We start from the raw sequence: 56,832 nt of genomic DNA on the forward strand, positions 1-56,832 counted from the left end.
CAGCATGGAGCCGGTCGAGATCGCCTGAGCGTGCGGTGCAGCCGGTTGCAGCGTTTGATTCTGGCTATTCATAATGTGACTCTTTAGCGACTCAGACGACGCATACGTTCAGATGGGGTGATGATGTCAGTGATGCGCACGCCATATTTGTCGTTTACCACCACCACTTCACCCTGAGCAATCAGGTAACCGTTGATCAGGATATCCAGCGGCTCACCCGCCAGGCCATCCAGTGCCACCACTGACCCCTGCGCCAGACGCAGCAGCTCTTTGATGGTCATTTTGGTGCGACCCAGTTCCACGGTGAGTTTCACCGGGATATCCATAATCAGATCGATATCCTGCAGCGATCCAGCGACGTTGCCGCTGTCGAATGATTTAAAGACTTCGTCGGTCTGCGGCGCACTGCCGCTGCCGACCTGCTCATTCATCGCTTCAGCCCACAGATCGTCCGCAGAGATATCGTCAGACGGTTTATTACTGTCAGTCATGGGGCTGTTCCTCGTTCAGCGAATTCAAAATCGGGTTAATCAGGTGTTCGACACGGAGCGCGTACTGACCATTCATCGTGCCATATTGGCTGGTTAAGACCGGGACGCTATCGACATGGGCGATAATGCGTTCCGGCTTCTCAATCGGCAGCACATCACCGGGTTTCAGCTGCAAAATCCGTGACAGACGCAGTGAGGTTTCGGCAAAGTGCGCGATCAGTTCCAGCTCAGAGTGCTGCACCTGTTTGACCAGGTTGTCGCGCCAGTGGTTATCTTCCTGACGTGAGTTTTCGAGCGGTGGGTTAACCAGCAACTCGCGCAGCGGTTCAATCATTGAAAACGGGATGCAGATATTAAACTCACCCACCAGGTTACCAATCTCCACCTGGAACGGCGTGTTAACCACGATGTCGTTCGGTGAAGTGGTAATGTTGGTGAACTTTACCTGCATCTCTGAACGTACATACTCGACGTCCAGTGGATAAATGGCCTTCCATGCGTCGCTGTAACCATCCAGCGCCAGCTTCAGCATGCGGCGAATAACGCGCTGCTCGGTATGGGTAAACTCACGGCCTTCGACTTTAGTCGGAAAACGTCCGTCGCCACCAAACAGGTTGTCGACAGCGATAAACACCAGGCTCGGTGAGAACACTACCAGCGCGGTGCCGCGCAGCGGCTTCAGGTGGATCAGGTTCAGGTTGGTTGGCACCGGCAGATTGCGTGCAAACTCGTGGTACGGCTGAATCTTGATCGCCCCGACGCTGATATCCGGGCTACGGCGCAGCAGGTTAAACAGCGCCATACGGAAACTACGGGCAAAACGCTCATTAATAATCTCCAGCGCCTGCAAACGCTCGCGAACCACACGGCGCTGGGTGTTCGGATCGTAAGGACGAATATCGCCTTCCGGTCCGTTTTGTTTCTTTTCTTCTTCCGCACTGCCGCTGTCGCCGTTTAAAAGGGCGTCAATTTCAGCCTGGGAGAGAATGCTATCGCCCATTGATTCACCTCAAAATGAAGGCAGTAAACAGCACATCGTTTACAGCCTGCGGAGGTTGACCTTTTACCAGCGGGGGTGTCAGCGCCTGTTTGATTTGTTCAACAAGCGCCTGCTTTCCTTGCTCTGTCGCCAGCGCCGCAGCGCTCTGACGCGAGAGCAGCAGCAGCAAACGGCTGCGCACCTCAGGCAGATAGTCGTTCATCCGACGCCGGGTGTCCTCATCGGGCAGACGCAGGGTAAAGCCTACGTAAAGCACGCGGTCAGGATCGTTGTCGGGATTGACCAGGTTAACCGTAAATGTATCAAGTGCAAAAAAGACCGGAGCGGGAGGCGGTTCAACTTTCGCCACCTCAGGCTTATCGCCCTCATGTTTGTTCATCATTCGCCAGACTGCATAGCCTGCCACGCTGCAAGCGGCCAGCGTCAAAATGAGCAGCACTGGTATTAAGAGTTTACGTTTGCTGCCTTTTTTTGCTTTCGCGTTATCAGACATGGTGCAGTTACTTCCTGTGAATTATGGGCAAGCCTCTCGGCTCACGAGACAGATTATCCGCGTCTTAAGTCAAACCAATGGGTAGAAAAGACGCGGGTTTTACGCTTACCTTCAGCGTTTGCCGCTGTCAGGCGAAAGTGTCGACGGCGCTGTTGCCGCTAACGCGAGCCTGAAGGGCGGCGGGAACGGCGATCGGCGTAATGTCGGTGTCACTGTCCTGGGTGAGGGAGAAGCGGCCATGCTGTCCATCGCGGCGCGCCTCCTGCTGCTGCTGGAATTGCTGGCCCTGCGCGGAACTGTCACTGCTCACCTGACTCTCGCCCAGGTTGATACCGCTCTCTGCCAGCGCGCTGCGCAGCTGCGGTATCGCGGCTTCCAGTGCTGCTCTGACGTGGCTATGGCTGGAAACCAGATTAATTTGTGCCTGGTCGTTATCCAGTTTCAGGCTGATCTGGATAGCGCCAAGGTCTTCCGGATGTAAACGCAATTCCGCGTTCTGCTGGCCGTTGCGACTGAACATCACAATCTGCTGACTCAGCGCCTGCTGCCACTCGTCGCTGCCCAGCTGTGAGTTCAGCATCGGCGTTGACGGTGTGCTGGTGGTCGCGGAGGCGGTCACCGGCGCAGGCAGGCTGCTGGCGGTGGCGATTGGCGTAGCATTTATCGCGTTATCGCTGATGCTGGCTTTAATCGCAGCCTGATCATCCTGCTTAACCATGTTGCTCAGCGCCTGCTGGAAACTGCTGTCGAGCGTCAGGCCGCTACTGGTCGCACTGTGCGCCGTGTTGTTACTCTGGCTGGCGGCAGTGGTGACGGCAGGTTTGCTCTGTACGTCGCTTCTGGCGTCAGACTTTTCATCTTCGCCCGGTGCGTGGCTCTGCTGCGCGCTGTTCAGCAGTTGCATCAGCGAGCTCTGGCTTTTCCGGCCGGTATCGGTCTGGGCGATCATCTCGCCCGCTTCACTGCTGACCGGGGTCGACGTGGTGGCTGTAACAGCCGCTACACCCGGTAACATGGCGAACAGCGCCTGCATATTCTGCATATCGCTGGCGCTTAAGGGTGCAACGTCCGGCTTGTCTTTATCATCGGCTGATTTTGACCCACCTTTAATATTTTCCGGCTTAAACAGAGCGGTCAGCGCAGCAGGATTTTCCAGTGCTGCCATCAGGGCATTCAGCGGGGCTTTCGGGCGGGCGTCATCGGCAATTTCTGCTTTGACGTCAGCGGATTGCGCCGCTTTTCCCTGCTGTTTAGCCAGGCCGAGTAACTGGTTTCCCAGTGCGGTCAGAAAGTCCTGCGGCAGGGCATCGGCACCCGCAGCAAGGTCAGTTGAGACTGAGGGTTCTGCGTCGGTTTTTACCGTCGCTTTCATAGCAATGTTTGGCAGCGTAATCATTCACCTCTCCTCGATGCGGCCCGTTGGGCAAATTCGTCCATCCGTTTCTGATCGAGACGGTTTTCCTGTCGTAATGCATTTTCCGCTGCGCGCGTAATCAGCGTCTGATAGGCGTTCAGCCGTTGCTGTTTGTCACGCCAGTTGATCAGCGCCTGTTCCAGCCGCTGATTCCAGTTATTAAGCTGGTTGCGGTGCTGCTCAATCGCTTTTTCCAGCGTCTGAATAAACTGGTGGTAGTTGGTCCAGCGGGTGCTGGCGATGCCCGACGACATGTCATCGTTGAGCTTGTTGCGATATTCGTCCTGATAGTCGAGCAGCATCGTCAGCTGCTCGTTCGCGGCATGCTGGCCGCGACGCATATCGCCTAAATAGATGGCAGCGCGTTCGAGATCCTGCTCCGCTAAGTCGCGCAGCGTATCGATGGCATTTGCAGTTTTCATTGCCGTTACCTCGCGTTAATTCGTGTGACTAGCCAAACAGCGCATGCAGATGCAGGCTGGCGTCGTCGTAATCACTGCGCTCAAAGATGCCCTGTTGCAGGAAGGCTTCCATCTGCGGATAGAGCGTGATCGCTTTATCAAGCATTGGATCACTGCCCGCGGCATAAGCGCCGACGCTGACCAGATCGCGGTTACGCTGGAAGCTGGAGAGCAACTGCTTAAACTGGCGCACTCGCGCATAGTGGTTCTCATCGATCAGCGAGGTCATCGCACGGCTGATCGAGGCTTCTATATCAATGGCCGGATAGTGACCCGCTTCGCCCAGCCGACGCGACAGCACAATGTGGCCGTCGAGAATGGCGCGCGCGGAGTCGGCGATCGGGTCCTGCTGATCGTCGCCTTCGGTCAGGACGGTATAGAAGGCGGTGATCGAGCCGCCGCCGTCGATGCCGTTACCGGCACGCTCAACCAGCGCAGGCAGTTTGGCGAATACGGAAGGCGGATAGCCTTTGGTGGCCGGCGGCTCACCAATCGCCAGCGCGATCTCACGCTGCGCCATGGCGTAGCGGGTCAGGGAATCCATAATCAGCAACACATGCTGGCCGCGGTCGCGAAAATCTTCTGCGATACGCGTGGCGTAAGCGGCACCCTGCATACGCAGCAGCGGCGAAACATCGGCCGGGGCGGCGATCACCACCGAACGGGCGCGGCCTTCAGCGCCGAGAATGTTCTCGATAAAATCTTTTACTTCGCGGCCACGTTCGCCAATCAGACCGACCACGATAACGTCCGCTTTGGTGTAACGCGCCATCATGCCAAGCAGCACGCTTTTACCCACACCCGAACCGGCGAACAGGCCCATACGCTGCCCGCGACCGACCGTCAGCAGGGCGTTGATCGCCCGCACGCCGGTATCCAGCACGTCGGTGATCGGCGTACGCTGCAGCGGGTTAAACGGCGGGGTGTTCAGCGGCGCGCGATAACCGGTATCCGGAGACGGCAGGCCGTCCAGCGGTCGCCCGCTGCCATCGAGTACGCGGCCCAGCAGTTCCGGCCCCAGCATCATCTGTTTGCCTGCCTGCGGGTTCTCTCCGTTCTGGCGCGCATAGACCCGCGCACCCGGTAAAATGCCGTCCACTTCTTCCAGTGGCATCATCAGCAGCTTCTGACCGTTGAATCCCACCACTTCGCTTTCGATTTCACTGATGGTTTTGCCATCGTTGCGTTCGATTACGCAGGTCGCACCCAGCGGCAGCTGTAAGCCGGTCGCTTCCAGCACCAGGCCGGTGGCGCGAGTCAGGCGGCCATAACGGCGCACCGGCTGCACCTGGGCGATGCGTTTCTCAAAGGCATCGAGCGAGCCGAGCCAGCGATTCAGACGAGTGGTCATTACAGTTCTCCCGGTGCGGCAAGACGGCAGAGTTCCTGCCAGCGCGTCGCGACGCTGGCATCCAGGTCGCCATCTTCTGCGCTGAGTTTACAGCCGCCAGGATGCAGGGTGCTGTCAGCGATCAGCCGCCAGCCGTGCAGATCCAGCGTCGGCCCCAGGGTCTGCTCAATGCGTTGTAAGTCATCCGGGTGAACGCGCAGTTGCGGTTTGCCGCTGAACATCGGTTCCTGCTGCAGTAACCCCTGAATCTGGCGCAGCAGGGCGGTGCCATCCACCGTGGTCGCCTGACCAATCACCGAACGTGCCGCTTCCAGCGCCAGTTGCATCAGACGGGCCGCAATCACGCTGTCCAGCGATTCAAGCGTGTTCTGGAACTCGGTTACCAGCTGCTGCATACGCGCCTGAAGGGGCGCCTGCTGCTGCTGGGCATCGGCCAGACCCTGCTGAAAACCGGCGTCGTAGCCGGCTTTCTGGCCTTCGGTCACACCCTGCTGATAGCCTTCGTTGTAACCCTGGCCCTGTGCCTCTTTGCGCATCTGCTGCTGCAGGCGTTCGAGCTGCTGTTGCTGCTCATCAACGCCATCTTCAGCTTCGTAAATTTCTGGCTGCAGCTCCGGTTCAGCAGGCTCATCGAAACGGCCTAAATCCGTGGGCTGCCACAGCTGCCAGGGGCGCGCAGAAAATGCATCAGACATAAGTTTCCTCGCCACCACCAATCACCATCTCGCCTGACTCGGCCAGGCGGCGTACCACCAGCAGGATCGCTTTCTGTTCGTTTTCCACTGCGGACATACGCACCGGACCACGGTTGGCCAGATCGTCGCGCAGGATATCGGCCGCACGGGCTGACATGTTTTTGAGGAACTTCTCGCGCAATGGCTGTTCGGCACCTTTCAGTGCAACCAGCAGCTGCTCGGACTCCACTTCCTGCAACAGACGCTGGATGCTGCGGTCGTCCACTGCCACCAGGTTTTCGAACAGGAACATCTCGTCGATAATTTTCTGCGCCAGTTCGCCATCGAAGTCGCGTACGGCTTCGATAACCGCCTCTTCCTGCTGCGTTTTCATCAGGTTGATGATCTCGGCTGCGGTTCTCACGCCGCCCATCTTCGCACGCTTGAGGTTGGTGCCATCCAGCAGGCCGTTCAGTACTTCTGTCAGTTCGGCCAGCGCGGCTGGCTGGACACCACCGAACGTGGCGATACGCAGCATCACGTCGTGACGCAGACGTTCGTCGAACAGCGCCACAATATCGGCGGCCTGGGCACGCTTGAGGTGGACCAGGATGGTGGCGATGATCTGTGGATGCTCGTCGCGAATAAGGTCGGCAGCAGCCTGCGGCTCCATAAAGTTGAGCGTTTCCATGCCGCTGGTGGTTTCGCGCGTTTCGAGAATGTCCTCCAGCAGGCTGGAGGCGCGCTCTTCGCCCAGCGCACGGGTCAGCACCGAACGCAGGTATTCGTTGGAGTTCAGGCTCAGCGCCGCGAACTGCTCAGCATCCGCTTCGAACTCACGCAGCACTTCAGTCAGTTGCTTATGTGACACCTGACGCATGTTGGCCATCGCGCCGCTCAGGTGCTGGACCTCACGCTGGTTCAGGTGTTTGAAAACTTCCGCGGCGCGCTCTTCGCCAATAGTCATCATCAGGATGGCGCTTTTTTCGGTTCCGGTCAGACTCATAGCTCTTTACTCATCCATTCGCGAATTACCAGCGCTACAACGCGCGGATCGTTTTCTGACATGTCGCGGATGCGTTGACTCATCACTTCTGCGCTCATGCGGTTGTTAGACTTACGTTCCTGATCCAGCTCATCTTTGCTGAGCTGCACATTAAAGGCTTCTTCTTCCGGTTGCTCAGTCGCACGGGCAGCAACGGCTTCCGCGGCGGCTTTCTCTGCGGCCTGCTTGCGAACCAGATGCGGACGAACCAGTTTGCGGTAGAGGATGAAGGCTACCAGAGCAATCAACAGCCACTTACCGGCATTCATCAGCTGATCAAAGAACGACTGCTGTTGCCAGAAGGGCAGATCGGTGGTCACTGGTTCAGTAGTGTTGAACTGCGAGTTCACCACGTTGATGCTGTCGCCACGGTTCTGGGAGTAGCCCATCGCTTCGCGGGTCAGATCTTCAATCTGCTTCAGCTGCTGTTCGTTCAGCGCAACCGCTTTACCTTTATCATCTGCACGGAAGTTCACCACGACCGCCACCGACAGGCGCTGTACGTCGCCAACGTTGACCTTGGTATGACGAATGGTGCGATCCAGCTCGTAGTTCACCGTGTCGTCACGACGCGAGTTGGTCGGTCCGGCACTGGCCGCTGCGGTGCTGGTGGTCTGGTTAGCGTTATTCGCCGCGTTGTTCTGACCGTTAGCATTCTGACCATTGGCGTTCTGGCCATTGGCGGCATTGTTGTTCGGCGTCGTCACCGGCGCAGTGTTAGCTGGCGCAGGCTGGTTAGAGAGCGCGCCCGGCACGCCGCCCGGATAAGGGCTGCCTGACTGGTCGCTGGTGCTGGTCTGACGCGAACGAATCGCTGAGTTCGACGGGTTAGCGTTAGGCTGATATTTCTCGTCGGTCTGCTCGGCGGTGTCGAAGTTAATCTGCGCGGTAACCTGCGCATGCACATTGCCCTGACCGAGAATCGGATTCAGGATCGCTTCGATACGTTGCTGGTAGCGTGCTTCAACTTCAGAGGCATACTTGAGCTGTGCATCATTCAGGTCGCGACCGGCGGAATCAGAGCGGGTCAGCAGGCGACCGGTCTGATCGACCACGGTGACGTTGCCCGGCGGTAAACCGGCGACGCTGCTTGAGACCATGTGGGCGATGGCCTGAATCTGGCCTTCATCCAGCGCACGGCCAGGCTGCAGGGTTAAGGTGACAGAGGCAGATGGCGCTTTCTGCTCACGCACAAATAAGGTGGGTTTTGGCATCGCCAGATGAACACGGGCGCTTTTAACCGGGCCGAGTGATTCGATGGTACGAGCCAGTTCGCCTTCCAGCGCGCGCTGGTAGTTAACCTGCTCACTGAACTGGCTGATACCGAACTTCTCTTTATCGAGCAGCTCAAAACCCACCGAGCCGCCTTTCGGCAGACCCTGCTGAGCCAGACGCAGACGCAGCTCATGCACGTTCGCTTCCGGCACCATCAGCGCGCCGCCATTTTCGGCGAAGCGATAAGGGATGTTCATCTGCGTCAGCTGCGTGACGATGGCACCGCCATCTTCATCTGTAAGGTTGTTATAAAGGACGCTATAGCTGGGCTGCTTCGCCCAGAGCACCATCGCGATCACTATCGCCACAACGGCGGCGGCAGCGACGATTAAAGGAATACGCGGATTTGCGCGCAGGCGAGCGAGCAGGTCACCGAAGCCTTTCTTTTCTTGTTCTGTTGTGGCGGCTGTACTCGCATTCATGACCGATTCCTGCCTGACGTAATTGACCGGGTAAGTTGAGATGGCAAAACAGACTCCCTGACCTGCGTAGATAAAATTTCCACTTCAATGCCAGGCATTATTAGGTGATAAGGAAAATTCGATGGCTGGATAAGGTAGGGTTTTTGATGTCATTTAGCGGCTTTGTCTCATTGACAACGTGCTAACTTTTCCCCACAGAAAAAATATCATCCTCCTTTATAAGGTATCGTTCATGTCCATTCAGGCAATTGACGGCGTACTGCAGCAGCTTCAGGCGACCTCACTGCAGGCCAGCAACCGCAGCAGTGAAGCCCCTAATCAGATCGATTTCGGTGCAACTATGAAAGCGGCGCTGGATAAGATCAGCGAGACGCAGACCACCGCCCGCACCCAGGCGCAGGATTTTGAGATGGGTAAACCCGGTATCGCGCTTAATGATGTGATGGTCGATCTGCAGAAATCGTCGATCTCAATGCAGATGGGTATTCAGGTCAGGAACAAGCTGGTGTCGGCGTATAGCGAAATTATGAATATGCAGGTTTAGTGAGCTGATTCCGCTGAACAAGGCACGCCTGCGTGGAAGTGGATTAGGGTAGTGGGTTGCCAGCATCAAGGCCGATCCCTTTGCTGAGTCTATGACCCTGTACTGGCGATAATACAGGTGTCATTGACTATACTGCTCTTTATTACGAGCCGTGCAGCAGGGAACTCACTCTTCGGTGCAGACGACCCGACCCCTCATCACCCATCAGCAGGACGCCAGCCCAATGCTAAAAAAACTTATCCTTATCGCATCGTTAATCAGCTTATCGGTTCCAGCCTTTGCTGCCACGCAGTGCGGGCCGTTCTATCTTAAATCTGACAAGAGCGGCTGGTTCTCAGTGAATGGAGAACGCGCAAAAACGCAGAAAGTCACTTTTGCGAAAGAGAAGGGCGATTACGACAACGCGACCGTCAAACTGCTGGTGAAAAACAGCAAAGCGCCGGGGATGGTGGATATGGAGCTGACGAACCGTGAGGGCAAAGGGCTATTAAGAGCTGAAATCGTCCGCACCAGCCAGAGTCAGATCCGCATACGAGGTGCCTATGATTGCGAACCGGCTAAATAGGCTGAGCTTTGACTGCCCACTCCTGAACATGGCATAGCCCGGAAGCGGGCGTGATAAAAGCCTTAGAATAGAAGAGTGAGAAAGATTGTCAGGCAAGCGCGTGCGCTCTGGCTGGTCTGACAACTTATTCTGTCTCCTGGTCGTCCATCCTGCATCACATTCATGCCGAAGCGGCATTTAACGTGATGTTTTGCACCGCGCGATCATCCCTGAAACTGCTGTGCTGATACCTGATGCTTTTGGAGCATAGTAAAATGTCGCACTGGTCTGATGATGGCTGAACTTTGCAATTTCAACCCAGGCTGCGGTTTCATCATCCTGCTCAAGATTATATCGCTTCGTGCCATCCGGCAGAGGTTCATCCTGCTCCAGATAGAGTTTTTGATCCTGTGCCGCTACGTTAAGGCAGGATTCAACCTGAAAAGGATGACCGTTGAAATAAGCGGTTTTTGTTGTCGGGTGTAATCCAACCCGTCCCATATCTACGCATCCGCCCATCAGACTTATGCTCAGGGCAATAATGATCTTCTTCATTAACTAAACCATCATAGTTATTTTGTTGACCAATAATATCCGGATATTGATCGTATCGCTCATTTTAATCAAAAATCTGCGCTTAATATTGCTGGCGTTACGGACTATATGTAACATTCTGCGCAACGCATTATGATGTAAGCAACGGACAGGAACTCAGTAGCCCGCATCAGGTGACTCATGCTGTCTGCTGGTGTTAACCGTTGTCAGGTGAATGTCAGGTAAATATCACTCTGAATGGTTGCTCATCATATCGTTAGTCTGCTTTGTGGCGGATGCCCGAAAATCATTACCTGCAGCCTTTGTTAGCCAACTTATTATAAACACGGAAAGTTTTACGCAGTACATTACACACACATCAGGTTCATTAAAAATCGGCCCCAATAAAAGGCGTTATACCTCTGTTGTGTTACGCATGCTGAGGTGTCCTGATGAAATCCTTACTACTTAAGTGCCTCTGAATATTATGATTTATGACTGTTTTTTGTACTACGATGAAGATATCTTGCTTGAGATGCGTCTGAACACGCTTGAGCATGTTGTTGATCGGTTTGTCATTGTGGAATCGCGCTATACCTTTACCGGAAAACGCCGGGAAAAGCTTCATTTTGATATTGAGAAGTTCGATCGTTTCCGCGATAAAATTATTTATATTGTTAACGATATTGCGCCCAGATTTTATCAGGAAGCCTTTAAATCGAATAGTTCTGTGGTTAATGCGGGAGAGACAGATCCCTGGGAAAATGAAGCCACTGCACGTAATCAGATTATGCAGGGACTGGCCGGCGCGCAGGATGATGATATTGTTATTGTGTCAGACGTCGATGAAATTCCCCGACCCGAGGCGATAAAAGCATTCAGTCATCAGCATCTTTGCACGACGCTGCATCAGCAATATTTCAATTTTAAATTTAATGTCCGGGTTTTAAATGACGACGGCACACCGCGCTGTGCCACCCTGGCGAAAATGGTGACCTGTAAAACGCTGCGAGACTTTTTTATGGGGCAACCGGAATTGCTTCGCAATGTTAAGCGTCGTGGAACACCGATACGCGAGAACTGGTTGCGCTGGAAGTGGCTAAATTTCCGGACGAAAACCATTAAGAACGCAGGGTGGCATTTTTCCTGGGTAATGAGCGATGAGCGCATCAGTGAAAAAATGTCTTCGATTTCTCATACCGAACGTAACTGTCCCGAATTTAATAATCCGGATCACATACGGCGCTGCGTTGAGAACAATATTGATATCTGGAATCGTCCGCGAAGGATGGAGATAGTGCCGGTAACATCCGAACATTTTCCAGCCTGGCTGGTTGAAAATCAGTACCAGCTTGCCGATCTCATTAAATCTTAACGCTGACCAGCGCGCCCAGCGGGCGCGCCTCTCGCACATCAGCTTGCCTTGTAAGGATCTTTTTTGTCATCCTGGCTGTCATCATTTTTGCGCGGCACTTCGCCATGATCTTTCGGCGCATCAGTGGCGGGATGATCATCTTCCTCGTAAGCATTACCAGCGTTTGGCGCGGCTTCGGGCAGGCTTTTGCTGACATCACCTTCTTTCTTACGTTCTTCATTCGTATTGTGTTTAAACATAACTCTCTCCTTTTATTCCAGTCTCTTAAGTTTAGACCAGCACTGACATCCCGCATGCGCAGCGGATTAAAGAAGAAAAAAAAGCCCGCCAGCGGCGGGCTAATCGGAGTTTCTCTCATACTGAACACGTCATTTTTTCGATGTTTGGGTGTGTACAGCAGGTTCATGCTAACCGGGAATCCCTGATGCAGTAATGGACAAACCTGCCATGTCGCTTGCGGCAGGTCACATTCCCGTCGATAAACAGATCGATAAATAAATTCGATTGAACGGATTAGCAAAAGGCATATAGTGGCCTGCGTTACCAGGAGATAGAAATTATGTTAAGAGACTATTTAAAGATTGAAGCTGAAGATCAGTTAATCGAACAACGCTCGCTGAGCCTGAAAAATCGTGGTCAGGAAGAGGTCACCGAATGGATTATTGTAAATAGCCAGGGAGTTAAAAAAGGCGGCGTAACCCTGTTCGATAAACTCAGTACCCGCCGCTCATGGCCCGTGAATTACCGCATTATGCAGACCGATTTGCAGGGCAAAGTGGTGGTAGATCAACTGACCGATGCCCTGTAACTGTCCGGTTATAAACTCAGCCACTGTTGTACGATGAAAAGTGAACCCGCGCACGGCGGGTTTTTTTATGGCTGGCGGTATCGTCGCAGTTCCACCAGCGTACCAATCAGCTTCAGGCTGTCCCGGCTGGATTGCAGCTCAGGGAAATTGATATTGACCGGTGCCAGTTCAAACTGCATGACGCCATTTTCACTGCCGCGCTGACGCCAGGTGCGTAGCAGCACGACCTGTTGCTGCAATGCCAGCACGCAGTCGCCGGGCTGAGGTGACTGCGTGGGATCGATGATCACCACATCATTCCGCAGAATCGCGGGCGTCATCGCCTGTTCTTCCACCCGGATGGCAAAGCTCTGCTGTGAAAGCGCCATGTCGTTGTGCATCAGCAGTTCATGCCGGACGGAACCGGCCTCGCTCAGCCATCGCGGCACGTCGCGCTGTGCAAGCAGTGGGATCTGGTGCAGACCACTCCAGGCGCTTTCGCTGAAAACAGGACCATCCCCATCTATCAGAAAAGCCGGTGCGCAGCCCAGCGCTTCGGCGAGCCGCAGCAGGTTCTCACCGCGCGGCAGCGTCTCTTCTTTTTCCCATTGCGAAATCGCCACATGGGACACTTTTACCTGTTGCGCCAATTGCTTCTGCGTTAACTGCAGCGATTTACGTCGGAGTCGGATGCGGTCACCCAGCGTTTCGTTTTTCATAAGCTTGACTTTTTGGTTGAGAGTGACTTAAGTATACTTAAGCCTGGTATTTAAGCAATCTTAAATTTCATGCGGGGGACGTGGCTAAGCAGCACGCAGTAAGTTCCAGAGACCTTACCGTACAAAGGGGTGTGGCATGGAAAGTAGTCTGATTACCAGTATGGGTGCGTTAGTTCTGGGTGGGGGGGCAGCAGCACTGTTCTGGAAACCGTTATTGGCGGGAATTGCGTCAATCGTTACCAGTAATCGAGCCGGCGGCGAAATTATTACCAGCTACAAAGAGCAGGTGGTGTTGCTGAAAGAGAGCAACCTGCTGATACGGGAGGAGAACGATGAATTACGCGAACGGCACGACAGGAATCTGCGGCGTATCTCGACACTCGAAACCGATCTTCGGTTAATCAAGAATGCGGTAGGGATTTTACTGGCAATGACCGAAACCGATCAGAACGATAAATTTCGTAATGAGATTGATCGGCTTATCTCAACTCTGGAGGATCGCAGTGATGGCCACGATTAATAGCACTAAGGCACCTATGTCTTACCGGCGCAAAGTTATTCTCGGCTGCGTATTGCTGAGCTGTTCGATGATTTGCATCCTGATGACGATCATTTTTCTCTACGTCAGTAACACCGCAAACAAGCGGGTCGAGGAGATTCGGGCGGATTACCGCTTAATTGCGGCGCGGCGTGATGACAGAGTGGAGCTGCTGACCGATCAGGTTGCAGCAATACAGCACAAGCTGGATGCAATACCGGATCGCATAGCCGACAAAACGGTCATAAAAGTCAAAGAGGTCGTCACTGAGAGTGAGGTGCCAGCCGTGAAATCCGGTCATAAACCATAACTTCCGATTATTCTTAATGCGGCTTCGCTATTATCGACTAGTTTTAAATATCCGGGCAACATTTTGTACCTGAATGCAGGCCCGCTGATTGGCCGGTTGATGAACCGCTAAGCCTACTCACTTTGGATAGATGACCAGAAGGAAATTTAGCATGAGCGATTCAACAGAAACCAAGACCAAAACTGAATATCTGCGTGACGTGACTTCTCAGCTAAAAGAGATGCGTCACTATGCTCAGACCAATACCGAAACCCTTTCCAGCCAATGGTTAGCGTTTGATGCGGGTGAGTATAAAGACAAGACCAACGCCGACCGAATCGATGCGTTGCTTAATAAGCAGGGTAAACTGCTGGAAGATCTGGATGCCGCGATTCAGGACATCGAGATTGAAGTTAATCACAGCGAGCAGGAGAGCTAAGTCATCTCCCGCTAACTGATGTGGTGGCCGTTAAGGGATTAATCGGCCACCAGCCACATTTCCGCTTCGTCGAACATCTCTTCAACAATCCGCGCAACCGTCGCTTTATCGTTCTTACTCAAATCAGTATCAATCGCGTTACGTTCCATCGGCTTGACCTTAACTTCAATGTCAGGAAACACCCGATGCACCCGCTTTTCCAGCTCCTCACGAATCATCTCGCGAGCACCCGGTAAACCGGCAACGTTGCGCTTGTCATAAATCAACTCAACAAACATGATGGCAATCCATTCAGGGCAAAATCGCTGACATATAATACTGTAAATAAAAACAGTAGCAAGGCAGCGCGCCTGATTTCGTGTAAATTTTTATCTCGCATAAACCTCAATCTTCGACTAGCAAAATGCGCACGCATCGCGACATAATGGCGGCTTACTTTTAGGAGGTCCGCGATGCGACAACTGGTAATTGATATTCTGCTAAAACTGGCAAAGATGGACGTCGATGCAAAAGAGTTGACGGCGCAGCTTGAAGCGCAGTCCCTGCTGGTTGCGGCGCTGCTGGTGCAGGCGAAACAGGACAACTCGCTGACTATTTCAGAAACGGTGCAGGATGCCATTGTTACCGCTTCGCAATCTTCGACCGAGTTTCTGCAGTCTGATGTGGATCTGCTGCTGACGCATATTAATCGTCTGCTGGCGGTAGCGAGTTATGTTGAAGTAAAGGGTAAAGCGACGGAAGGTGAAGGGTAGGGGCGGATAAAAAAATTCGCCTCTGGAGGTGGAATTGAGACAACACCTGCAGAGGCAGTGCATCAGCACTATTCGTTAAAGGACAATCACGACCTGAGTCGCACGCCGAAGTTATACACTTTCCCCCGGTTAGTACAATTTTATCTGCAGTGCCGGAACTGGTTGGAGGTGTTTGCAATATACAACTTCAGCGCGGCCCTGATTAAAGCTCGTTTTTGATGCAAAACTCTTCCCAGCTCATCCCCAGCGACTCAGCATGAGATTTGAGATAAGTCTCGATAGCTTCAGCCGCCACCGCTTTATCCGGCTCAGCGAGCTGAATAGAAAAGATCATTCCATCCAGATTCTTCTGCCGCAAAAAGGCCGCATAGATGCGTTCGGCATGCCATTCGCGCAGCTGTCGCAGTGACAGGTTAGCTGCACGGGCGTCGCTCTCCGTTAATTCATCAAGTGCAGACTGAAAGTCGGGATGCGCGGTAAAAAACATCTCGCGCGCCTGGGCATAGTAGGCTTCTGGCGTTTTCATATTCATATTCCTGAAAGTCTGTTGCAGCGCGTCAGTGTAGCGGGTTGTCTTCCGCTTGTCAGGCGTGACAAAGGACGGAGTTTGCATCAGTTCAGCCTCTGAACTTCCGGTCAAAAACCTGACCGTGGAGCTCACTGCGGGATAAATTCTGGCGCAATCAGGGTCTGCGTGGTGTTTGAACACCCAGATACCTTGCGCAACGCGGTGGAAAAATTATAACGTAGCCGCCATTGATGGGATCTTAGGGATTAAACATGAAAAAGTGGATGCTGATTGCCGCGCTGGCACTGAGTGGCTGTGCACAAATCAACGATTATGAAAATGCGGTGCAAACGCCGGCGCCCGCTGATCTGCAGGGAACCTGGCAAACCGTCGGTCCACAGAGCAGCCTGATCAGCGATAAGGCGATAGCCAGTGTGATCATCAATGCGGATGGCAGCACGCTGGACTGCCGTCAGTGGATGCGGGTGATTGCGAAGCCGGGCAAACTGACCCGGTTAAGCGGCGATTATGTCAACGTAACGCGTCAGGTGCGGGTGATGCCGCTGGTCGTGGAGAATGGCGAGCTTAGCTATGACAGGATGACTCTGCGTAAAGTGGCGCGTCCGACCGTTGAGTGTCAGCAGGCGCTGGAAGAGGTGGCGAAACAGCCGAAAGCCGCCGTGATTCAGAACATCGAACCGCAACTGCTGCGCACACCGATTACAGAAAACAACGCGAAGTCTTAACAGCCGGATCATAACAAAACCGCCCCGACGGGCAGAGCGCACTTTACGCTTCTGCCTGCCGGGGCGGTTTTAGTTTTGAGTCATTTCTTCTGCAACGACCTTATTCTGCAACCACCCAGACGCTGACACTGCCACCGTTACAGACAAAGACCGCCGTGCCGTGCTCGTCGGCAGTAATGGTCTCTTCCCGATTCCCCAGATGATCGCGCCAGACCTTACCGGCAAAACCTTCACCCATCGGCACGCTTTTCTCACCGGCATCGCCGTTCGACATGATTACCACACAGCCTGGCTGTGTTTCGGTGCCGCTGCGGCTGAAGGCCACGCAGTTTGGGTGATCAAAATAGTCGGTCTGCACACCCCAGCCATACTGCTGGCGCGCCCGGATCAATCCTTCCAGTTCAGGGATTACCGGCATCTCAATTTTGTGCTTCTCGCCGTCGCCGCCTTCATCTTCATAGGTCGCCCCGAAAAGATCGGGATAGAAGATGGTAGGCACACCCTGCTCACGCAACAGGATCAGCGCATAGGCCAGCGGTTTAAACCAGGCTTCTACCGGTGCTTCCAGCGACTGCAGCGGCTGGGTGTCGTGGTTAGCCACGATCGTCACGGCATGCCACGGATCAGCAACCACCAGCGAGTTAGCAAAAATCTGGCTCATGTCGTAGGCGCTGCCCGCGGTTGAGGCCTGGTGGAAGTTCATGTGCAGTGGCGCATCAAACAGCATGGTTTTGCCTTCCACCTGATGCACATACTCCTGCAGTTTCTCCGTTTCAAACGACCAGTATTCCGCGACGATAAACATCGGCTCCTCAGCAACCTCCTGAATATGGTCAATCCACTCTTTGTAGAACCAGGCCGGGATATGTTTTACCGCATCCAGACGAAAGCCGGTGCAGGGCACCTGTTCCATCACCCAGCGCGCCCAGTATTTCAGCTCTTCCCTGACCGCGTTGTTGCGGAAATCGATGTTGGCACCCATCAGATAGTCGAAATTACCCAGTTCGTTATCAACCTGGTCGTTCCAGCCTTCGGCGGTGTAGTCATTGATGATTTTGAATACGCCGTTTTCGTCCGGATTTTCGATGTGGTCTACGCCGCTAAAGCATTTGTGGTCCCAGACAAATTTCGAAAACTCCCCGGCGCGTGCCGGAAAAGTGAATTTCGTCCAGGCCTCGCACTCGACCACCTCGTCGTAGATTTCATCGCGGTTATCGGGATTAACGCGGTTAACGCTGATCGTCTCTTTTTCGTCGGCACCCATTTTGTGGTTGAGCACCACATCCAGCAGCACTCCAACGTTGTGACTGCGCAGGGCTTCAGTCGCCGCCAGTAATTGCTGTTTGTCGCCATATTTGGTGGCAACACCGCCTTTCTGATCAAATTCACCCAGGTCAAACAGATCGTAGCTGTCGTAACCAACAGAATAGCCACCCGAATCCCCTTTGTAGCACGGTGGCAACCACGCCATAGTGATACCGATTTCGCTGAGCCAGGCCGCACGATCGGCCACTTCCGGCCACAGTTTGCTGCCATCCGGGTAATACCAATGGAAAAACTGTAATAACGTTGGGTTTTGCATGTACCACACTCCATGGGATGATGAAAATCAAGTATGGAGTAAGCGGCAAAAAAGAGACGCCGCGCAGAAAAATAAATCTGGCGGCGTGACAGAGCAGGGTATCAGGAGAGAGTTTCGTGTGGCACCATAACAATGCCGCCTTGATTGCTATAAGCGGACATCACCGATTTCTGGCGGCTGTTTTGACCCACCAGTGAGGCCAGCTCATCCATCCTCGCCTGCAGCAGACGTTTCACTTCACTTTCGTTATCGAGAATACGGCGCAGCACCGGGCGCAACTGCTCCTGAGTCTGTGCCGACGGCGACACGGCTTCTGTCGATTGGGCTAAGTTCTGCACCGCACTAACATACTCCATCTCCCTGCTGATCAATTCATCCCATTCGCCTTGTGCTGCATGACGCAGCATTCCCTGGCTGAGATCGAGTAACTGTTGGTAAACGGTAATCAGATGCGGTGCAGTAGTCATTAAACGGCGTCCTGAATCAGGTTAGGTTGAACCACTTCTTTCCACGCGTCAGCAATGTTGCGCAGCAGGCCTTCGACCTCCTCGACTGCTGCAACATCATTGTTCAGGTTGGCATGCAACAGGCGACGCGTCATGTAGTTGTAAAGATCCAGCAGATTGTCTGCCAGCTCATCACCACGGTTTTCAGTCAGGCCCTCTTTCAGGCCGGCTTCGATAATATTGATCGCTTTGGAGATCGAGTTGCCTTTACCTGCAATATTGCCATCCTGCATAAACAGACGAGCGCGGATTAACGCGCTCAGTGCACCGTCGAACAGCATCACAACCAGCTGCTGCTGGCTGGCGCTCATCACGGCGCTTTCTACGCCAATTTTTGCATAGGCTTTGGTGCCTGTAGCGCTGTACATGGTCACTCCTGTTATTTTTTAGACGAATCGGACGTGTCGAACTGCTGCGTCAGATAGGTGCTGGTCGAGTTGAGTTTACTGATGGCCATATCCAGCTGAGTAAATTGCGTTTTATAGCGTGCGATATCGGCATCAATACGATCGCTGGTGGTGTTATAGAGGGTGGTTAACCTATTCAGTGTTTTACTCACGCCATCGGTGGCGGACTGAATAATCCCTTTAGTAGCCAGCCAGTCAGTCAGCTTGCTGTCGATTTTAGCGGCGATACCGGTTTTACCGTCACCTACGATCATCGCTTTCACACCTGCAGCATCTTTATCCAGTGCGCTGTTCAGCTTGGTCGAATCCAGTTTTAATGAACCGGTGGTGGGATCGGTGGTGACACCAATCTGACTCAGTGATTTAAAGGTAGATGTGCTCTGCGAATTAGTGAGCATGCTTTTCAGCTGCGTCTCAATCGTCCGTAACGTACTGTCACCCAGCAGGGCACCATTACTGGAGTCCTGTGCATCGCTGTTGGTATCCACTTTGGTGTATTTGGTCAGGGTATTAAACTGATCCAGCAACGTATTGTAGGCATCCACCCAGGCACTGATGGCGCTGGAGGCTTTTGAGGTGTCTTTGGTAATCGTCAGCGTCTCATCGCCAACTGTCTTCGCGGTCAGATTTAAAGTAATCCCTTCCAGCGCATCGCTAATCTGATTGCTGCTGTTTTCAATCGCAACATTGTTGACCGTCAGTTTGGCATTCTGCGCAGCGACGCTCTGGGTCATCACGTTGCTGCTGGCGGATGCGTCAAAGCCCACAATCCCCTGTAGCGTGCTGTCACCGGTGACGGCAATGGTCGCCACGGCATTATCACTGCCGGTTTTATTGGCGCTCATAGAGAGTCGGAAACTGCCGTCTGACACCTTAATGATGCTGGCGGTGACGCCGGCATTGGCGCCGTTGATGGCGTCACGCATGCCGGTCAGCGAGGTCTGATCGCTGGAGAGCGTGATGCTTTTGCTGGTGCCATCTTTTAAGGTAATCGCGATGCTGCGGCTGGCCACGGAGCTGTCGCCCAGCACGGCGGTGTTACTACTCTGTACGCCTGAGGTCAGAACCTGCGCCTGTGCCAGCTGCGAGACGTTAATGGCATATTTACCGGCTACGGTGCTGCCAGAAGTGGTCGCGCTGAACGCTGTGGAGCTACTGGCCGCAGTCGTAGCGGTAAACAGGTCAGCACTGTTCAGCTTGGTATTAGCAGCCTGGAAAGTTGTCAGTGAACTTTTCAGGGTGGCGTAAGCACTGAGCTTGGCCGTATAAGCTGTCTGCTGAGTAGAAATAGGTTTGAGTGAAGCTTTTTCAGCGGTGGTCAAACTGTCAAGCATGGTACTGAGTGGCAGGCCGGAACCCACACCGAGGTTGCTTATACTAGCCATATTAATTCCTTTATAAGGTCGACAGAAAATTGATACCTGGGTTATCGGCCTTGAATAAGGAAAGTTTAAGGTTATTTGCCTTAGGGTAATGAGGTAAATAAGCACTATAGAGAAGGGTAATTCAGCGGCTAGAAAATTAATGAATTAAGCCTAAAGAAGTTCGGGCGGGTGGCGATAACTTAAAACGTGACAGGTTGAAGCAGAAAAATTCGCCTGGTACTAAAAAAATTCTAAAGGTTGTTAAACGGCAGACGATAACAACTTTGACGGCGCTGAAGCCGGCGGGTTGAAGCCCACACCTTAACCGAAAGACTTGATTAACAGGAAAATTCATCATGGCCCAAGTCATTAATACCAACAGCCTCTCGCTGATCACTCAGAACAACATCAACAAGAACCAGTCAGCTCTGTCTACTTCAATGGAGCGTCTGTCTTCTGGTTTACGTATCAACAGCGCGAAAGATGACGCTGCTGGTCAGGCAATTGCCAACCGTTTCACCTCTAACATCAAGGGCCTGACTCAGGCTGCTCGTAACGCTAACGACGGTATCTCTGCTGCGCAGACTACTGAAGGCGCACTGTCAGAAATCAACAACAACTTACAGCGTGTTCGTGAACTGACTGTACAGGCTTCAAGCGGTACCAACTCAGCTTCTGACAAATCTTCAATCCAGGACGAAATCAAATCCCGTCTGAGCGAAATCGACCGCGTATCTGGTCAGACTCAGTTCAACGGCGTGAACGTGCTGGCTAAAGATGGCTCAATGAAAATTCAGGTTGGCGCTAACGATGGCGAAACTATCACCATCGACCTGAAGAAAATTGACTCTTCTACGCTGAAACTGAACACTTTCAACGTGAATGGTCCACAGGGTACACCTACTGCTGCTGCAGCGGCTGACTTCCAGAGCGTTTACGGTTCTACCAGTAACGTATCTAAAGCCACTGTTGCTGAAGGCACAGCTGATAGCCTGGCGACTCGCCTGGGTGTTGCAGCTGCTAACGTCACTGTTACTGCAGACAAAGTGTATAAAGATGACAACGGCAACCTGTTCGCTAAAGTTAACGTGAAATCAGCCAGCGATGCAGAAACCAACAGCCTGAAAGCGAACGGTTTTGACATTGCTAACGGTGCAAACCAGGACTTCTACGTTGCAGTTGATGCGAAGGCTGCAGTAACGACTGCTGGTGGCGATACCGCTGCGTTCACACTGGATACGGCTAACATGAGCCTGTCTAACGTGACCTCGGGTTCAACTTCTGATCCACTGAAAAAGCTGGACGAAGCGATTGCCAGCGTTGATAAGTTCCGTTCTTCACTGGGTGCGATTCAGAACCGTCTGAACTCAGCCGTGACTAACCTGAACAACACCACCACTAACCTGTCTGCAGCACAGTCTCGTATTCAGGATGCTGACTACGCAACTGAAGTTTCAAACATGTCTAAAGCGCAGATCGTACAGCAGGCTGGTAACTCAGTGTTGGCTAAAGCTAACCAGGTTCCACAGCAGGTTCTGTCTCTGCTGCAGGGCTAATCACCCAACTTATAAAAGACAAACCCCGCTTCGGCGGGGTTTTTTTATGCCTGCGATTAGCCTGTTTTTGCCCTGTTTCTCTGCCAATCAATCTCCCCGCGTTCCTTTATCCTCACAGTAAGACTCTTTTTTAAATGCCTTTGTTGAGCAGGTAAATAATGAAAAATATTACTGTCGTGGAACCGCTCTTTGTCAGCGCCTTCAAATGTATTGGCAGTGAGTGTCGCGATCACTGCTGTAAGGGCTGGGATATCCACCTGGATAAGCCCACGGTCAATCGCTATTTAAAATCCTCGCTGATTGAAATCAAAACGCTGGCAGTTGAAAACATCACCACCACCCGCAAAAGCTTTGCCAGTTGGGGAACTATGAAGCTTAATGCTTCTGGCAACTGTGCATTTATGGATGAAAATCGCCTGTGCAAAGTGCATTCCCGGCTGGGTGCTGCCGCACTGAGCAACACCTGTGCGACCTATCCCCGAGCGGCGAACACCTTTAAATATGAACAGCAAAAAACGTTGGCGCTCTCCTGTCCGGAGGCGACCCGGCAATTATTAGCCTCACCTGACGCGATGCTGTTCGGGGAGAGCATCAGGCAACAACCTTATGGCAATAAAGCTAAAGATCTCGATCAGCAAAAGAAATTGCTGAATCTTATGTGTCTTAACATCATTAAATTCAGCGGCATTCATCTTGATGAAGGGTTTTACGCGCTGGCCAGCTTTCTGCTGGGTGCGGAAAGAGTAAGCCCTGAAGAAGATTGGCTGGTCCAGATGGAGCATCATTTTTCTGATGTCCTCAACAACCTGACACAGGGTGAAATCAGGCTGCAGCTTGACCAGGTTAAACCTGACTATAACCTGCAATGGTCTTTACTGTTGAGATTGCAAAGCTGGTTCAGCACCATGGCGGATAAGCGCGCCTTTCCTACCCTGAATCACTACGTTAATAAGCTGATTTACATTCAGGCCGAAGGGGCCAAAACCGATGACGTCAGTCAGCCAATGATCCGGCTGGACAACGTCTGGCAGAAGCAGGTTATGCCCTGGCTTGCTGAACGGCCATGGATAATGAATAACTATATTCAGTACCGCATTTATGATGATTTCTTCCCTAATAACGAAAATCGCAGCCCGTTACTGAGCTTATATCTTCTGACGGCAGAATGGTTCCTGCTTAAATCACTGATTGCGGCCAATGTTGAGTTGGTCGGAACCGTCAGTGAAGAGGATATTATTAATATCATTTACAGCTACCACTCAATAACAAAACATACGCCACAATCGGTGATGGCGTTTCTGGCCGAGATTGATAAGGTCAAGGTCAATGACGATTTGTCGCTGATTTATCTGCTTAAATGATCTGAGGCAATGTAGCTTCGCATCATCGGCATCGCCCATTTGTGCCTGATAGCTACGGGCGGGCATTAGCTAATCGCTGAAAGAATTGCGGCTGGTGTGCTGGCTTATTTTTAAGCCAGCAGCTCCAGGCAATGCAACGCAATTTAACACCCGCTTCCTTCAAACTGGTTTCCTGACCACAACCTTGCAGGCTAAATGTCTCTCAATCCCAGGCAATCCCCCAGCCCGTTACAGTTCCCCTCCAGACTGCCGATAACTCCTCACAGAACAACATCATTTTTGATTTTAACTTTGTGGAGTGTCTATGCGCTTCAATTATGACCTGTTACCGGGTGAGCGGCTGACCTTTGAAGAGATCGCCCGGCGTTATGCTCTGCAATACCCTGATGATAAAGAGCTGACGGCGCGCGCCTTGCTGAGTCCGTCAACCGGGCTGCGCACGCTGAAAATCCGCGCGGTGTTCGCGCAGGAAGAGAGCAACAGCCCGCTAGAGGATCTGCTGTTCATCTCCCATGACAACGAACGTAAAAATTACCTGCGTCGCTTTGAGCACTACCTTAAGCAGAATCTCTCCTTCCTCTATTTCCGTCGCAGCGATAGCGAAAAGCGCGACAACCTGTGGAAGGTGATGGGCAGTAGCCAGGTCTTCGCGATGATCGATCCGCAATCCGCCACGGCACAGAATCTGCTGAACAGTCGCGGCTACAAACTGGTGCTGATGCATCAGGATGATGAAGACGCTTACTGGCAGCTTTTCAATCCACAGGCAGATCCCTGTTTTCCGCAGTCGCAGCGCATTCAGTTCATCGTGGTGCTGAGTACGCCGCAGCACAAAGTCCCGGCGGCGGTGATGCCGGGAACGGAAGTCGGGCGTCGTGTCAAAGCCCGGGTGCTGCAGCGCGCCAGCCAGGCGGAATTCAGCGCCGGTGTCAAAGCCCGCTACGGCGCCTGTGTGATGACCGGCACCGAGCTGACCGAACGGCACAACTGGCCCTGGGTGGAAGCCTGTCATATCGACACGCAGGAGGGTGATGATGGTGTCCTGGCAGATAACAGCATCGATAACGGCCTGTTTTTACGCAGTGATTTGCAGCGGCTGTTTATTAACCGACTGATTAGCATTGATGGTGAATCGGGCGAGATTCTGGTGCATCCCGGCGAAGAGGCGCAACAGCATCTTGCGCCCTGGTATCAGGAACTCGAGGGTCGCGTCTGCAGCCTGTGGGCTGCAGTGCCGCCCGCCACCCGGCAACGGCTGCGCGCCCGTCGTTAATCTTCTCTGAAGAGTGCAGAAGGATCTGCACTCTGACGTAACAAAAATGAAATAGCCTCGTTTTACCCCGCCTATTCAGCCAATCGAAAACGCTACAGAATTGGATAATCATGCCGATAACTTCATTAACGCAGGGTAGTCAACGTGAACGATTTCTATACCGCCGAAGGCGTGATGGACAAGCATTCGCTCTGGCAGCGCTACGTGCCGCTGGTGCGCCATGAAGCGTTGCGTCTGCAGGTTCGCCTGCCGGCCAGTGTTGAGCTTGACGACTTGCTGCAGGCGGGTGGGATAGGGCTGTTAAATGCCGTAGAGCGTTATGACGCGCTCCAGGGTACAGCCTTTACCACCTATGCCGTGCAGCGTATTCGTGGCGCCATGCTCGACGAGCTTCGTAGTCGGGACTGGGCACCGCGCAGTGTGCGTCGTAATGCACGCGAGGTGGCCGGAGCAATGCACAGAGTGGAACAGTCGCTGGGGCGTTCTGCCTCTGAGCAGGAAGTGGCGCAGCAGCTGAATGTTTCCATGGAGGAGTACCGGCAGATCCTGCTGGACACCAACAACAGTCAACTTTTCTCCTACGACGAGTATCGGGAAGAGCACGGCGACAGCGCGGAGCTGGTGACGGAAGGCCATGAAGAGGCTAATCCGCTTCATCAGTTGCTTGAAGGGAGTCTGCGTGAGCGCGTCATTGAAGCGATCGAAGCATTACCCGATCGTGAAAAGATGGTGCTGACACTGTACTACCAGGAAGAACTGAACCTGAAAGAGATTGGGGCGGTGCTTGATGTGGGTGAATCCCGTGTCAGCCAGCTGCACAGTCAGGCGATTAAACGCCTGCGTGCCCGACTTGCGGGAGCGCGCTAGCAGTATCAGTTCCTGGCGATTCAAAATTATAAAAAACCGGGGACTCAGTAATGGGAGCCAAGACCAAGGCCAGACCGTTAAGTCGTTATCTTAAAGACTATAAACACAGCCAGAGCAACTGTTCACACTGTGGCAAGGTATTAGATCGAATGGCGCTCGTTTTTCGTGGCCAGATCATCAATAAAGAGGCCATCGCTCGGATGGACCAGATGATTGATGAGCAGCTGTGGCTGAAACTTCAGCCCGAACTGACCGCGCTTTGTCGTTTTTGCAGTGATATTTTTTGTAATACCCATCCTAATTACTTCGACATAATGGCGTTTAAACAGTATCTGTTTGAACAGACAGAGATGAGCCCCAGCACGATTCGTGAATATGTGGTGCGGCTGCGTCGTCTGGATGAGATGCTGAAAGCCAGAAATTTCCCGGCCGACAGGCTTCAGGGAAATAGCTGGCATCAGTGTCTGGAAAGCGATCTGCCCGATGCCGGTAATAACAATTACCGCATCGCGCTGCGCAAGTACGATCAGTTCTTAGGCTGGCAGCAGGGTTAACCCTGATCTGCAACGATTGCTCCCCCGCGTGCCTGCGGCACGTTCCCCTTTTGCCCGCCAGCCGGGTAAAAGGGAAGGGGGAGCACGGCGCTTCTTTCTCCTGCATCTTCCATTATGCATCTGTCTCACCGCATCTGCTGACACCTGAATCAGGGTGATCCTTTTCGCATCTTCTGCAACACTGTAAGGATAAATTGAATGCCCGAACGGAGGCAGCATTGTCTTTACATCTGTTACACCAATTCCCGCGTCTTGAACTGCTGGGCGCACCCACGCCGTTAGAACATCTGCCTCGGCTCTCTGACTATCTGGGTCGCGATATTTTTATTAAACGCGATGATTTCACGCCGGTGGCGATGGGCGGCAATAAGCTGCGCAAGCTGGAATTTCTGGCGGCGGACGCGCTGCGTGAAGGCGCCGATGTGCTGCTGACCGCGGGCGCAATCCAGTCCAATCATGTGCGTCAGACGGCGGCAGTCGCGGCCCGGCTTGGCCTGAAGTGCGTGGCATTGCTGGAAAACCCGATTGGCACCCACGCTGAAAATTACCTGAGCAACGGCAACCGTCTGTTACTGGATCTGATGGACGCTGAAGTGATCATGGTGGATGCGCTGAATAACCCTGCGGAACAGCTGGCTGAACAGGCCACGCGTCTGGAAGCCCAGGGTTATCGTCCTTACATCGTGCCGGTCGGCGGCTCAAATGCGCTGGGTGCACTAGGCTATGTAGAGTGCGCGCAGGAGATTGCTCATCAGAGCGAAGGCGTGGTCGATTTCGCCGCCGTGGTCGTGGCCTCGGGCAGTGCCGGCACCCATGCCGGTCTGGCGGTGGGTCTGGAGCATCTGCTGCCGGAGGCCGAGCTGGTGGGCGTCACCGTTTCACGCCAGGTTGAGGCGCAGTTGCCGCTGGTGGAGCGGCTGCGTCAGTCGCTGGCGGAGACGCTGGAAGTGCAGGCTAAGGCACCGATTAACCTGTGGGATGACTACTTTGCGCCACGCTACGGCGAACCCAATGATGAAGGCATGGCTGCGGTGAAACTGCTGGCGCGGCTGGAAGGGATCCTGCTGGACCCGGTCTACACCGGCAAGGCGATGGCCGGACTGCTGGACGGCGTCAGCCAGAATCGTTTCCGCCGTGAAGGTCCGTTGCTGTTTATTCATACGGGTGGCGCACCGGCGTTATTTGCTTATCATCCTTCGGTCTGAGACAAGCGAATAAAACAGTTTATACTCCGTGGGTTATCCTTCTGGACTGGCAGCGACAAGCCGTGCTGCCCTTATAAGAACACACACACAATACTGTCAATAATGGGGTGAATATGTCCTTTTCTCGTGCAGGTCGTCAGATGATGATGGGCGTCATGGCCGTGGCGCTGATTGCTGGCGTCAACGTTAAAACCTTTGCAGCGGAAAATCTGCTGAACAAAATTAAAGAGCGCGGCACGCTGCTGGTGGGTCTGGAAGGCACCTATCCGCCATTCAGCTTCCAGGATGAAAAGGGCAAGCTGACCGGCTTTGAAGTGGAATTCGCGGAACAGCTGGCACAGCACATGGGCGTCAAGGCGAGCCTGAAACCGACCAAGTGGGACGGCATGCTGGCCTCACTCGACGCGAAGCGCATCGATGTGGTCATCAACCAGGTCACCATCTCTGATGAGCGTAAGAAAAAGTATGACTTCTCCACGCCATACACGGTCTCCGGCATTCAGGCGCTGACCATGAAAGCCAATGCGAACACCATCACCAAACCTGCTGACCTGGCCGGTAAAAAAGTGGGCGTCGGTCTGGGCACCAACTACGAGCAGTGGCTGCGTGAGAATGTGAAGGGCGTGGACATCCGTACCTATGATGATGACCCGACGAAATATCAGGATCTGCGTTCTGGCCGTCTGAATGCCATTCTGGTTGACCGTCTGGCTGCGCTGGATCTGGTGAAGAAAACGGGCGATACCATGGCGGTCGCGGGTGATGCGTTCTCCCGTCAGGAATCGGGCGTGGCGGTACGTAAAGGCAACGAAGACCTGCTGAAAGCGATCGATCAGGCCATTGCTGAAATGCAGAAAGATGGCTCGCTGAGCAAGCTGTCTCAGAAATGGTTTGGCGCGGACGTGACGAAATAATGCAGGAAAGTCTTCAACTGGTGCTGGATTCAGCACCTTTTTTATTAAAAGGCGCGCTGTTTACGCTGCAGCTCAGCATCGGCGGCATGTTCTTTGGCCTGCTGCTGGGCTTTATTCTGGCGCTGATGCGTCTGTCGCGCTTCTGGCCGGTTCGCTGGCTGGCACGAATCTATGTCTCGATCTTTCGTGGCACGCCGCTGATCGCCCAGCTGTTTATGATCTATTACGGCCTGCCGCAGTTTGGCATTGAACTGGATCCGATCCCCTCTGCGATGATTGGTCTTTCCCTGAATACCGCAGCCTATGCCTCAGAGTCACTGCGTGGCGCGATTTCATCGATTGAGCGCGGGCAGTGGGAAGCGGCGGCAAGTATCGGCATGACGCGCTGGCAAACCCTGCGCCGGGTGATCCTGCCACAGGCAGCCCGCACCGCGCTGCCCCCGCTGGGCAACAGCTTTATCAGCCTGGTAAAAGATACCTCGCTGGCGGCGACCATTCAGGTGCCGGAGCTGTTCCGTCAGGCGCAGTTGATTACCTCACGCACGCTGGAAGTCTTTACCATGTATCTGGCAGCCTCGCTGATCTACTGGGTGATGGCAACGGTGTTATCTGCGTTGCAGAACCGGCTGGAACAGCATGTTAATCGTCAGGATTCGGAGTCGAAATGAGCGCCATCGAAGTCAGAAAGCTGGTGAAGTCTTTTAACGGCCAGACGGTGCTGCACGACATCGACCTTGATGTGGCCGCCGGTGAAGTGGTGGCCATTATCGGCCCCAGCGGATCAGGTAAAACCACGCTGCTGCGCAGTATCAATCTGCTGGAAGTGCCGGATAGCGGCACCATCCGCGTTGGAGAGATTACCGTTGATGCGGCGCTGGCACAGAGTAAGCAGAAAGAGCAGGTGCGTCGTCTGCGTCAGCAGGTCGGGTTTGTCTTCCAGAACTTCAATCTGTTTCCGCATCGTTCAGTGATGGAGAACATTATTGAAGGGCCGGTTATCGTCAAAGGCGAAGCGAAAGCGGATGCGGTAGCCCGCGCCCGCACGCTGCTGGAGAAGGTCGGGCTGCACGGCAAAGAAGAGAGCTATCCGCGCCGTCTGTCGGGCGGGCAGCAACAGCGCGTGGCGATTGCGCGTGCGCTGGCGATGCGGCCGGAAGTGATCCTGTTCGATGAACCGACCTCGGCGCTGGATCCGGAGCTGGTGGGTGAGGTGCTCAGCACCATTCGCGCGCTGGCCGAAGAGAAACGCACCATGGTCATCGTCACGCATGAGATGAGCTTTGCCCGCGATGTGGCTGACCGCGCCATTTTTATGGATCAGGGGCGCATTGTGGAGCAGGGCGAAGCGAAAGCGTTGTTCAGTAACCCTCAGCAGCCGCGCACCCGTCAGTTTCTTGATAAATTTCTGAATCAGTAATCCACACTGCCTTCCCCGGAAGGCAGTTTTAACCCGTTTAAAACCCTCATTTTTTAAGCTGCCACTGGCTATGGTCACGCTATTAGCAGGCGCAATATCATAAATAACTCTGCCGCTGTTAAACCTTTTGGCACATCTGACAAATCTTTTCTTTTCATCGGGGATATATTGGCTTTTCCCGTTGCCACTTTCTCTTAATTATATTTTCTGGATTATGAAGCAATATTATCCTTTAAGCTGGCTGCGGCACTGCTAATTAGTGTGTTGCGTCGATATTAATAAGTGTAAGGAAACGTTCTGCTAAGTAAATAACTGTGGTAACAGGGCCACGCAGCGGCTTTTAAGAGTTTCGCTACATTCATCACCGGTTCAATGGCGAATAATTGCCGGATAATCATAAAAGCAATACTGATTTCCTCGCTTTTACTTTCCAGCATTCTGACCTACACAGCAGGAGTCATTGAATGAACCAGACTAAGTCAGATCAGATATTGTGGGTCGATACCCTGAAGGGCGCCTGCATATTACTGGTGGTCCTGTACCACACGGTTTTACCCGGCTTTGAAGGGACGATGAAATATCTCTCTGCCGGATGGATCCCCGCCGAAATATGGATACAGTTTAATACGGTACTGTCGCCGCTGCGTATGCCCGCCTTCTTCTTTGTCTCGGGATTACTGGCGACCAATGGCATTCTGAACCGGCCCTGGAAGCAGGTATTTACCAGTCGCATCACCAATCTTTTTTATCTCTATATTCTGTGGGGGTTTATTCAGTGGTGGTCAATTATCGGTATCTCTACTGAAATTACCGGCCAGCGTATTTCGCAGAATCTTAATGCCGCCTATGCGGGTTCGCTATTCGAGTTTCTCAAGCTGACCTTTATGGCCATGAGTACCTCGTGGTATCTGTATGGGCTGGGACTCTATTTCCTCTGTGCCAAAGTTTTCCGTCAATATAAGCTGGCCCTGGTGGCGGTGGCGATCCTGCTGAATTATCTGGCGGCAGAAAAAGTGATCCCGTTCTGGGGACCCCAGAGCCTGGCCCAATATTTTGTGTTCTTCCTGTTAGGGGCATTCTGGAGCCAGACGATGCTGCGCCTGAGTGAATGGCGGCGTGAGAATCTGATGCCCTGGGCGCTACTGGCGGCAGCCGCCGGGATTCATGTGCTATTCGGGCTGGATAAGAGTCTGTTCCTGTGTGTACTGGCGGTGTTATTCAGTATCGCGGCCTGTCGCTGGCTGAATCAGCACTTCAGCATGCGCTATCTCAACTGGGTTGGGCGCAATACGCTGCAGATTTACGTCATCCACCGTATTTTTATCGAGTTCTTTGGTATGTCTGCGATTCTGTTCGCGCAGCGGCATCATCTGTTCGAGCAGGCGTGGTTTTCGTTTCTCTGGGCCTGTTTCTATCCGGTGGCCATTGTGGGGCTTTGCTCGCTCTGTTCAGTGGCAATCTGGTCGCTGACCAATCGCGGAGTCGGGCAGTCGCTGTTTGTGTTCCCGACGTTAATGAAAAGGGCGCCTGGCGGCGCGAGCGGTGGGTAAGTTACGCTTAGCAGCGGGGAAGTTACGCTTTGCAGCGGGCTTGCACTGAGCGGGTTTCGCCCGCCAGGCGATGGGGAGTTTCATGTCACTTAGCCGCGCGTTAGCACTGAGCGGGTTTCGCCCGCCAAGCGATGAGGAGTTTCAGGTTGCCCGAGCAGGCGGACGCGTCAAGGGGCGGACGCCCGCCCCTTAACAATCCCGGCGTCCGGCTGCCTGCGCGCCCCGCTGTGCGGGGTGCCTTCGTCACGCCCTGCGGCCGACGGACCGTCCGGACTCGCCATCCCTGGCTCGTGCCGTCCTTTCGCCGACGTCCTGTCGGCTCATCCTGGCCTCCGGTTGTTCCTCAGCGCTGCGGACGCCTCTGGGAAACCCCCTGCCGGTGGGTTTGTCACCCGGACTGGCTGGGCTCCGGCCGCTGAAAGCGGGAAAAGATTCATAAGGTTTCGCTTTGTAGCGGGCTTGCACTGAGCGGTTTCGCCTGCAAGGCGATGGGGCGTCTTAGTTCACTTAGCCGCGCGTTAGCGCTGAGAGGGTTACGCCCGCCAGGCGATGGGGAGTTTCAGGTTGCCTGTGCAGGCGGACGCGTTAAGGGGCGTACGCCCGCCCCTTAACAATCCCGGCGTCCGGCTGCCTGCGCGCCCCGCTGTGCGGGGTGCCTTCGTCACGCCCTGCGGCCGACGGACCGTCCGGACTCGCCATCCCTGGCTCGTACCGTCCTTTCGCCGACGTCCTGTCGGCTCATCCTGGCCTCCGGTTGTTCCTCAGCGCTTCGGACGCCTCTGGGAAACCCCTGCCGGTGATTTCTTTGTGTTTTCTTTAGTGCAGCGTTGTCTGGTGACCCGAAAGCCAGTCTCAATTCCGGAATCTCACCGCAACACTCTTAGTGACCTGAAAACGAGATAACAGCGGTTAGGGTTGAATGCCATTCTGTCTGACGACCCGATAGCAAAGACAATCCCAAAAACCCACAGCGATAAAGTACCCGACATAACAAGAAGAGATAACAGCGGGTAGGTTGAATAACATTCGGTCTGCTGAGCCGAAAGTCAGAGGCAATCCCAAACTCACAGCGACAGCGAACCCAACATAAAAAGAAAAGATAACAGCGAGGGGGTGGGGAGGCCGTCAGAACCGCTGAGCGGATGAGGGATTTCAGGACGAGCGACAGGGATGTCGCGAAGAGGCGGGTTCGCGCCATGGATGGCGCGTCCCGCTGGTCCGTGAGAAATCCTGAAGTAGCGAAGGAACCGCGAAGCGGCGGTGAAGCAGGCCGGAGCCCGGGGTCAAGGGGGCGCGGCGACTGGCGCCCCCTTGTCGGTCGCCTGCAGAGGCGAATCTGAAACTGCCTGGCTTACCAGGCGAACGAAACCTTCTCATAGCCCGTTCGCGCAGCGAACAACTCCAGCTCCAGCTCCAGCTCCGGACCTCAGCCCGTTAGCGCAGCGAACAACGCCAGCTTCAGCACCGCACCTCAGCCCGTTCGCGCAGCGAACAATCTCGCGAACGCCCCTTACCCTATGGTCATCAGGCTCGCATTACCGCCTGCCGCAGCGGTATTCACACTCAGCGAACGCTCAATCAGCAGACGCTCCAGCAGCAGATTGGTCTCGCCGCGGGCAAAGCCCTGCACCGACACAATCGCGCCTTCACGTGCGGCAATCTGTTCACACAGGGTACGCAACTGATCGGCATCGCCGTGATAGATCACCGCATCAAACTCTGCCGCTAACGGGTCACGCGCCAGCGTGATGCGCGCTTTCACTGCATCCGGCAGCGAGGCCAGCAGGGCGCGATGCAGCTCATCATCCTGCCACAATGCTTTACTGCCGACGCTGGTCACCGCGGCCAGCTGGATTAACGCATCCTGCTCGTTATCAGCCAGACAGAGCACCTGATCACGCGGCAACAGCGAGAAGGTATTGCGCTCGCCTGTCGGGCCTGGCAGCAGACGGACCACGCCCGCCTGCGCCAGATCGCCATAGTGCTGGCAGAGTTCAGCCAGTTCAGGCTTATCCTTAGCCCAGTTGCTGAGTGCCAGATGCGGTGCCAGCAGTGACTGACGCAGCGTGCTGTCCGCCGGGCGTTCTGCATCCTGACGATCAAAAGTCAGACGCAGCGCACTATCCGGACGATGCGCCAGCAAGCGGTAAAGATAGAGCGGACCGCCGGCTTTCGGACCGGTACCGGATAAGCCCTCGCCACCAAACGGCTGTACGCCGACCACCGCGCCCACCATATTGCGGTTGACGTAGAGATTGCCGACTCGGGCGTTCGCCGTAACCTGTGCAATCGTTTCGTCGATGCGGGTATGTACGCCCAGCGTCAGGCCATAGCCGGACGCATTGATCTGCTCAACCAGCTGCGGCAGGTTATTGCGGGTGAAACGCACCACGTGCAGCACCGGGCCAAAAATCTCTTTATCCAGATCGCTGACCTGACCCAGCTCAATCAGTGTCGGTTTAACAAAGGTACCGCTATTCCACTCTTTGCTGTCCTGCGGGTTTTCCTGCACCGCCTGATAGACCGTGAAGCCTTTATTACGCATCGCCTGAATATGGCGATCGATATTGGCTTTCGCTTCGGCATCAATGACCGGGCCGATGTCGGTCGAGAAGCGTTCCGGATTGCCCATGCGGCACTCGGCCATCGCGCCGCGCAGCATCTTCAGGGTATGGTCGGCGACATCTTCCTGAATGCAGAGCAGGCGCAGGGCAGAACAGCGCTGTCCGGCACTGTCGAAGGCAGAGGCGACGATATCGATCACCACCTGCTCAGTCAGCGCGGAAGAGTCAACGATCATCGCATTCATCCCGCCGGTCTCAGCAATCAGCGGCACAGGACGACCGTGCTGGTCAAGGCGACCCGCCAGATTACGCTGCAGCAGTGTCGCCACTGCAGTTGAACCGGTAAACATCACGCCACGCACCCGAATGTCACCGGTCAGCTGTGCACCGACGGTTTCACCCTGGCCAGGCAGCAGTTGCAGCACGCCTGGCGGCACACCCGCATCCAGCAGGATCTGAACCGCCTGTGCGGCAATCAGCGGTGTCTGCTCGGCCGGTTTGGCCAGCACGCTGTTGCCCGCTGCCAGTGCAGCCGCAATCTGACCGGTAAAGATCGCCAGCGGGAAGTTCCATGGACTGATGCAGACCACCGGGCCCAGCGGACGATGGGTTTCGTTGTCGAAATCGTCACGCACCATTCCGGCGTAGTAATAGAGGAAATCAACCGCTTCGCGCACTTCCGCGATGGCGTTGTTGTAGGTTTTGCCCGCTTCACGCACCAGGATGCCGAGCAGCTGCTGCATCTGGCCTTCCATGATCTGTGCGGCGCGTTCCAGAATGGCGGCACGCTCCTGCGGCGGTGTGGCAAACCAGATTGGCCCGCTGTTTACCGCGGCATCCAGCGCCACAGAAACTTCCTGCTCTGTGGCTTCACGGACCTGACCTACACGGTCGCCAGGCGCTGCCGGGTTCAGAATGTCGCGCAACTCGCCGGCACCCGCTTCACCGTCGATCATCGGCTCGGCCAGGCAGGGCTGTGCGGCGCTGCTCAGCAGGGCGCTGGAGAGTGAGGCAAGACGGTGTTCGTTGGCCATATCCAGACCCGCAGAGTTAACACGGTTATCGCCATACAGATCGCGCGGCAGGGGGATTTTCGGATGTGGCAGACCAATGGCGCCTTCGCTGGCACCCAGCTTCTCCACCGCGCTCACCGGATCGGCCACCAGTTCATCAATCGGCAGCGAGGTATCGGCAATGCGGTTAACAAAGGAGGTGTTGGCCCCGTTTTCTAACAGGCGGCGCACCAGATAGGCCAGCAGGGTTTCATGGGTACCGACCGGCGCATAGATACGGCAGGGACGGTTAAGCTTGCCGTCCGCCACTTTACCCACCACCTGCTCATAGAGCGGTTCGCCCATGCCGTGCAGGCACTGGAACTCATACTGACCAGGATAGTAGTTGTTGCCCGCCAGCTGATAAATCGCCGCCAGGGTGTGGGCATTATGGGTAGCGAACTGCGGATAGATCAGGCTTGGCACGGCCAGCAGTTTGCGGGCACAGGCCAGATAAGAGATATCGGTGTAAACCTTGCGGGTGTAGACCGGATAGCCTTCCAGGCCTTCCATCTGGGCGCGTTTGATTTCGCTGTCCCAGTACGCGCCTTTCACCAGACGAATCATCAGGCGACGGCGGCTGCGCTGCGCCAGATCGATCAGCTCATCAATCACAAACGGACAGCGTTTCATGTAGGCCTGAATCACAAAACCGATGCCGTTCCAGCCTTCCAGCTCTGGCTCGAAACAGAGTTTCTCCAGTAAATCCAGCGACAGTTCCAGCCGGTCCGCCTCTTCCGCATCGATGTTGATGCCGATGTCATAGGAGCGGGCCAGCAGCGTCAGCGATTTCAGAATAGGGTAGAGCTCTTCCATCACGCGCTCATACTGCGCGCGGCTGTAGCGGGGATGCAGTGCTGAGAGCTTGATAGAGATGCCGGGACCTTCATAGATGCCGCGACCATTCGACGCTTTACCAATGGCATGGATCGCCTGCTGATAAGAGAGCAGATAGGCTTTGGCATCGCCTGCCGTCAGGGCCGCTTCGCCCAGCATGTCATAGGAGTAGCGGAAGCCTTTCTCTTCCAGCTTGCGGGCGTTAGCCAGCGCTTCGGCAATGGTTTCACCGGTAACGAACTGCTCGCCCATCAGACGCATCGCCATATCCACGCCTTTGCGGATCAGCGGTTCGCCACCCTTACCGATAATGCGGTTAAGCGAGCTTGAGAGATTCGACTCGTTGTGGGTCGAGACCAGACGGCCGGTGAACAGCAGGCCCCAGGTCGCCGCGTTGACAAACAGTGACGGGCTGCGTCCCAGATGTGACTGCCAGTTGCCGTTGCTGATCTTGTCGCGGATTAGCGCATCACGCGTTGGCTTGTCGGGAATACGCAGTAGCGCTTCAGCCAGACACATCAGCGCCACACCTTCATGGGAGGAGAGTGAGAACTCCTGCAGCAGGCTCTGCACCATGCCAGCGCGTCCGGTTGCCCCTTTCTGGTGCCGCAGCTTGTCGGCGAGCTGGTAAGCCAGCTGATGGGTTTTCTCTGCCAGCGCCGCCGGTAAACGTGCCTGTTCCAGCATCATTGGCACCGCATCAGTCTCCGGACGACGCCATGCGGCGGTCACCGCTGAACGGGTCACTGACTGAGGTAAAATCTGCTCTGCGAAATCAAGGAACGGCTGGTGCGTCTCCTCTGGCTGGGTGTCGTCGGACTCCGCGGCCGCCTGGGCAGAAAGCGGGATCTCAGGCACGGTATCGCCGGTTTCCAGCTGGCCCAGGTAGTTAAAGATCGCCTGTTTAATCAGCCAGTGTGGCGTGCGATCGATGCGCTGCGCAGCCAGTTTGATGCGCTCGCGTGTCGCGTCATCCAGTTTTACACCCATGGTAGTTGTAGCCATGACTCCAGAGCTCCTTGATAGTGGTTCGATACGGCGTTGGCTGCACTATCACTTAAGTTGCAACTTTGTGCAACCGTGTTAAATGTGAGCCAGTTAACACCCTTTTAACGTCGACGATTGTTAAATCCCGCAATGCGGCACGGATATTGCTGCAAGATCCTCGCCAGTCTGGCAGACCCGATGAAAAGCGGGTTTCAGGCAGGTAATACGATGGTGCAACCGGATAACTGTGAGCGAGTGCAACCTATGAGCACGTTTTCACAAACGGTTAGTGAAATCACTGTAACGCCTGTGTTAAATCCATTGTGCGCACAACGCCTTTCCGGCAGGATACCGCGCCGCTGGGAAATGAGTGACGCCCTGACGAAGAAAATCGGCCCGCTTTGCCCCGTTCCGGCAGGCGGGTAGCTGGCGATTTCTCTGGGATATCAAATAATAAGTGGAGAGACAGATGAGTGTAAGTACACCTTTGCTGGTGACCTTTTTGGTTTATATTCTTGGGATGGTATTAATCGGGTTTGTGGCTTATCGCTCAACCAAAAACTTTGATGATTACATCCTCGGTGGCCGCAGTCTGGGTAGCGTGGTTACGGCACTCTCTGCTGGTGCATCCGATATGAGCGGCTGGCTGCTGATGGGCTTACCGGGTGCGATCTTCATCTCCGGTATCTCTGAAAGCTGGATTGCGATTGGCCTGACGATCGGTGCCTGGCTGAACTGGAAAATCGTGGCCGGTCGCCTGCGGGTTCAGACTGAACATCACAACAACGCCCTGACGCTGCCGGACTTCTTTACCAGCCGCTTTGAGGACCACAGTAAAATCCTGCGCGTGATCTCCGCCATTGTGATCCTGGTATTCTTCACCATCTATTGCGCCTCAGGCGTGGTAGCCGGTGCGCGTCTGTTTGAAAGCACCTTTGGTATGAGTTACCAGACCGCTCTGTGGGCGGGTGCAGCGGCGACCATTCTCTATACGCTGGTGGGCGGTTTCCTGGCGGTGAGCTGGACCGATACCGTTCAGGCGAGCCTGATGATTTTTGCGCTGATCCTGACGCCAGTGTTTGTGATTATCGCGGTCGGCGGCTGGTCTGATTCGCTGGCGGTGATTGAAGCGAAGAGCCTGGAAAACCTCGACATGCTGAAGGGACTGAACTTTGTCGCGGTAATTTCGTTACTCGGCTGGGGTCTGGGCTACTTCGGGCAGCCCCATATTCTGGCGCGCTTTATGGCGGCGGATTCGCATCGTTCAATCCGTACCGCTCGCCGTATCGGTATGACCTGGATGGTGCTCTGTCTGGCCGGTGCCGTGGCGGTGGGCTTCTTCGGTATCGCCTGGTTCCAGAACAACCCGACGCTGGCGGTTGGCGTTAACGCCAATGCGGAGCGGGTCTTTATCGAGCTGGCGCGTATCCTGTTCAACCCGTGGATTGCCGGTATTCTGCTGTCAGCGATCCTGGCAGCCGTGATGTCAACGCTGAGCTGTCAGCTGCTGGTCTGCTCCAGCGCCCTGACCGAAGATCTCTACAAAGGCTTACTGCGCAAAAATGCCAGCCAGAAAGAGCTGGTATGGGTAGGGCGTCTGATGGTGCTGCTGGTGGCGCTGATTGCGATCGCGCTGGCGGCTAACCCGGAAAACCGCGTGCTGGGCCTCGTGAGCTACGCCTGGGCGGGCTTCGGTGCAGCGTTTGGTCCGGTGGTGCTGTTTGGTGTCTGCTGGAAGCGGATGAACCGCAACGGTGCGCTGGCGGGCATGATCGTCGGTGCGCTGACCGTGCTGGTGTGGAAACAGTATGGCTGGCTGGGACTGTATGAAATCATCCCGGGCTTCATTTTCGCCAGCATCGCCATTGTGGTGTTCACGCTGATGGGCCGTGAGCCATCAGCGGAAGCGCAGCAGCGCTTTGCCGCTGCAGAGGCGGAGTTCCAGACAAAATAAGCGAGGCGTTAATCGCTGAAGCCCGGCCCGAAAGGGGCGGGCTTTTTTGTTACAAAGATAAACCACTCAAAGATGAAATTATCTCCACCGGCAACTTGTTTTTTTCTCAGCGATAATGATAATCGGTATCGTTTACACTTTACCTTATTTTACTGTTTATTGACGCTGCTTAACATTCAAGAGGTTGGCGATGTTTGTTCCTTTTCTCATCATGCTGCGCGAAGGGCTTGAAGCCGCGCTGATAGTCAGCCTGATAGCCAGCTATCTCAAACGCACCCAGCGCACCCAATGGTTTCCCGCGATGTGGGCTGGCGTGTTTATTGCCGCCGGGCTCTGTCTGGGCCTGGGTGTTTTCATCAATGCCACCACCGGTGAGTTTCCGCAGAAAGAGCAGGAGCTGTTTGAAGGCATCGTGGCGCTGATTGCGGTGGTGATCCTCACCTCAATGGTTTTCTGGATGCGCAAAGTCGCCCGCAACATCAGGGTCGAGCTTGAACAGGCGGTCGATCAGGCGCTGCAACGCTCAGGTCGTGGCGGTCTGGCGCTGGTGCTGATGGTGTTTCTTGCCGTGGCGCGCGAAGGACTGGAGTCGGTGTTCTTCCTGCTGGCGGCGTTTACCCAGGATGTCGGTTATGCGCCGCCGATTGGTGCGGTGCTGGGTCTGGCAACCGCGGTCGTGCTGGGCATGCTGCTCTACTGGGGCGGTATCCGTCTTAACATGGCCCATTTCTTCCGCTGGACCAGCGTATTCATCCTGTTTGTCGCCGCGGGTCTGGCTGCGGGCGCCATCCGCGCCTTCCACGAAGCGGGTTTATGGAGTCGCTTTCAGGATGTCGCCTTCGATCTCAGCAATACCTTATCGACCCATTCGCTGTTCGGCACCCTGCTGGAAGGGGTGCTGGGTTATCAGGAGTCCCCAAGCGTCAGTGAAGTGACCGTTTACTTTGCCTACCTGATCCCGGCGCTGATTCTGTTCTTTATGCCTGCGCGTTCTGCTGCGTCGGCCACTGTGTAATTTGACATTTAACGGGCGCATCTTACGCCTGCAACATGATAGGGAAAGAGAGATGACAATGCGTTTCCGCCGCAAGGCACTGCTGCTTCCTCTGCTGGCAATCTCCGCAACGGCGGCCGCGGCGGTTCCTCAGGTTACCGTAAGCGTCACCGACAAGCAGTGCGAGCCGATGAGCTTAACGGTCAAGGCCGGTAAGACCCAGTTCCTGATTAAAAACAACAGCCAGAAAGCGCTGGAGTGGGAGATCCTCAAAGGCGTGATGGTGGTTGAAGAGCGTGAGAATATCGCGCCGGGCTTCAGTCAGAAACTGACCGCCAATCTGGAGGCGGGCGAATATGAGATGACCTGTGGGCTGCTGAGCAATCCAAAAGGCAAGCTGATCGTGCAGGCAGGTGAGGGCGCGGCGAAAAGTGGCACCTCAGCACGTATGCAGCTGGAAGGCCCGATCACCGAATATAAAGCCTATGTGACCGACCAGGTGAACCAGCTGGTGAGCAACACCCAGGCCTTTACTGACGCCGTTAAAGCGGGTGATGTTGAAAAAGCCAAAGCGCTGTTTGCTCCGACCCGTCAGTATTATGAGCGCATTGAGCCGATTGCTGAGCTCTTCTCCGATCTCGACGGCAGCATTGACGCCCGTGAAGATGACTATGAGAAAAAAGCGGCCGATCCTAAGTTCACCGGTTTCCACCGTCTGGAGAAAGCGCTGTTTGCTGATAACAGCACGAAAGGCATGGCGGACTACGCTGAGCAGCTGAATAAAGATGTGAAAGATTTGCAGGTGCGCATCAGCGAACTGGCCTTCCCGCCAGCCAAAGTGGTCGGCGGCGCAGCCGGTCTGATTGAAGAGGTCGCTTCCAGCAAAATTTCCGGTGAAGAAGATCGCTACAGCCGGACTGACCTGTGGGACTTCCAGGCGAACATTGATGGCGCGCAGAAAATTGTCGATCTGCTGCGACCCATGGTAAGCAAAGCCAATCCGCAGTTGCTGGCCAAGGTTGACGCCAACTTCAAAAAAGTGGATGCGATCCTGAGTAAGTACCGCACCCAAACCGGTTTTGAATCCTATGAGAAACTGACCAGCGCCGACCGTAACGCGCTGAAAGGACCGATCACCGCACTGGCGGAAGATCTTTCATTACTTCGTGGCACCCTGGGTCTGGATTAATCATGAGTCGCAAGGAAGATGACGCGCAGCCTGCGCGTCGTCGGTTACTAAAAGGGCTGGGGCTGCTGGGTGGCGCGGCAGCGCTGGGCGGCGGTTGTCCGTTCCATGCAGCCGCCGCCGACAGCTTTTCGCCGGGTACGGTTACGCCGCAGGCCCGACAGCAGATGCAGCCGTTTTATGGTCAGCATCAGGCAGGTATCACGACGCCACAGCAGGCATCGATGATGCTGGTGGCGTTTGATCTGCTCAGCAGCGATAGAACGGAGCTGGTGCGTCTGTTCCGGTTGCTGACCCAGCGTATTGCCTTTCTGACCACGGGCGGTCCGGCACCGGTAGTCACCAATCCGCGGTTGCCGCCAATGGATTCCGGCATTCTTGGGGCGACTATCGCGCCTGATAATCTGACGATTACCGTGTCGGTCGGCAATTCACTGTTTGATGAACGCTTTGGTCTGGCGCCGCACAAACCGAAAAAATTGCAGCCGATGACTCGCTTTCCCAATGATTCGCTGGATGCCAGTCAGTGTCATGGCGATCTGCTGTTGCAGCTCTGTGCCAACACTCAGGATACGGTGATTCATGCCCTGCGGGATATCATCAAGCATACGCCTGACCTGCTTGGCGTACGCTGGCGGCGCGAAGGCTTTATCTCCGATCCCGCCGCGCGCAGTCAGGGGCAGGAGACCCCGATCAACCTGCTGGGTTTCAAAGATGGCACCGCCAATCCGGATACCCACAACCCTGCTCTGATGAATCAACTGCTGTGGGTGACAGACGATCAGGACGAACCGGTCTGGGCGCGCAATGGCAGCTATCAGGCTGTACGGTTAATCCGCTTTCACGTCGAAATGTGGGATCGCACGCCGCTGGGCGAGCAACAGACTATCTTTGGTCGCGAGAAATTAAGTGGCGCGCCGCTGGGGATGCAGCATGAGCGCGACGTTCCGGATTACGCCCGTGATCCGGACGGTGAGGTAATTGCGCTGGATGCGCACATCCGTCTTGCCAACCCCCGCACGCCAGAGACGGCAAGCAGCCTGATGCTGCGGCGCGGCTACAGTTACTCCGCGGGTATCTCTGCATCGGGACAGCTGGAGATGGGGTTGCTGTTCGTCTGCTATCAGCACGATCTGGAACGCGGCTTTCTTACGGTGCAGCGACGCCTGAATGGCGAAGCGCTGGAAGAATATATCCGGCCTTTTGGCGGCGGTTACTTTTTTGTTTTGCCCGGTGTACCAGACGCCAGCCATTATTTAGCGCAGTCGTTGCTGGAGGCCTGATTAAATTTCAACCACTGTGGGCGTCCCTGTTCTGGTCGCCCACGTTTTACGGTTTTCGTGCTTTGCTGGCTGAGGTTAAACTGAGTTTTAGCGGTTGTCTGGCATATATAAAATAAGCTAATCCGCTGTAATACAACGCTTTTACATTTTGCCTTAAAAGAAATACATACACGTGATTAGCAATTCTTTTGCCAGCAGGTAAAATTACTATTGCAAAGGCCCAACAAAATGGTGCACTTTATTAAACAGGCGTAATCGGATGTGTTGATGTATCACACTGGAGTTCGCGCATGGGTCGAGTCTTTAATGGAAAGTCACTGTCAGTAAATAGATTGCGCCTGACCGCGAGGGCAATTCTGCCTCGTTATTTCTTCCTTCCTTCAACCATCTCTTTTGTTTTATCGCATCCTGTTTTATCCGGTGTTCAGCTACGCTATTGCGCTGCTGCATACCCACTATCCTGTCCTGTCATGGCTCAAAAGGAAGCCAACTGAAACCTCTAAAGCGTTCACGTTATCGCAACGGGCCACCGGCCTGACGCAGGAAATGAAACCAACTGAAAGGTGCCACTATGGGAAGACAGAAAGCAGTGATCAAAGCGCGTCGTGAAGCAAGAAGAGTGCTTCGTAGTGACTCAAGAAGTCATCGTCAGCGTGAAGAAGAGTCGGTCACTTCGCTGGTGCATATGAGTGGACTGGATGCCATTGGCATGGCGCGCGATACGCGTGACCGGTTGCCGATTGAAGCCCGTAATGAAGCTCAGGCGCACTATCTTAACGCCATAGAGAGAAAACAGCTGATCTTCGCAACCGGTGAAGCCGGGTGCGGTAAAACCTGGATCAGTGCCGCAAAAGCGGCTGAGGCCCTGATTAATAAGGATATCGACAGGATTATCGTTACGCGCCCGGTACTGCAGGCAGATGAGGATCTGGGATTCCTTCCCGGCGATATTTCTGAGAAATTCGCGCCTTATTTCCGCCCGGTTTATGACATTCTGGTTAAACGTCTTGGCGCATCCTTTATGCAATATTGTCTGCGTCCGGAAATTGCCAAGGTAGAGATTGCACCGTTCGCCTATATGCGTGGTCGCACTTTCGAAAATGCTGTGGTAATTCTGGACGAGGCGCAGAACGTCACCGCCGCGCAGATGAAAATGTTCCTGACCCGACTGGGCGAAAACGTCACGGTCATTGTTAACGGCGATATTACCCAGTGCGACTTGCCCGCTGGGGTGCCTTCCGGTCTCGCAGACGCGCTGGCGCGTTTCGAAGAGGACGAGATGGTTGGCATTGTACGCTTCGGCAAAGAAGATTGTGTGCGTTCTGCGCTGTGTCAGCGCACCCTGCACGCGTATAGCTAGCGTTTGATTGAGTAGAAGTGTAGCGCCCAAACCCGGCTCCGGCCGGGTTTTCTTATTGTGGGGCAGCGGCTGCGCACGTGTTCGTTCCCCGGCGGGAGTTATTACGCTCTCTCAGAGTGAAATATGCAAAAAAAAGAGCCTGAACAAAAGTTCAGGCTCTTTTTTGAAGATGGCGGTGAGAGAGGGGTTCGAACCCTCGATACGTTGCCGTATACACACTTTCCAGGCGTGCTCCTTCAGCCACTCGGACACCTCACCAGATTTACTTCGCTGACCGCGATGGGTCAACGGGGCGGTACTATAGGGAGTCGACTGAAAACGGTCAAGCACTATTTTTCTCTTTTGATCTATTCGCTTAAGCTCTGAACGAATCGATTTACTGCGGCATAAAACCCGCCGTTTTACCGGCCACATCCCGTCATCCTGATGAGCCCGGTCAGGTGAGTTTTATGGCAGCAAATAAACCGGGGCGGCGTTCTCACCCTCGTTACTGGTCAGACGCTGCCCCGACTGATGCCGGAATCAGCTCTTTACTCTGTTAGCGAAACTTTTACGCAGCTTCTGCAATTTCGGTGGAATGACCGCCATGCAGTAGCCGTTGCGCTGGCCCGCGCCTTCCCAGTAATCCTGATGATAAGCTTCAGCGGGATACCACTCTTTCAGCGGCTCAATGGTGGTCACCACCGGCACATCATGGTCAGCCTGAGCGCGGGCAATGGCGGCGCGTGCTTCCGCTTCCTGCTCTGCATTGGCCGGGAAAATGGCGGAACGATACTGGGTGCCAATATCATTACCCTGACGGTTAAGCTGGGTCGGATCATGCGTCACAAAGCTGATATCCAGCAGATCGCCAAAGCTGACTTTCTCCGGGTCGAAGCCAATGCGGATCGCTTCCGCATGACCGGTCGCACCGCTGCAGACCTGCTCATAAGTCGGATTCGGCCGGGCACCGCCGGTATAACCGCTTTCTACCGACTCTACGCCGATCACATCCTTAAATACCGCTTCGGTACACCAGAAACAGCCGCCAGCGATAACTGCGTATTCGATTGCCATAATAATTTACTCCTGTCAGGTCGAAAGAGGTGAATGGGGGCGCGGCAGAGCGCTTTCAACTAGATCAGCATCTCCGGTTTAAAATCGCCGCTCTTATCCAGTATTTTGTCGCTCATCACGCTGAACCGGCCTTCGCCAGTGTAGTGCAGGGTAGTGGGGTATTCCGGCTGCTCGGCAACGTGCGCTTTAACAATCTCAAAAATAAACAGGTTGTAGTTAGCGACCATCGAATCGTCATAAAGCTGACACTCAAAGCTGGCAAAACATTCGGCAATCATCGGCGCGCCAACCACCTGAGCGGGTTCCGGCGTCAGGCCAAATGCCTCAAACTTATCAATGCTGTCGCCGTGGCTGTTGCCGATTGCCACAACTTCATCAATCAGCGAGGCAGAAGGAATGTTCAGCACGCACTGACCGCTGTTGCGGATAAGCTCATGGCTGTGGTTCATACCGGCAATCATGCAGCCGACCAGTGACGGAGAAAACTCCAGCACCGTGTGCCAGCCGAGCGTCATGATGTCATGTTGATCTTTGTACTGCGAACTGAGCAGCAGCACCGGTCCGGGCTCAAGGTATTTGCGGGCTTTGCTGACCGGAAAAGCATATTTGTGCATGCGTTGGCTCATGGCGTAACTCCTGAAACGGAACGTAGCCATTAAGTGTAGAGCACCGGGCGGATGCAGCAGGCGTGTCAGCGGGCAGAAATGCGAGGTTGATGGCGGCGTCTGGCAGCGCAGACATTTTTAGCGGCAGTGTCGCGAGCTTAAGGTTTCCTTAATATGCAATCGCGATACTGCCTGCTTTAACTGAGGATGATGCTATGAAAACTGCTCCTGTTGCCCTGCCTGTGACTGCTCCGCGTCCGATGAGTGAATATGCTGCACTGCTGATTGCCGCAGCCACGGTCGTTCTGTTCCTCTCCGCCTGGTTCAGCGCTTAAAACTTCACCACGGCACGACAACCGCTTCGGTCGCGGCGGTTCTCTAAGAAAAACTGAAACCGGTGTAACTGGACGATGCGGCTGACGATGCTCAGCCCGAGTCCGATACCGCCGTAGCGACTGTCCATCCGGATAAACGCTTTACTCAGCTCGCCACTTTTACTCTCATCAATTCCCGGGCCCTGATCTTCCACCACCAGCATCGGCTGAGGAGCTAACACCAGCTGCACACTGATGGTGCTGTTATCCGGGCTGTAGCGATGGGCGTTCTCGACCAGGTTACGCAGCAACATCTTCAGCAGCGTGGCATCACCACGCACAAACTGCTCCTGCGGCAGATCGAGCACCAGCGTCTGCTGATGCGCCTCCAGCATAATACTCAGCTCTGCCTCCATTGGCAGGATCACATCTTCAATCAGCCCCACGTTCTGATAGGTGCCAGAGGTAAAGGACTGTCCGGCGCGCGCCAGATTCAGCAGCTGCGACACGCTGTGCGTCATCTGATCCAGGCGCTGCACCAGCGGCTGAACTTTGACATCGCTGTTACGTTCGATTAACTCCAGATGCAGCCGCAATCCCGCCAGCGGCGTGCGCAGCTCATGTGCCACGTCGGCGGTGAACAGCCGTTCGCGCTCCAGACTGCTGTTCAGACGCGCGACCAGCTGGTTTATCGCCTGCGTCACCGCATCGATCTCCTGAACCTGACTGTGGCAGGCGACGGGATCAAGATTCTCTTCGCTGCGACTCTCCAGTTCACGCTGCAGCTGATAAAGCGGCCGGGTAATCCACTTCACCGCCTGATAGCAGAGCAGCAGCGTCAGGGTAATCATCACCAGACTTGGCACCGCCAGGCTGGCTACCGCTTCATGCACTTCACGCTTAACGTGACTGTCCATGTTGCGCTTCTGCAGCTGCGCTTCCACCAGAAACTGAATCTGCTCTTTACTCTCATGCCATAGCCAGACCACGCTGATCACCTGGAAAACCAGCAGGATCAGACCGATGGTCAGGATGAGACGAAAGCGCATACTGCGATGATCGAAACGTCTTATCATGTTGCCTCACGAACGCCATCCTGCGTCACCAGCGCATAGCCAAAACCGCGCACGGTGCGTATAGCGCTTTTGCCGATTTTGTCGCGCAGATTATGAATATGCACTTCCAGGGTATTAGTTGAAGGCTCGGTCTCCCAGTTATAGATATCCTGATAGAGAATTTCACGGTGTACCGGGTTCCCGGCCTTGAGCATCAGCCGTGACAGAATCGCAAACTCTTTGGGTGTCAGATCCAGCAGTACGTCGCTGAGCGTAATCTGGCGATGGGTCATATCCAGCGCCAGCGCACCTACTCTGACATGACTGTCACCCTGATTGACGTGGCGACGAATCAGGGCGCGGATCCGCGCCAGCAACTCATCCAGCGAGAACGGTTTGATCAGATAGTCGTCCGCGCCTGCGTCGAGTCCGGCAATGCGTTCGCTGATGGTGTCGCGTGCGGTCAGGATCAGCACCGGCGTCATCTTCTTCTGCCGCCGCAGGCGTATCAGAAAATGCAGTCCATCTTCATCAGGCAGGCCAAGATCCAGCACCACCAGACTATACAGGCCGCTGGCGAAATGCGCTTCAGCATCCCGCACGCGCGTGACGCCATCACAGACATAGCCTTCACCTTCCAGCGCCAGCATCAGACCCTGCAGCAGCAGGGCGTCATCTTCAACAATCAGTATCTTCATTAAGGTTGGCTCCGACACGACGTCAAAATATCATCCGCAGGCACATATTCGTGGGTCGCGGTGCCGGTTAATCCCAGCATGGTTGAAAACAGATTATCCTGTGAAAATTCGTCTGTCGCCGCCAGTTTATTCAGGCAGCCGCGATTAACCGCATAACGTTTCTGATAATCATCGGAGATCCAGATCAGCAATGGCACATGTTTCTGGGTGTCCGGCGCAATAGCATAGGGCAGGCCATGCAGGTAAGCACCATTTTCACCCAGCGATTCGCCGTGGTCAGAAAGATAGACCAGGCTGGTGGTGAAACGATCCTGATGCGCACGCAGTACGTTAATGGCTTTATCGACGATGTGATCCACATTAACCAGCGTATTGTCATAGGTGTTGATCAGCTGTTGCTGCGAACAGTCCTGAATCTGATTAGTGTCACAGGTCGGTTCAAACTGACGGAACTGCGACGGGTAACGATGGCTATAAGTCGGACCATGACTGCCAATGGTGTGCAGCACAATCACTGCGTTGCCTTTTAACTGGCTGATATATTCATCCAGACCGTGGAACAGCACGTCGTCATAACACTCACCGTCAATACACATGCCGGGCAGGTTCAGGCTGGTCATGTCCTGATGCGGAACCCGATCGCAGGCACCTTTACAGCCTCCATCATTCTCATTCCACAACACGCTGATGCCGGCGCGCTGAATAACATCCAGCAATCCCTCCTGATGCGCGGCCAGCACATCATCATAGTGGGCGCGCGGCATGTTGGAGAACATGCAGGGCACGGAGACCGCCGTCGCCGTCCCGCACGAGGTGGTGTGCGGAAAATAGATCACATCATCTTTCGCCAGTAAGGGGTTGGTCAGACGACCGTAACCGCCCAGCGAGAAGTTTTGCGCGCGTGAGGTCTCTCCCAGCACCAGAATAGTCAGGTTAGGTTTGCCACTGCTGCGGCTGGGCTGCAGATGCGCATCTTCACCAATGCGTATCAGCGGCGCGTTCTGTAACTGCTCATGCTTATACCAGGAGAGCGTCGCCGCAATGCTGTTAGAGGGGCTAAGCGCCTTTACCAGTTCACGGTTGTTGCGGAACAGCGAGGCGTAATCTTTATAGAAGAGCAGGGCGACCAGCACAATCAGCGCTGCTGACAGCAGCACGCTGAGCAGTCGCGCCAGCACGCCACGCCACTGCTGCTTTTTAAGTCGCGGCCAGAACAGCAGCAACGCCATCAGCACGCCTGAGCTGAGCAGGGTTACGAGTAGCTTTGGCGTAATCAGCGCAAAAGATTCCGAGGCAGTGGTATCCATCATGTTGGTGATCATCGAGCGATCAATCACGATGTTATAGGTATGAATAAAGAACTGTGCCGACGCGGAGAGCAGAATAAACAGCGCGGCCAGTAGCCGATCCAGCCAGATAAACGAGGCCAGTGTAATCACGATATTGATCACGCTAAAGGCGACCAGCGGCATCGATAAAAATACCAAGGTGGTGTGCAGGTCGTTCAGTGGCATCACCGCCAGCACCTGACGGTAATAGACAATGTTAAGGAAAACCGCGATATAAACCGCAGCCAGAATCAGCAACGTAAGGCGGCTAATCAGCGGCCTTTTCAGAGTAAACGCCATGTGAGCAGGAACCCGAGTAATAAAAGTGTCACGAGAATGCGCTTTCAATATTAGGAATACCTTAAGAAGCTTAAGGTTTGAGGAGTGCCGACTCTGCCGGGTGCGATACGTGTGCGACTCCAGTCAGCAGCGGATCGGGCCCGGCTTTATCATCGGAAGCGCAGCAGAATTGTGTGGCGCTTTTATGCTGACTTAACCGCAGCGGCTGGCATGAAACCTGCATCTTTCTGGCATAACCCCTGTTAATGACTACACTTACTGTGAAGATGTTCTCAGTTAGCCAGTATTGTCAGCAATGCGCTTGCAAGTTTGAGGAGAGTGACCTATCCCGTTACCGCGTTTTATCCCTCAATCACCGCTTTATCAGAATTTCCCGCTTGCTGACCTGACTGCGTCAGGACATTCTTGTTTTAACTCAATGTTTTATTAAAATTCGATTTTCAGGAGAAGTAACGTGACCCAAGCGGCAGACACCCATGCCAGGTACCCGACATTAAGCGGCGGGCAGTACGCCTTCTTTTTTGATGTCGACGGCACGCTGGCAGCGATTCAGTCCCGTCCCGAAGCGGTATTTATTCCTGAGCAGGTCATCGCGCAACTGCAGCAGCTCTCTGCACTCTCGCAGGGCGCGCTGGCGCTGGTCTCCGGCAGACCCATAGAACAACTCGATGCGCTGGCCGCTCCCTGGTACGGCCCGGCTGCGGGCGTACATGGTGCAGAGCGCCGTGATGCAGAGGGTAATCTGCAACGCATCAGCCTGCCGGTCGAGGTGGAGCAATCGCTCAGGGCGGAATTGCAGAATGCTATGGCATCCTGGCCTGGCACCCAGCTGGAGGTAAAAGGCATGGCTTTCGCTCTTCACTACCGCCAGGCGATGCAGCATGAGCAGGATGTGATGCGACTGGCTGAACAGTCAGTGAAACGTTTTCCCGGACTGGCGCTTCAGCCGGGGAAATGTGTGGTAGAGATTAAACCGGCAGGTATCGATAAAGGCGCCGCAATCAGCGACTTTATGCAGCAGCCCCCTTTTGCCGGACGTACGCCGGTCTTTATTGGCGACGATCTGACGGATGAGAAGGGCTTTCTGGCCGTGAACGCACGGCAGGGCGTCTCGATCAAAGTCGGAGAAGGTTCCACCCAGGCCCATTATCGGCTTCATGATGTCGATGCGGTTTACGGCTGGCTGGAAAGAACATTATTACTATCAGATCAAGACAACGTCGGTAAGGAGTTTAGGTTATGAGTCGTTTAGTGGTTGTTTCTAACCGTGTCGCCATGCCCGATGGGTCAAAAACCAGCGCTGGCGGTTTGGCCGTCGGTATTCTCGATGCACTGAAAAGCACCGGTGGACTGTGGTTTGGCTGGAACGGTGAAATCAGCGAGTACACAGGCGAAGAGGTAGAAGAAGTCACGGTTCAGGAACATGAAGGTATTGAGTATGCCTCGTTCCCGCTGAGCCAGAACGATTACGATCTCTACTATTGCCAGTTCTCAAACACTGTCATCTGGCCCGCATTCCATTATCGCCTTGACCTGGTTCAGTTCCAGCGGGAAGCCTGGGAAGGGTATTGCGACGTTAACGATGCGGTGGCACAGCGTTTAAAACCGCTGATCAAGCCGGATGATATTGTCTGGATCCACGATTATCACTTTTTACCGTTTGCAGCCGCGCTGCGTCGGGCGGGCATTAATAACCGTATCGGCTTCTTCCTGCATATTCCGTTCCCGACGCCTGAAATATTTAATGCGCTGCCGCCGCACAAAGAGCTTCTGGAAATGCTGTGCGAATATGACCTGCTGGGTTTCCAGACCGAATCGGATCGGGTGGCCTTCCTCGACAGCGTCAGCCAGCTCACTCAGCTGCAGAATAAGGGCGACAAAAAACATCGCGCCTTTGGCAACACCTTTATGACTGAGGTTTATCCCATCGGGATTGAGCCAGACAGTATTAAAGAGATGGCCGAAGGGCCGCTGCCACCGAAAATGGCCGCCATGAAGAAAGAGCTGGGCGATGCACGCAATATTATTGCCTGCGAACGTCTCGACTATTCCAAAGGTCTGCCTGAGCGTTTTCTTGCCTATGAAGCGCTGCTGGAGAACTTCCCGCAGCATCGCGGCAAAATTCGCTACTCGCAGATTGCACCGACCTCGCGCGGCGATGTGCAGGCGTATCAGGATATCCGTCATCAGCTGGAGACCGAAGCAGGGCGCATCAACGGTAAATACGGTACGCTGGGCTGGACCCCGCTCTACTACCTTAACCAGCATTTTGACCGTCGACTGCTGATGAAAATCTTCCGTCTGACCGATGTCGGTCTGGTTACGCCGCTGCGTGACGGTATGAACCTGGTGGCGAAAGAGTACGTGGCTGCGCAGGACCCTGATGATCCCGGTGTACTGGTGCTGTCGCGCTTTGCGGGTGCGGCTAACGAGCTCACCTCCGCGCTGATTGTGAATCCGTATGACCGTGATGAAGTGGCCGCCGCGCTGGATAGGGCGATTACTATGCCGCGTACCGAAAGGATTTCACGCTACAACGATATGATGGCGGTATTGCGTAAAAATGATATTACCGCCTGGCGTGAAGGCTTCCTGAAAGACCTGGAACGCATTGAACCGCGCAGCGTTGACCACAACACGGTTAATAAAGTCGCGACCTTCCCAAAACTCGCCTGATATCTGTTCTGACTCAGGGTTATGAAAGCAGCGGCGCCTCTACGGCGTCGCTGCTTTTTTTTGGTCCAGGTCACAGAAAACTCGCCTGCTATCTGTTAATGACCGTTTGCTACGATTCTACGCAGGTAACGTCAGTGGCTGCCCGGAGTGGCCCGATAAATGCAGGTAAGCCCGGAAATCCCCGTCCTGTCAGCCCCTGCCGCTTTCTTTACCTTCTTTACTCAAGTTTCTCTTCAGGCTGCCGATAGTGATAGTGCCAACGCATAACCCTTCGTTAATTCATTCGACTTTCTTATATAACCCCTTGTTACAGTGGGAATCAAAGTCTGTACACCCGGTCACCACTGTTAACGCCAGGTTGCCAGAAATCTGACCTGCTGCCGTATAAACCTTAACGATTTCATTACTCACCCTCTGCGATACTCCCCTTAAGTAACTAATTTAAAAGCAAATACCTGAAGGTCGCAGCAGCATAATATGCTGATAACCTTTCTTTGGGTGGTTCTAAATAGGGTGTTAAAACGATTAACACCCGATATTCATTCCGGACTGCGCAAAGCGTCGAATAGCGATGCTTTTACCCCCTATTAAACCTTTCTCAGGACCAATTGGACTTAAAATCGGGCTTTTTTGCTCAAAAAATGACCAGTCGGTAAGTAATGGTAAAGGGTTGCTGAAGAAATTTGCGTTAAAAGTGTGATCTGCGTCACACTTTATCTAAAATTTCACATCACTGTCGTTGTATGTCGAAATCAGACGATATAGATTTGCGTTGTTTTCGGAATAGTCCTAAAAAATGTAAGAAGACGTCACGGAAGATGTCCAGAACTCGAAAATAAAATGGCATGGATTTTCGACCTTCGGTGGGTCTGAAACCCACACAAAAATGGAAGGCGAAAACGGTGACATTAACGTTACGTGAAGTTTTTTTTGCCATCTTTTGATTTAACAAACAGCAGCTCGAACCGCAGATTTATTCTGCGATACAGTTACGTCGCATCTCTCAGGATGGAAAAATAATGGGCACCTCTGAAGTACTGAAACATATTTACGATCTCAACTTGTCTTATTTACTGCTTGCGCAGCGTTTAATTAACCAGGATAAAGCTTCTGCAATGTTTCGCCTCGGAATTGACGAGAAAATGGCGAATGCATTATCTGAATTAACATTGCCTGAGATGGTAAAAATGGCGGAAACCAATCAACTGGTTTGCCAGTTTCGTTTTACCGATAGCAGCACCATTAATCGCCTGACGCAGGAATCACGCGTGGATGATTTACAACAAATCCACACCGGCATTTTATTATCGAGCCGTTTACTGCGTAATGCGTCTAAAGATGATGCACCTGCTAAAAAGAGAGCAATGTCATGAGTGAGAAAAGTATTGTTCAGGAAGCACGTGATATTCATCTCGCGATGGAGCTCATTACATTAGGTGCCCGCTTACAGATGCTTGAGAGCGAAACCCAGCTGAGCCGCGGTCGTCTCATTAAGCTCTATAAAGAATTACGTGGCAGTCCGCCACCGAAAGGTATGCTGCCGTTCTCTACGGACTGGTTTATGACGTGGGAGCAGAACATTCATGCTTCTATGTTCTGTAACGCCTGGAAGTTTTTGCTGAAAACCGGGTTGTGCAGCGGCGTCGATGCCGTGATTAAAGCTTACCGCCTGTATCTTGAACAGTGTCCTCAATCGGACGAGGGCCCGCTGTTGGCGCTGACTCGTGCCTGGACCCTGGTCCGATTCGTTGATAGCGGTATGCTGGAACTGGCAGATTGTAAAAGCTGCAACGGCAGCTTTATTAATCATGCGCATCAGCCGGTTGGCAGCTTTACCTGCAGCCTGTGCCAGCCACCATCACGGGCAGTAAAAAGACGTAAACTTTCTGCAGAACCTGCCGATATGTTTCCACAACTGCTGGATGAACAGGTTAAACACGCCGTTTAAGTTTGTTCGCACTGTGGAAGCCATCCAGCAGCGGTTAATACCGCTGCTTTTTTTTTGCTTGCGGTTCAGGAATAACATCTGCGGCTCTCTGGCTTAACTTCCACCAACACGTTACGGACGTAAGGATTTTTTTGTGCTGATAATTATAGGTTACCTGATTGTTTTAGGCTCCGTGTTGGGCGGATATGCGCTGGTAGGTGGCCATCTGGGCGCGCTTTATCAGCCAGCCGAATTATTAATGATCGGCGGTGCCGGTGCCGGTGCTTTTTTAGTCGGCAACAACGGTAAGTCGATTAAAAAAACGCTGAAGGCGCTGCCTAAGTTATTTCGCGGCTCCAAGTACAACAAAGCGGTTTACATGGATTTGATGGCGCTGCTTTATCGCCTGATGGCGAAGTCGCGTCAGCAGGGCATGTTATCGCTGGAACGCGATATTGAAGATCCCAGCCAGAGTGAAATTTTTGCTAATTATCCCCGCATTCTTGCCGATAAACAGTTAGTGGATTTTATTACTGACTATTTACGCCTGATGGTGAGCGGCAACATGAACGCTTTTGAAATCGAAGCGTTGATGGATGAAGAGATTGAGACCTACGAACACGAGTGTGACGTACCAGCGCAAAGTATTGCTGCAGTGGGTGATGGTCTTCCGGCATTCGGTATCGTCGCCGCGGTAATGGGCGTGGTCCATGCACTGGCTTCGGCCGATCGTCCAGCCGCTGAACTCGGTGCGCTGGTCGCGCATGCGATGGTGGGCACCTTCCTGGGCATCCTGCTGGCCTACGGGTTTGTCTCTCCACTCTCGTCAGTGCTGCGTCAGAAGTGTGCGGAAACCACCAAGATGATGCAGTGCATTAAGGTGACATTGCTGTCGAGCCTGAATGGTTACGCGCCGCAGATTGCGGTGGAATTTGGTCGTAAGACGCTCTATTCCGCCGAGCGTCCGTCGTTCAGCGAACTGGAAGAGCACGTACGTAACGCCAAGAACCCGGCTAAACAGACTTCAGACGAGGCTTCATGAAACACGGCAATCGCCCAATTGTGCTGATCAAAAAGCGCAAACATAAAGGCCATGAAGGCAGCCACGGATCGTGGAAGATTGCCTACGCCGACTTTATGACGGCGATGATGGCCTTTTTTATGGTGATGTGGCTGCTCTCAATCGCCAACCCGCAGGAGCTGGTGCAGATAGCAGACTACTTCAAAACACCGCTGAAGGTAGCGATTACCGGCGGGGCGCGCAGCAGCGACAGCGAGAGCCCGATCCCCGGCGGCGGTGATGATCCGACCAAAAAGATTGGCGAAGTGAACAAAGTCGTCGATATGGACGCCCAGAAACGCAAGCTGGATGAGATTCGTCTTAACCGGCTGCGTGAAAAGCTCGACCAGCTGATTGAAGCGGATCCGCGTCTGAAAGCGCTGCGCCCGCATCTGATCATCAACATGGTGGAAGAGGGGCTGCGTATTCAGATTATCGACAGCCAGAATCGCCCGATGTTTAAGACCGGTCGGGCCGAGGTTGAGCCCTATATGCGCGATATTCTGCGTGCGATAGCGCCAGTCCTTAACGACATTCCGAACCGCATCAGCCTGGCCGGACATACCGATGATTTTCAGTATGCCAGCGGTGACAAAGGCTACAGCAACTGGGAACTGTCGACAGACCGTGCTAACGCCTCACGCCGTGAACTGGTGATGGGCGGCTTAGACAGCGGAAAAATTTTACGGGTGTTGGGTATGGCCGACACCATGCGCCTGAAAAATCGTGGCGGTAATGACGCCGTTAACCGCCGCATCAGCCTGCTGGTGTTGAACCACGACACCGAAGCGGCAATAGAAAAAGAGAACGCAGAAAGTGATGCCGTCCAGATCAGCGATCCGGCGGCCATTGAACAGATTACCGCACCTGCAACACCAGGCGGCGCGGTGAATACAGCAGCCCCCTCACAGCCGAGGTGATTCCCGTGAGTATGGACATCAGCGATTTTTACCAGACGTTTTTTGATGAAGCCGATGAGCTATTAGCGGATATGGAACAACACCTGTTGGGCTTAGACCCGCAGGAGCCAGATTCGGAACAGCTTAACGCCATCTTCCGTGCCGCTCACTCCATTAAGGGTGGGGCCGGAACCTTTGGTTTTACGGTATTACAGGAAACGACTCATATCCTGGAAAACATTCTGGATGGTGCTCGTCGCGGCGAGATGCAGCTCAGCACCGACATCATCAACCTGTTTTTGGAAACCAAAGATATTATGCAGGAACAGCTCGATGCTTATAAAACCGCGCAGGAGCCTAACGCGGAGAGCTTCAAATATATCTGTGAAGCGCTGCGCCAGCTGGCGCTAGAGGCCAAAGGTCTGCCGGTTGATGTTCCGGCCAGTGTTGCCACTGCCAGCGCAGAACCGGCCAGCACCAGCGGCCTGCGTGTACAGCTGATCGATCTCAAAGAGAAAGAGGTCGATCTGATGCTGGAAGAGATGAGTAATCTCGGCACCCTGACCAACGTACAGAAAGGCAGCACCACGCTGGATGTCTGCATTGATGGCGTCGGTAAAGATGACATCGTGGCGGTGCTCTGCTTCGTCATCGACGAAGCACAGATCCGCTTCCCGGCAGCAGACGAAGCCGTTGCCGCGCCAGTTGCTGTTGCTGCCGAGGCCGAACCGGTGGTGGAAGACGTTCACACTGCCACCGTCACCGAACTGCCGGTGGCCGCAGTGAAGCGTGAAAGTAAGCGCGTCGCGGCCCCTGCCAAATCGAGCGAATCCACCAGCATCCGTGTTGCGGTGGAGAAAGTCGATCAGCTGATCAACCTGGTGGGCGAACTGGTGATTACCCAGTCAATGCTCGCTCAGCGTTCCGGCGAACTCGATCCGGTCGCGCACGGTGACCTGCTGAACAGCATGGGTCAGCTGGAGCGTAACGCCCGCGATCTGCAGGAATCGGTGATGTCGATTCGTATGATGCCAATGGAATATGTCTTCAGCCGCTTCCCGCGTCTGGTGCGTGACCTGGCCAGCAAACTCGGCAAAGAGGTCGAACTGACGCTGCTGGGCAGCTCAACCGAACTCGATAAGAGCCTGATTGAGCGCATCATCGATCCATTAACGCACCTGGTGCGTAACAGCCTTGACCACGGTATCGAAACGCCAGAGAAACGTCTGGTGGCCGGTAAAGTGGCAACCGGTAACCTGACGCTTTCAGCGGAACATCAGGGCGGCAACATCTGCATTGAAGTGTCTGATGATGGTGCCGGTCTGAACCGTGAACGTATTCTGGCTAAAGCCCTCTCATCGGGCCTGCCGGTTCACGAGAACATGAGCGACGAAGAGGTCGGCATGCTGATCTTCGCACCGGGCTTCTCTACCGCAGAGCAGGTGACGGATGTTTCAGGACGCGGCGTCGGTATGGACGTGGTGAAACGAAATATTCAGGAGATGGGCGGTCATGTCGAAATCGCCTCGAAGCAGGGCAAAGGCACCACCATTCGTATCCTGCTGCCGCTGACCCTGGCCATCCTTGATGGGATGTCCGTTCGTGTGGCCGATGAAGTCTTTATTCTGCCGCTGAATGCGGTGATGGAGTCGCTGCAACCGCGCGCCGAAGAGCTGAAACCGCTGGCCGGTGGCGAGTGCGTGCTGGAAGTGCGTGGCGAATATCTGCCACTGGTCGAGC

General features: G+C 54.2%; 56 protein-coding genes and 1 tRNA gene (2 of these 57 only partly in view). 31 read left to right on the forward strand and 26 right to left on the reverse strand.

The window, feature by feature from the left end; genetic code table 11:
• The 10 genes from fliO to fliF form a co-directional block, all read right to left on the reverse strand.
• Nucleotides 1-72: the start of a flagellar biosynthetic protein FliO gene (gene fliO / locus HFD94_RS04155; RefSeq protein WP_010247672.1), read on the reverse strand. 327 nt of this gene lie to the left of the window's left edge; the window shows 72 of its 399 coding nt (coding positions 1-72); its start codon is at nt 70-72; its stop codon lies off the left edge, out of view.
• A gap of 11 nt (nt 73-83) precedes the next feature.
• The gene (gene fliN / locus HFD94_RS04160; protein ID WP_010247669.1) at nt 84-491 is read right to left on the reverse strand and encodes a flagellar motor switch protein FliN; all 408 of its coding nucleotides are present in this window, start codon (nt 489-491) and stop codon (nt 84-86) included.
• Nucleotides 484-1,491 carry a flagellar motor switch protein FliM gene (fliM, locus tag HFD94_RS04165; RefSeq protein WP_003854473.1) on the reverse strand — a complete coding sequence of 336 codons (1,008 nt, stop codon included), beginning with the start codon at nt 1,489-1,491 and terminating at the stop codon, nt 484-486. Before fliM ends, fliN begins: the two co-directional genes overlap by 8 nt.
• Nucleotides 1,492-1,495: 4 nt before the next feature.
• Nucleotides 1,496-1,984 (reverse strand): flagellar basal body-associated protein FliL, encoded by a 489-nt coding sequence (fliL, locus tag HFD94_RS04170; protein ID WP_039388789.1) that lies wholly within the window; start codon nt 1,982-1,984, stop codon nt 1,496-1,498.
• Between the two features lie 127 nt (nt 1,985-2,111).
• Nucleotides 2,112-3,380: a flagellar hook-length control protein FliK gene (locus HFD94_RS04175; protein WP_167432782.1), complete on the reverse strand. Its 1,269-nt coding sequence runs from the start codon at nt 3,378-3,380 to the stop codon at nt 2,112-2,114.
• Nucleotides 3,377-3,820, reverse strand: a complete 444-nt coding sequence (fliJ, locus tag HFD94_RS04180; protein ID WP_003854478.1) for a flagellar export protein FliJ — start codon at nt 3,818-3,820, stop codon at nt 3,377-3,379. The genes HFD94_RS04175 and fliJ overlap by 4 nt, the downstream gene beginning before the upstream one ends.
• 28 nt (nt 3,821-3,848) lie before the next feature.
• The gene (fliI, locus tag HFD94_RS04185; RefSeq protein ID WP_010247655.1) at nt 3,849-5,210 is read right to left on the reverse strand and encodes a flagellar protein export ATPase FliI; all 1,362 of its coding nucleotides are present in this window, start codon (nt 5,208-5,210) and stop codon (nt 3,849-3,851) included.
• Nucleotides 5,210-5,905: a flagellar assembly protein FliH gene (gene fliH / locus HFD94_RS04190; RefSeq protein ID WP_010247652.1), complete on the reverse strand. Its 696-nt coding sequence runs from the start codon at nt 5,903-5,905 to the stop codon at nt 5,210-5,212. The genes fliI and fliH overlap by 1 nt, the downstream gene beginning before the upstream one ends.
• Nucleotides 5,898-6,890, reverse strand: a complete 993-nt coding sequence (fliG, locus tag HFD94_RS04195) for a flagellar motor switch protein FliG (RefSeq protein ID WP_003854483.1) — start codon at nt 6,888-6,890, stop codon at nt 5,898-5,900. The genes fliH and fliG overlap by 8 nt, the downstream gene beginning before the upstream one ends.
• Nucleotides 6,887-8,626: a flagellar basal-body MS-ring/collar protein FliF gene (fliF, locus tag HFD94_RS04200; RefSeq protein ID WP_010247649.1), complete on the reverse strand. Its 1,740-nt coding sequence runs from the start codon at nt 8,624-8,626 to the stop codon at nt 6,887-6,889. Before fliF ends, fliG begins: the two co-directional genes overlap by 4 nt.
• Before the next feature lie 232 nt (nt 8,627-8,858).
• Here fliF and fliE point away from each other — a divergent pair, with 232 nt between their 5' ends.
• Nucleotides 8,859-9,170 carry a flagellar hook-basal body complex protein FliE gene (gene fliE, locus HFD94_RS04205; protein ID WP_003854485.1) on the forward strand — a complete coding sequence of 104 codons (312 nt, stop codon included), beginning with the start codon at nt 8,859-8,861 and terminating at the stop codon, nt 9,168-9,170.
• Between the two features lie 223 nt (nt 9,171-9,393).
• Entirely contained in the window at nt 9,394-9,735 is a 342-nt protein-coding gene (locus HFD94_RS04210; RefSeq protein WP_061901353.1) for a hypothetical protein, read from the forward strand.
• A 177-nt stretch (nt 9,736-9,912) separates the two neighbouring features.
• Here HFD94_RS04210 and HFD94_RS04215 read toward each other — a convergent pair whose 3' ends face one another.
• The gene (locus HFD94_RS04215) at nt 9,913-10,269 is read right to left on the reverse strand and encodes a hypothetical protein (protein ID WP_167432783.1); all 357 of its coding nucleotides are present in this window, start codon (nt 10,267-10,269) and stop codon (nt 9,913-9,915) included.
• Between the two features lie 466 nt (nt 10,270-10,735).
• Here HFD94_RS04215 and HFD94_RS04220 point away from each other — a divergent pair, with 466 nt between their 5' ends.
• Complete coding sequence (locus tag HFD94_RS04220) at nt 10,736-11,623, forward strand: benzoate transporter (protein WP_124890054.1); 888 nt, start codon at nt 10,736-10,738, stop codon at nt 11,621-11,623.
• A 38-nt stretch (nt 11,624-11,661) separates the two neighbouring features.
• Here the strand turns inward: HFD94_RS04220 and HFD94_RS04225 are convergent, their stop codons facing one another.
• A complete protein-coding gene (locus HFD94_RS04225) occupies nt 11,662-11,862 on the reverse strand; it encodes a hypothetical protein (protein ID WP_010247636.1) in 201 nt (66 codons plus the stop codon).
• A gap of 320 nt (nt 11,863-12,182) precedes the next feature.
• On the opposite strand from HFD94_RS04225, the gene HFD94_RS04230 reads away from it, so the two are divergent.
• Nucleotides 12,183-12,431: a hypothetical protein gene (locus tag HFD94_RS04230; RefSeq protein WP_010247633.1), complete on the forward strand. Its 249-nt coding sequence runs from the start codon at nt 12,183-12,185 to the stop codon at nt 12,429-12,431.
• Between the two features lie 65 nt (nt 12,432-12,496).
• Here HFD94_RS04230 and HFD94_RS04235 read toward each other — a convergent pair whose 3' ends face one another.
• Nucleotides 12,497-13,129, reverse strand: coding sequence for a helix-turn-helix domain-containing protein (locus HFD94_RS04235; protein ID WP_033758049.1), 633 nt, complete (start codon nt 13,127-13,129; stop codon nt 12,497-12,499).
• A gap of 136 nt (nt 13,130-13,265) precedes the next feature.
• Here HFD94_RS04235 and HFD94_RS04240 point away from each other — a divergent pair, with 136 nt between their 5' ends.
• The 3 genes from HFD94_RS04240 (at nt 13,266) to HFD94_RS04250 (ending at nt 14,395) form a co-directional block, all read left to right on the forward strand.
• Entirely contained in the window at nt 13,266-13,649 is a 384-nt protein-coding gene (locus HFD94_RS04240; RefSeq protein ID WP_010247627.1) for a hypothetical protein, read from the forward strand.
• Nucleotides 13,636-13,977 carry a hypothetical protein gene (locus HFD94_RS04245; RefSeq protein ID WP_010670838.1) on the forward strand — a complete coding sequence of 114 codons (342 nt, stop codon included), beginning with the start codon at nt 13,636-13,638 and terminating at the stop codon, nt 13,975-13,977. The genes HFD94_RS04240 and HFD94_RS04245 overlap by 14 nt, the downstream gene beginning before the upstream one ends.
• A 151-nt stretch (nt 13,978-14,128) precedes the next feature.
• Nucleotides 14,129-14,395 (forward strand): hypothetical protein, encoded by a 267-nt coding sequence (locus tag HFD94_RS04250; protein ID WP_010670837.1) that lies wholly within the window; start codon nt 14,129-14,131, stop codon nt 14,393-14,395.
• Between the two features lie 38 nt (nt 14,396-14,433).
• On the opposite strand, the gene HFD94_RS04255 is transcribed toward HFD94_RS04250, so the two are convergent.
• Complete coding sequence (locus HFD94_RS04255) at nt 14,434-14,673, reverse strand: DinI-like family protein (protein ID WP_003854508.1); 240 nt, start codon at nt 14,671-14,673, stop codon at nt 14,434-14,436.
• 174 nt (nt 14,674-14,847) lie between these two features.
• On the opposite strand from HFD94_RS04255, the gene iraP reads away from it, so the two are divergent.
• A complete protein-coding gene (iraP, locus tag HFD94_RS04260) occupies nt 14,848-15,147 on the forward strand; it encodes an anti-adapter protein IraP (protein WP_010247621.1) in 300 nt (99 codons plus the stop codon).
• A 202-nt stretch (nt 15,148-15,349) separates the two neighbouring features.
• Here the strand turns inward: iraP and HFD94_RS04265 are convergent, their stop codons facing one another.
• Entirely contained in the window at nt 15,350-15,673 is a 324-nt protein-coding gene (locus HFD94_RS04265) for a DUF6388 family protein (protein WP_008926858.1), read from the reverse strand.
• A gap of 254 nt (nt 15,674-15,927) precedes the next feature.
• On the opposite strand from HFD94_RS04265, the gene yedD reads away from it, so the two are divergent.
• Nucleotides 15,928-16,401 (forward strand): lipoprotein YedD, encoded by a 474-nt coding sequence (yedD, locus tag HFD94_RS04270; RefSeq protein ID WP_010247616.1) that lies wholly within the window; start codon nt 15,928-15,930, stop codon nt 16,399-16,401.
• A 100-nt stretch (nt 16,402-16,501) separates the two neighbouring features.
• On the opposite strand, the gene amyA is transcribed toward yedD, so the two are convergent.
• The 4 genes from amyA to fliD all read right to left on the reverse strand — a co-directional run bounded on the left by amyA (nt 16,502) and on the right by fliD (nt 20,281).
• The gene (gene amyA / locus HFD94_RS04275; RefSeq protein ID WP_061901356.1) at nt 16,502-17,983 is read right to left on the reverse strand and encodes an alpha-amylase; all 1,482 of its coding nucleotides are present in this window, start codon (nt 17,981-17,983) and stop codon (nt 16,502-16,504) included.
• A 101-nt stretch (nt 17,984-18,084) separates the two neighbouring features.
• On the reverse strand, nt 18,085-18,450 hold the full coding sequence (gene fliT / locus HFD94_RS04280) for a flagella biosynthesis regulatory protein FliT (RefSeq protein ID WP_045139813.1): 366 nt from the start codon (nt 18,448-18,450) through the stop codon (nt 18,085-18,087).
• The gene (fliS, locus tag HFD94_RS04285; protein ID WP_010247609.1) at nt 18,450-18,857 is read right to left on the reverse strand and encodes a flagellar export chaperone FliS; all 408 of its coding nucleotides are present in this window, start codon (nt 18,855-18,857) and stop codon (nt 18,450-18,452) included. The genes fliT and fliS overlap by 1 nt, the downstream gene beginning before the upstream one ends.
• 11 nt (nt 18,858-18,868) lie before the next feature.
• Nucleotides 18,869-20,281 carry a flagellar filament capping protein FliD gene (fliD, locus tag HFD94_RS04290; RefSeq protein WP_167432784.1) on the reverse strand — a complete coding sequence of 471 codons (1,413 nt, stop codon included), beginning with the start codon at nt 20,279-20,281 and terminating at the stop codon, nt 18,869-18,871.
• A gap of 335 nt (nt 20,282-20,616) precedes the next feature.
• On the opposite strand from fliD, the gene HFD94_RS04295 reads away from it, so the two are divergent.
• From HFD94_RS04295 to HFD94_RS04340, 10 genes are all read left to right on the forward strand, one after another.
• Nucleotides 20,617-21,816, forward strand: a complete 1,200-nt coding sequence (locus HFD94_RS04295; RefSeq protein ID WP_022625486.1) for a FliC/FljB family flagellin — start codon at nt 20,617-20,619, stop codon at nt 21,814-21,816.
• Between the two features lie 158 nt (nt 21,817-21,974).
• Nucleotides 21,975-23,177, forward strand: a complete 1,203-nt coding sequence (gene fliB / locus HFD94_RS04300) for a flagellin lysine-N-methylase (RefSeq protein WP_022625487.1) — start codon at nt 21,975-21,977, stop codon at nt 23,175-23,177.
• 304 nt (nt 23,178-23,481) lie between these two features.
• A complete protein-coding gene (locus HFD94_RS04305; protein WP_010247595.1) occupies nt 23,482-24,450 on the forward strand; it encodes an HNH endonuclease signature motif containing protein in 969 nt (322 codons plus the stop codon).
• Nucleotides 24,451-24,594: 144 nt separating this feature from the next.
• Nucleotides 24,595-25,317: an RNA polymerase sigma factor FliA gene (locus tag HFD94_RS04310; protein ID WP_003854529.1), complete on the forward strand. Its 723-nt coding sequence runs from the start codon at nt 24,595-24,597 to the stop codon at nt 25,315-25,317.
• Nucleotides 25,318-25,367: 50 nt separating this feature from the next.
• On the forward strand, nt 25,368-25,871 hold the full coding sequence (fliZ, locus tag HFD94_RS04315) for a flagella biosynthesis regulatory protein FliZ (protein ID WP_010247591.1): 504 nt from the start codon (nt 25,368-25,370) through the stop codon (nt 25,869-25,871).
• 218 nt (nt 25,872-26,089) lie between these two features.
• Nucleotides 26,090-27,076: a D-cysteine desulfhydrase gene (locus HFD94_RS04320; RefSeq protein WP_122888757.1), complete on the forward strand. Its 987-nt coding sequence runs from the start codon at nt 26,090-26,092 to the stop codon at nt 27,074-27,076.
• A gap of 113 nt (nt 27,077-27,189) precedes the next feature.
• Complete coding sequence (gene tcyJ, locus HFD94_RS04325; protein ID WP_064691418.1) at nt 27,190-27,990, forward strand: cystine ABC transporter substrate-binding protein; 801 nt, start codon at nt 27,190-27,192, stop codon at nt 27,988-27,990.
• Nucleotides 27,990-28,658, forward strand: coding sequence for a cystine ABC transporter permease (tcyL, locus tag HFD94_RS04330; RefSeq protein WP_003854540.1), 669 nt, complete (start codon nt 27,990-27,992; stop codon nt 28,656-28,658). Before tcyJ ends, tcyL begins: the two co-directional genes overlap by 1 nt.
• Nucleotides 28,655-29,407, forward strand: coding sequence for an L-cystine ABC transporter ATP-binding protein TcyN (tcyN, locus tag HFD94_RS04335; protein WP_010247571.1), 753 nt, complete (start codon nt 28,655-28,657; stop codon nt 29,405-29,407). The genes tcyL and tcyN overlap by 4 nt, the downstream gene beginning before the upstream one ends.
• A gap of 464 nt (nt 29,408-29,871) precedes the next feature.
• Nucleotides 29,872-30,957 carry an acyltransferase family protein gene (locus tag HFD94_RS04340; RefSeq protein WP_010247569.1) on the forward strand — a complete coding sequence of 362 codons (1,086 nt, stop codon included), beginning with the start codon at nt 29,872-29,874 and terminating at the stop codon, nt 30,955-30,957.
• Nucleotides 30,958-32,467: 1,510 nt separating this feature from the next.
• Here HFD94_RS04340 and putA read toward each other — a convergent pair.
• Entirely contained in the window at nt 32,468-36,415 is a 3,948-nt protein-coding gene (gene putA / locus HFD94_RS04345; protein WP_167432785.1) for a trifunctional transcriptional regulator/proline dehydrogenase/L-glutamate gamma-semialdehyde dehydrogenase, read from the reverse strand.
• 451 nt (nt 36,416-36,866) lie between these two features.
• Between putA and putP the strand changes: the two genes are divergently transcribed.
• The 5 genes from putP (at nt 36,867) to phoH (ending at nt 43,174) form a co-directional block, all read left to right on the forward strand.
• A complete protein-coding gene (putP, locus tag HFD94_RS04350) occupies nt 36,867-38,351 on the forward strand; it encodes a sodium/proline symporter PutP (RefSeq protein WP_060680413.1) in 1,485 nt (494 codons plus the stop codon).
• 190 nt (nt 38,352-38,541) lie between these two features.
• Nucleotides 38,542-39,366, forward strand: a complete 825-nt coding sequence (gene efeU, locus HFD94_RS04355) for an iron uptake transporter permease EfeU (protein ID WP_061901359.1) — start codon at nt 38,542-38,544, stop codon at nt 39,364-39,366.
• Nucleotides 39,367-39,418: 52 nt separating this feature from the next.
• Nucleotides 39,419-40,534, forward strand: coding sequence for an iron uptake system protein EfeO (gene efeO / locus HFD94_RS04360; RefSeq protein WP_010670825.1), 1,116 nt, complete (start codon nt 39,419-39,421; stop codon nt 40,532-40,534).
• Between the two features lie 2 nt (nt 40,535-40,536).
• Entirely contained in the window at nt 40,537-41,814 is a 1,278-nt protein-coding gene (gene efeB, locus HFD94_RS04365) for an iron uptake transporter deferrochelatase/peroxidase subunit (protein ID WP_167432786.1), read from the forward strand.
• A gap of 571 nt (nt 41,815-42,385) precedes the next feature.
• Entirely contained in the window at nt 42,386-43,174 is a 789-nt protein-coding gene (gene phoH, locus HFD94_RS04370; protein WP_010258505.1) for a phosphate starvation-inducible protein PhoH, read from the forward strand.
• Between the two features lie 170 nt (nt 43,175-43,344).
• On the opposite strand, the gene HFD94_RS04375 is transcribed toward phoH, so the two are convergent.
• The 6 genes from HFD94_RS04375 to eptA form a co-directional block, all read right to left on the reverse strand.
• Nucleotides 43,345-43,432, reverse strand: a tRNA-Ser gene (locus HFD94_RS04375).
• A gap of 264 nt (nt 43,433-43,696) precedes the next feature.
• Complete coding sequence (gene msrA, locus HFD94_RS04380) at nt 43,697-44,230, reverse strand: peptide-methionine (S)-S-oxide reductase MsrA (RefSeq protein WP_031594591.1); 534 nt, start codon at nt 44,228-44,230, stop codon at nt 43,697-43,699.
• Nucleotides 44,231-44,289: 59 nt separating this feature from the next.
• The gene (locus HFD94_RS04385) at nt 44,290-44,856 is read right to left on the reverse strand and encodes a flavin reductase family protein (RefSeq protein ID WP_022625495.1); all 567 of its coding nucleotides are present in this window, start codon (nt 44,854-44,856) and stop codon (nt 44,290-44,292) included.
• Nucleotides 44,857-45,166: 310 nt separating this feature from the next.
• Nucleotides 45,167-46,225 carry a two-component system sensor histidine kinase PmrB gene (gene pmrB, locus HFD94_RS04390; protein ID WP_010258517.1) on the reverse strand — a complete coding sequence of 353 codons (1,059 nt, stop codon included), beginning with the start codon at nt 46,223-46,225 and terminating at the stop codon, nt 45,167-45,169.
• Entirely contained in the window at nt 46,222-46,902 is a 681-nt protein-coding gene (gene pmrA / locus HFD94_RS04395; RefSeq protein ID WP_010670822.1) for a two-component system response regulator PmrA, read from the reverse strand. Before pmrA ends, pmrB begins: the two co-directional genes overlap by 4 nt.
• Nucleotides 46,902-48,530 (reverse strand): phosphoethanolamine transferase EptA, encoded by a 1,629-nt coding sequence (gene eptA, locus HFD94_RS04400; protein ID WP_122888759.1) that lies wholly within the window; start codon nt 48,528-48,530, stop codon nt 46,902-46,904. The genes pmrA and eptA overlap by 1 nt, the downstream gene beginning before the upstream one ends.
• A gap of 454 nt (nt 48,531-48,984) precedes the next feature.
• On the opposite strand from eptA, the gene otsB reads away from it, so the two are divergent.
• The 7 genes from otsB to cheA form a co-directional block, all read left to right on the forward strand.
• The gene (gene otsB / locus HFD94_RS04405) at nt 48,985-49,773 is read left to right on the forward strand and encodes a trehalose-phosphatase (RefSeq protein WP_033772016.1); all 789 of its coding nucleotides are present in this window, start codon (nt 48,985-48,987) and stop codon (nt 49,771-49,773) included.
• Nucleotides 49,770-51,206 carry an alpha,alpha-trehalose-phosphate synthase gene (otsA, locus tag HFD94_RS04410; RefSeq protein WP_060680405.1) on the forward strand — a complete coding sequence of 479 codons (1,437 nt, stop codon included), beginning with the start codon at nt 49,770-49,772 and terminating at the stop codon, nt 51,204-51,206. The genes otsB and otsA overlap by 4 nt, the downstream gene beginning before the upstream one ends.
• Nucleotides 51,207-52,225: 1,019 nt before the next feature.
• Complete coding sequence (gene flhD / locus HFD94_RS04415; RefSeq protein ID WP_010258528.1) at nt 52,226-52,579, forward strand: flagellar transcriptional regulator FlhD; 354 nt, start codon at nt 52,226-52,228, stop codon at nt 52,577-52,579.
• Nucleotides 52,576-53,154 carry a flagellar transcriptional regulator FlhC gene (gene flhC, locus HFD94_RS04420; protein ID WP_010258532.1) on the forward strand — a complete coding sequence of 193 codons (579 nt, stop codon included), beginning with the start codon at nt 52,576-52,578 and terminating at the stop codon, nt 53,152-53,154. The genes flhD and flhC overlap by 4 nt, the downstream gene beginning before the upstream one ends.
• Nucleotides 53,155-53,287: 133 nt before the next feature.
• The gene (gene motA / locus HFD94_RS04425) at nt 53,288-54,175 is read left to right on the forward strand and encodes a flagellar motor stator protein MotA (protein ID WP_003849139.1); all 888 of its coding nucleotides are present in this window, start codon (nt 53,288-53,290) and stop codon (nt 54,173-54,175) included.
• Complete coding sequence (gene motB / locus HFD94_RS04430; protein WP_010258536.1) at nt 54,172-55,113, forward strand: flagellar motor protein MotB; 942 nt, start codon at nt 54,172-54,174, stop codon at nt 55,111-55,113. Before motA ends, motB begins: the two co-directional genes overlap by 4 nt.
• 11 nt (nt 55,114-55,124) lie before the next feature.
• A protein-coding gene (cheA, locus tag HFD94_RS04435; protein WP_181955347.1) for a chemotaxis protein CheA crosses the window boundary here: on the forward strand, nt 55,125-56,832 show its 5' portion. 275 nt of this gene lie beyond the right edge of the window; only the first 1,708 of its 1,983 coding nucleotides appear in the window; it begins with the start codon at nt 55,125-55,127; its stop codon lies beyond the right edge, outside the window.

Origin of the sequence: Pantoea sp. EKM20T, assembly GCF_011800485.1 — a bacterium.
Classification (GTDB): Bacteria; Pseudomonadota; Gammaproteobacteria; order Enterobacterales; family Enterobacteriaceae; genus Pantoea; species Pantoea agglomerans.

Excerpts from the sequence above, each read along its gene's own strand:
- phoH (WP_010258505.1), top strand. The coding sequence starts at position 42,386 with ATGGGAAGACAGAAAGCAGTGATCAAAGCGCGTCGTGAAGCAAGAAGA.
- fliJ (WP_003854478.1), bottom strand. The coding sequence starts at position 3,820 with ATGAAAACTGCAAATGCCATCGATACGCTGCGCGACTTAGCGGAGCAG.
- tcyN (WP_010247571.1), top strand. The coding sequence starts at position 28,655 with ATGAGCGCCATCGAAGTCAGAAAGCTGGTGAAGTCTTTTAACGGCCAG.
- putP (WP_060680413.1), top strand. The coding sequence starts at position 36,867 with ATGAGTGTAAGTACACCTTTGCTGGTGACCTTTTTGGTTTATATTCTT.
- HFD94_RS04210 (WP_061901353.1), top strand. The coding sequence starts at position 9,394 with ATGCTAAAAAAACTTATCCTTATCGCATCGTTAATCAGCTTATCGGTT.
- HFD94_RS04220 (WP_124890054.1), top strand. The coding sequence starts at position 10,736 with ATGATTTATGACTGTTTTTTGTACTACGATGAAGATATCTTGCTTGAG.
- tcyJ (WP_064691418.1), top strand. The coding sequence starts at position 27,190 with ATGTCCTTTTCTCGTGCAGGTCGTCAGATGATGATGGGCGTCATGGCC.
- fliS (WP_010247609.1), bottom strand. The coding sequence starts at position 18,857 with ATGTACAGCGCTACAGGCACCAAAGCCTATGCAAAAATTGGCGTAGAA.
- fliE (WP_003854485.1), top strand. The coding sequence starts at position 8,859 with ATGTCCATTCAGGCAATTGACGGCGTACTGCAGCAGCTTCAGGCGACC.
- pmrB (WP_010258517.1), bottom strand. The coding sequence starts at position 46,225 with ATGATAAGACGTTTCGATCATCGCAGTATGCGCTTTCGTCTCATCCTG.
- HFD94_RS04245 (WP_010670838.1), top strand. The coding sequence starts at position 13,636 with ATGGCCACGATTAATAGCACTAAGGCACCTATGTCTTACCGGCGCAAA.
- motB (WP_010258536.1), top strand. The coding sequence starts at position 54,172 with ATGAAACACGGCAATCGCCCAATTGTGCTGATCAAAAAGCGCAAACAT.
- fliG (WP_003854483.1), bottom strand. The coding sequence starts at position 6,890 with ATGAGTCTGACCGGAACCGAAAAAAGCGCCATCCTGATGATGACTATT.
- putA (WP_167432785.1), bottom strand. The coding sequence starts at position 36,415 with ATGGCTACAACTACCATGGGTGTAAAACTGGATGACGCGACACGCGAG.
- HFD94_RS04385 (WP_022625495.1), bottom strand. The coding sequence starts at position 44,856 with ATGAGCCAACGCATGCACAAATATGCTTTTCCGGTCAGCAAAGCCCGC.
- fliH (WP_010247652.1), bottom strand. The coding sequence starts at position 5,905 with ATGTCTGATGCATTTTCTGCGCGCCCCTGGCAGCTGTGGCAGCCCACG.
- HFD94_RS04235 (WP_033758049.1), bottom strand. The coding sequence starts at position 13,129 with ATGAAAAACGAAACGCTGGGTGACCGCATCCGACTCCGACGTAAATCG.
- fliF (WP_010247649.1), bottom strand. The coding sequence starts at position 8,626 with ATGAATGCGAGTACAGCCGCCACAACAGAACAAGAAAAGAAAGGCTTC.
- HFD94_RS04265 (WP_008926858.1), bottom strand. The coding sequence starts at position 15,673 with ATGAAAACGCCAGAAGCCTACTATGCCCAGGCGCGCGAGATGTTTTTT.
- otsA (WP_060680405.1), top strand. The coding sequence starts at position 49,770 with ATGAGTCGTTTAGTGGTTGTTTCTAACCGTGTCGCCATGCCCGATGGG.
- efeU (WP_061901359.1), top strand. The coding sequence starts at position 38,542 with ATGTTTGTTCCTTTTCTCATCATGCTGCGCGAAGGGCTTGAAGCCGCG.
- eptA (WP_122888759.1), bottom strand. The coding sequence starts at position 48,530 with ATGGCGTTTACTCTGAAAAGGCCGCTGATTAGCCGCCTTACGTTGCTG.
- flhD (WP_010258528.1), top strand. The coding sequence starts at position 52,226 with ATGGGCACCTCTGAAGTACTGAAACATATTTACGATCTCAACTTGTCT.
- HFD94_RS04305 (WP_010247595.1), top strand. The coding sequence starts at position 23,482 with ATGCGCTTCAATTATGACCTGTTACCGGGTGAGCGGCTGACCTTTGAA.
- HFD94_RS04240 (WP_010247627.1), top strand. The coding sequence starts at position 13,266 with ATGGAAAGTAGTCTGATTACCAGTATGGGTGCGTTAGTTCTGGGTGGG.
- efeB (WP_167432786.1), top strand. The coding sequence starts at position 40,537 with ATGAGTCGCAAGGAAGATGACGCGCAGCCTGCGCGTCGTCGGTTACTA.
- yedD (WP_010247616.1), top strand. The coding sequence starts at position 15,928 with ATGAAAAAGTGGATGCTGATTGCCGCGCTGGCACTGAGTGGCTGTGCA.
- fliT (WP_045139813.1), bottom strand. The coding sequence starts at position 18,450 with ATGACTACTGCACCGCATCTGATTACCGTTTACCAACAGTTACTCGAT.
- fliZ (WP_010247591.1), top strand. The coding sequence starts at position 25,368 with ATGGGAGCCAAGACCAAGGCCAGACCGTTAAGTCGTTATCTTAAAGAC.
- fliL (WP_039388789.1), bottom strand. The coding sequence starts at position 1,984 with ATGTCTGATAACGCGAAAGCAAAAAAAGGCAGCAAACGTAAACTCTTA.
- pmrA (WP_010670822.1), bottom strand. The coding sequence starts at position 46,902 with ATGAAGATACTGATTGTTGAAGATGACGCCCTGCTGCTGCAGGGTCTG.
- HFD94_RS04230 (WP_010247633.1), top strand. The coding sequence starts at position 12,183 with ATGTTAAGAGACTATTTAAAGATTGAAGCTGAAGATCAGTTAATCGAA.
- HFD94_RS04215 (WP_167432783.1), bottom strand. The coding sequence starts at position 10,269 with ATGAAGAAGATCATTATTGCCCTGAGCATAAGTCTGATGGGCGGATGC.
- fliN (WP_010247669.1), bottom strand. The coding sequence starts at position 491 with ATGACTGACAGTAATAAACCGTCTGACGATATCTCTGCGGACGATCTG.
- HFD94_RS04225 (WP_010247636.1), bottom strand. The coding sequence starts at position 11,862 with ATGTTTAAACACAATACGAATGAAGAACGTAAGAAAGAAGGTGATGTC.
- HFD94_RS04175 (WP_167432782.1), bottom strand. The coding sequence starts at position 3,380 with ATGATTACGCTGCCAAACATTGCTATGAAAGCGACGGTAAAAACCGAC.
- iraP (WP_010247621.1), top strand. The coding sequence starts at position 14,848 with ATGCGACAACTGGTAATTGATATTCTGCTAAAACTGGCAAAGATGGAC.
- HFD94_RS04250 (WP_010670837.1), top strand. The coding sequence starts at position 14,129 with ATGAGCGATTCAACAGAAACCAAGACCAAAACTGAATATCTGCGTGAC.
- tcyL (WP_003854540.1), top strand. The coding sequence starts at position 27,990 with ATGCAGGAAAGTCTTCAACTGGTGCTGGATTCAGCACCTTTTTTATTA.
- fliB (WP_022625487.1), top strand. The coding sequence starts at position 21,975 with ATGAAAAATATTACTGTCGTGGAACCGCTCTTTGTCAGCGCCTTCAAA.
- HFD94_RS04295 (WP_022625486.1), top strand. The coding sequence starts at position 20,617 with ATGGCCCAAGTCATTAATACCAACAGCCTCTCGCTGATCACTCAGAAC.
- efeO (WP_010670825.1), top strand. The coding sequence starts at position 39,419 with ATGACAATGCGTTTCCGCCGCAAGGCACTGCTGCTTCCTCTGCTGGCA.
- fliI (WP_010247655.1), bottom strand. The coding sequence starts at position 5,210 with ATGACCACTCGTCTGAATCGCTGGCTCGGCTCGCTCGATGCCTTTGAG.
- HFD94_RS04255 (WP_003854508.1), bottom strand. The coding sequence starts at position 14,673 with ATGTTTGTTGAGTTGATTTATGACAAGCGCAACGTTGCCGGTTTACCG.
- fliM (WP_003854473.1), bottom strand. The coding sequence starts at position 1,491 with ATGGGCGATAGCATTCTCTCCCAGGCTGAAATTGACGCCCTTTTAAAC.
- amyA (WP_061901356.1), bottom strand. The coding sequence starts at position 17,983 with ATGCAAAACCCAACGTTATTACAGTTTTTCCATTGGTATTACCCGGAT.
- flhC (WP_010258532.1), top strand. The coding sequence starts at position 52,576 with ATGAGTGAGAAAAGTATTGTTCAGGAAGCACGTGATATTCATCTCGCG.
- msrA (WP_031594591.1), bottom strand. The coding sequence starts at position 44,230 with ATGGCAATCGAATACGCAGTTATCGCTGGCGGCTGTTTCTGGTGTACC.
- fliD (WP_167432784.1), bottom strand. The coding sequence starts at position 20,281 with ATGGCTAGTATAAGCAACCTCGGTGTGGGTTCCGGCCTGCCACTCAGT.
- HFD94_RS04340 (WP_010247569.1), top strand. The coding sequence starts at position 29,872 with ATGAACCAGACTAAGTCAGATCAGATATTGTGGGTCGATACCCTGAAG.